Raw genomic sequence first — 42,910 nt, forward strand, 5'->3', positions numbered from 1 at the left:
TCGCCCGCAGCAGCGATTGCACTGTGATTTTGGTCAGAGCGGCGATCGCCCCAGAAGATCCCTAGTGTCACCGTCTGGTCGAACAAATCAGCCCCATTCGCTGAAGAGGTTCACGAAGAGGTTCATATTAATGCGGTTACCGATGCGATCGCCTGGGAACTCTGTAAAAGTAGGCCTGATAAAGCAGGGTCATGAATGGAATGCACGTCCTGATGCAGCGATTGGGTATTCCGAGGCGTTGACCACTGACCAGCCCTTCGAGCAGGCGGGCTTTGCCTGGCTACTCAAGCTCGGTGACTAAAATAGCCATTATGAATCGCCATCATGACGCTTGAACAGGCAGCAGGATACGGGTGCAACAATGAGGAAGCCAGTTGATTAGCTGGGCAGCGAGACTCTACACAACCTGAGGGTCAGTTGGAGCAGCATCACGGCGGCCTAGATATTCTCCAGGCTTCCTCAGCCTGACGTTGATTCAGCAATCTTGCCCTAAACCACCCGTGACTACTCCACCCTTCTCTGCCTTTGCGAAAACCTGGCAAACGCTTCAGCCACACCTGCTTGCGGGGCTAAAGGCGGCCACCCTAACCGGGCTGACCATCACCGGATTGGTGTTGGGGCTGCGGCAGGTGGGCGGGCTAGAGCCGCTGGAACTGCGGATCTATGACCGGATGGTGCGGCTGCGATTTCGGGACGGATTGCTTGGCAATTCACCCGATTCGCCCGACCCGCGCCTGCTGGTGGTGGAGATTACCGAGGCGGATATCCAATCGCTCCAGCGGGCTACGCCGTCGGATGAAACCCTGGCCCAGGCGATCGCCCAGCTTCAGCAATATCAGCCCCGCGTCATCGGGCTAGACCTGCACCGCGACGTGCCCCAGGAGCCAGGTCACGCCCAGTTGCAAGCTCAGCTTCTGGCCCCAAACCTAGTCGCGATTACCAAGCTGGGCGAGTCGGCGGGCAATTCGCCTAGCGATCCATCCCGGAGTCGCATTCCGCCACCACCGGGGTTGCCTGCCGAGCGCGTCGGGTTCAATGATTTTGTGATTGATCGCGATGGGGTGATTCGCCGCAGCCTGCTATACGCCCACACCGACACCGAAACCCATACGTCCCTGTCGTTGCGGCTGGCGATCGCCTACCTGAAGCCAGACGGCATCCGCCCGCGCCCCAGTGCCGCCAATCCCGACGATTTGCAGCTTGGTGCGTCCGCTTTTGTGCCGCTACAAGCCAACTCCGGAGCTTACCAGCGCCTCGACAGCAGCGGCTATCAAACCCTGCTAGACTATCGCGCTCGACAAAACCCGGCTCGCCGCGTCAGTTTGAGTCAGGTCTTGGCGCAGGACATTTCGCCAGAGTGGGTGCAGGACAAAATTGTGTTGATTGGGATGACGGCTCCCAGCGGCAAGGATTTGTTTTACACGCCCTTTAGCGCGGGCGAGCAGGTGTCGCACCAGATGCCCGGTGTGTTGGTTCACGCCCAGATGGTGAGCCAGTTTCTGGATGCCGCCACCGGAGCGCGATCGCCCTTCTGGTTTTGGGCAGAGTGGCAAGAGTGGCTGTGGATCTGGGGCTGGGCGACGGTCAGCGGGGCGGTGGCCTGGGCAGTGCGCCATCCGATTGCGCTGGGGCTAAGCAGCGTGGGACTGCTGGGGCTGATTGCGGGCGCGGGCTTTGGGCTATTTTTGCAGCAGGGCTGGGTGCCGACGGTGGCTCCGGCGATCGCCTCGATGATGGCGCTGGGCACGGTCGTCGCCTACCGGGCGCAACAGTCGCACCGCCAGCAGCAGATGGTGATGACGCTGCTGGGGCAAAACACCTCCCCCGAAATTGCCGATGCGCTGTGGAATGCGCGCGATCGCCTGCTGGAGTCGGGCAAGCTGCCGGGTCAGCGACTCGTCGCCACGATGCTGTTTACCGATATCAAGGGCTTCAGCACCATTTCTGAGCAAATGCCGCCGGAGGCGCTGCTGGAATGGCTGAATGAATACCTGGAAGCGATGACCCACGAAATTCAGCAGCACCACGGCATTATCAACAAGTTCACGGGCGACGGGTTGCTGGCAATTTTTGGCGTGCCCATGCCCCGCGTGGAGGAGCGCGAGGTGGATGAAGATGCCTATCAGGCGATCGCCTGTGCCCTGGCAATGGGCAAACGGCTGGAGCAACTGAACCAGATTTGGCAACAGCGCGGACTTCCGCCGATTCAGATGCGGGTAGGGATCTTCACCGGGCCGGTGGTGGTGGGCAGCCTCGGCGGCAAGGAGCGAATGGAATACGGCGTAATTGGCGACAGCGTGAACACCGCATCGCGGCTGGAAAGCTGCCTCAAGGATCGCCAGGTCGATCTCTGCCGCGTGCTGATTGCGGAGGAAACCCTGATGCATGTCAAAGGCAAATTTCAGGTGGAATCCTGGGGCCCATTAGCGCTCAGCGGCAAGCAGCAGCTTGTGGAGGTCTATCGGGTGATTGGCTACGCGACGTGAGATGTTGGATTTTAGATTTTAGATTGGCGATTTTAGATTGCTGATCTGGGGATTACATCCAGGGGTGGGGCAAGAGTTTGCTTAGACGGATGTGATTCAAAGCTCTGAACCTATGTCCTTAACCCCTTTAACCTCTTTACGGACAGCACGAAACATTCCGAAGCGGCATAGCCCCACGCTAAAAGCAAGCCACATGAGCAAAATGGTCGGCACTTCTCGCAGCGATTTGATCAGGCCGGGAATGCCAAATTTCACCAGACCGGCGGGTCGCGCAATGCCCTGCCAGATCGAGTCGGGCCAGGAGGGCAGCGTTTCCTTTGACCAGTCGGCGGTGGTGACGGGGCCGTCGGTGAGTCCTGTGGCTTCTAGCAGTTCCGAAAACCCTTCAATGCTGGCGAATTCTGGGTGCGACCACTGATCTAGCAGTTGCCGCATGACGATGCGCTCCCAGAGATTCAGGGGAATTTGGCGGTCGTCGCGCTGGTTCCAGTCGGCCACCACCAGCACGCCGCCGGGTTTCAGCACGCGCATCAGTTCTTTGGCAAAAATTGCTTTGTCGGGCATGTGTGGCCCGGCTTCCACCGACCAGACGACATCGAAGCTGGCATCGGGAAAAGACAGCGCCATCGCGTCGTCTACCAGAAACCTGGCGCTGAGTCCGGCGGGTGTGAGTTCCTGGGCCCGCTTCACCTGCTGGGGGCTGATGGTGATGCCCGTGACGTTGAAGCCGTAGTCTTGTGCCAGGATGCGGCTGCTGCCGCCGATGCCACAGCCCACGTCGAGCAGGGTGGAGCCACGCGGCAGGCGATCGAGGCCGCCCCAGCGCACCATTTCATGCACAAAGTCGGCTTTGGCTTTGAGAAAATCTTTGCGGCGCGGCGGGGAGCCGTAGTGTCCCAGATGGATATGTTCGCCCCAGTAGAATTCCAGGATGCCGTCCTGCGTCCATTCGTCGTAGGAGCGGGCGACGGAATCGCCGGATTGGTAGCGGCGGGCGGTGAGGACGTAGAAAATCGTGCCGATGAGCAACGTTGCCAGCAGCAGGATGAGGGCGATCGCCAAGAGAGAACCCATGCTTTATGTCGCGTGTCCGAGTTTGATGCAAATCGTTTGAGTAGAGCGGTGAGCGCGTCGAATCCTAATCTCGAATACGATTGTAACGTTACTTTAACGTCGAACTCGACTAGCGCGGTGAGGCAGCACTCGACCTGGCGTTGGCCTTATCGCGTTTGGGGGCGATCGCCACAAAGCAGCGCCCTAGTGAAGCAGAACCAACAGGTTCCGATTTGCCAAGACGCTGCAACTGCTCAAACGCCATTCAGCACCTCTCACGGTGAGGATGATTCCTGATGCCACCAGTGAGACAAGACTTCTCAAACGAAATAATCGCCGAGTAGTCACTTAAACACGGACTAATCTCGATCTTCTCGCTTAGAAATAACGTTGAAATTTTCGTCTAAGAAAACGTCGTATTCTTTGCCGTCGTTGCAGCGCACGTCTTCGGCTTCAAAGCCAACGCCCTGGATGTAATCCACATCGCCAACCACCGGGCATCCCTGAGCCTGAAGCACTTCAACAACTCTCGCCCGCTCTTGGGGAGTTGCATCTCGATCGATATCAGCCCGGGCTGTTTGGGGAACCAGCACTCCGGCCGATACCAGTAGTAAAGCGACAAAGCCACTAATAGAAAACTGCATCAAGGACAAACGTTTCACGCAAAACTCCTATGTGTTCCAGTCAATAAACTGCTCATAGGCTACCGATACAGGGCCATGAGTTTGCTCTATCAAGAGGTATATTCACAGACAATCAAGCGAAGGAAATTCTTTATCCTCTACGAGACACCCACCTCGCTCCAGATCTATATCTCCACTTAAATAGGGCGCGATGAACCCGTATGATGAAGAACCGTATGATGAAGCGCATCAACACTGCACGAGGAAACAAATGGAGTCAATGGATTCTCTGAACTGGGTGATAGGCGGGCTGGCCGTGGCAATTTTGATCGGCGGAATGCTGATGATGTTTACGACGGTGTTCACCACAAAGCGCTAGTGGCTGTTTCAGAATTAGCCGTCGCGACGATGCACCCGAAACTCTTGCTCCAGGGTCGGCAGTTCAATATTGTCCTGAGCAAGCTGGGCGATCGCCTCCACATCAGCCAGTTTTTCTCGCAAAATCTCGACCCGATCCTGGAGGCGGGCGCGAATTACCTGCGGCCCGGCGCTGACGCAATCGCTACAGGCTTCGCCACAAATTACGCCCTGGTCGTTGTAAATCACCGCCAGCAGGAGTTGGTTTGAGCCGCTACGGATGGGGCGAGACTCACGGCCGCAAACCGAGCAGAATACTGGAACGTTGCCAAAATAGATGCTTTGTTCCCAAACGATCTTCACAGGCTTGACCTCGATTGCATTGCGCCAGAGAGCAGAGTCAGGCATGTTCCAGGAGAGCCAAGACCAAATTTTTAGCACCCACCTGAAGACTTGATACGGCGCACTCGTTTTACAGCCGTGCCCCTCAATTCATCCCTAGTTTGTGACCAAAGCCTAGCCTTGCTGTTCGGTTTAAGGATGTTTTCTGAATTACAGACCAGGCAATGCGTGGAATGATTGGCACAATTGAGACAAAAATTGCCTCACAGGCCAGGAATCCGGTCGCTGCAAGGCAAGGACAGTTAAACGCTACTTATAGTGTGGGGGGCGATCGCCCTCATGACCTCGGTCGCTGTGCCGATTTCTGGGGTGTCCTGTAGCGCGATCGCATCTATCTTGGGGAATAGTCTGGTGATCTGGGTCACAGGTTGCCGTCCGAGTCTTGTGCAGGAACAAGGCACTGTTGGGAGCGGGAGAGCCGCCCAACAGTGCCTTGTCGCCGGGGTTTGGAGGTCTTTTATAGAGAATTGACAGAGAATTGCTGGGGCGATTATGGGGCGATTATGGGGGGATCGCGTTGCAATTCCTCAAACACCTGCCCATCATTAGGTTTACAAAACGTTACTTTTCTATGCACCCTGGGCAGATTAAATACAGTCAGTCCTCTAGAACTGCGTCTAGTAGAACTGCGTCTAGCATCCCTTCAATAGTCAATTGCGACTGCTGACTCATCAATTCTTTCGCGTTTATCCCTTGTTCTATCCATCCATCCTGCGAAGAACCCTCTATGCTTAGCCAGATGAAACGCCTCAGCCTGGAGACCGAAGGCCGGTATGCGACCGATGCAGACCTGCAATTCTTGCGAGATTACGCAAAATCCTACGGGCTGCGAGTCGAAACGTATCAACGCATCCAGAGCGCAGAGGCGCTGCTAGTGAGCCAAGTTCAGCAATACATGATGAGCAAAGATCCGACTCTGTTTCAGCACGGCGACAATGACCTGACGACAAAATGGAAGCGCGATACTGTGCGGGTGTTGCGCTATTCTGCGGTAGCAATGCTGCTCAACGATCCCGAAACATTACAAGAGCGCTTTTTGCTGTGGTTTCAAACCATCATGCGGGCTTTTGGCGCACAGCGAAGCTGCAACGCAACCTATGAAGCCATGCAGCATGTGGTGCGGCAACACCTGAACCCTGTGCAGGCGAGCCTGTTTTGCCCCATTCTGGAAATTAATCGGCATCTGCTGGGGGGCAATCACGCCTAGCCAATGCACTCTACAATCCACAGGCTTCCTGAGCAAGTCGTATTGCCAACGGCTTACGCAGGGAGCCTTTATTGTGGTGACAGCCTTTTAGCGATAGGCGGAGATTTGCACTGGGCATATTGTCCCGCTGGGTAATTGTTACGAAGCGAAATGCTGCCCATCCCGAAGTAGCCTGCCGAATTCTGTAAGTTTTAGAAGGCGATCGCCCCAAAACCGTGGTTTTTTGTTTCGGGGGCCACGTCCATCCGTTATTAGAGAATATATTCTAGAGAATCAGAAGTAATACGGATGCTTCGCGGGGCTGTTCACTCACGGGGCGGTATGCTTTAGGTGATTTTGACTGGGGTGAGGGTTCGCTATGCCAGTAAGACGTTTTGAGTTGCGATCGCCCGAAGGGGGCGCGGATGGGTTTGGCATGTATTTGGGCGGAGCGGGACAGTCGAGCGCAGCCGGTGGTCTCGCGCCAGAAACGCTGACCCGCCCCCGGTCAAAATCCTGGCGATGGCTGCTTGTAGGGCTGACAAGCTGCGCGGCGCTAGGGGGTGTGGCTGCGTCGGCGCTGCTTTGGATGCTGATGTTGCCGCCTGCGCCCGATTGCAAAACGGGATCTCCGCTATCTCCCGATATGGAGCGGCTGTTTTGCGCTCAGCAGGCGGCTCGGTCGGGCGAGTTGACCGAACTGCTGTCTGGTCTGGCGCTGATCGAAACCTGGACCCCGGAACATCCGCTTTATAAGGAAGCCCAGCGGTCGGTTGAAGAGTGGTCGAAGGGGCTGCTGATTATCGCCCGCCAAAAGATGAACGCCAGCGACCTGCAAGGCGCGGTGGAAATTGCCCAGCGCATCCCCAAATCCAGCTCGGTGCGAGCGGATGCAGAAGCAGCGATCGCCACCTGGCAGGGCATCTGGCGGCAGGGCGAGGCGCTGGTGGCGGCGGCCCAAACTGCCATGAAGGAACAAGCCTGGGGCACAGCCTCGGAGGTGATCCGCGATCTGGGCGAGATGAGCCATCCCTACTGGGGCAACCAGCGGGCCCGGGCGCTGTCGGAGCAACTGCTTGTGGAACGCAAGGCACGCCAGCAGTTTGCCGAGGCTCAGAAGATCGCCCAGGCGGGTAAGCTGCCCGATTTGGGGAAGGCGATCGCCCAGGCGGGGCGGATTGACAAGGGCAGCTATGCCTGGAGCGACGCTCAGCCCGTGCTGAACCAGTGGAGCGATCGGCTACTGGGCACAGCCTTCCAGCTTTGGAAAGAGCAAAAGTTTGATCAGGCGATCGCCCTCACCAAGCAGGTCGAGGTCAATCCTGGCCGGGCTGAAATGGCGAAGGATTTGATCCAGCTTAGCGAAGCGCGGAAACTAGCCGTTTCCACCTGGACAAACTGGGTCGCCACGCCGCAGCACGTGATGAGCCTAATGGAGGCGATCTCCGCCGCAAAGCAGATCAAGCCCACCAGTGCCTACTACGCCCAGGCGCAGAGCAGTCTGGCAAGCTGGCAGATTCAGCTAGACGGGTTGCGGCAGTTGCAACTGGCCCAGATGACGGCGGGCGTGGGAACCGTGGAGACGCTGAAGACGGCGATCGCCCAGGCCGAAAAAATTCAGCCAGGACACCCACGCCGCCTCCAGGCGCAGACGATGATTGCCCACTGGCATCGCGAAATCGAGCGACTCGAAGACCGTCCGCTGATGGCGCGGGCACGACGGCTGGCCACTGAGGGCACGGTTCCCTCGCTGCAAGCGGCGATCGCCCAGGCCGGGCAAATTGCAGACGGTCGGGCGTTGCGAGGCGAAGCACAGGCGTTAATTCGCGACTGGACGCGCCAGATCCAGGTGATCGAAGACCAGCCCTACCTGAACCTGTCGCGGACGCTGGCCCGGCGGGGACGGCTGCGAGAGGCGATCGCCGCTGCGGCACTGGTGCGTCCCAATCGGGCGCTGTATCCCCAGGCGCGGGCTGCGATTCGAGATTGGCAGGCCGAGCTAAATCGACTCAACTCCTCGCCCATGCTGCCGGAGCGCCCTATTCCTAGCCCTAGCCCAACCCTGGAACCCCCTGTCGGAGGCAGCCGATCGGGGGCGATCGCCCCTGCGCCAGACGCTTCGTCTGAGGAGACAAAAGAGCCGAAATATCGCTTGCCGCAAGCCCCCACTCGCAGCACTCCGGGTCAGCCTGCGCCATCGGGCACCCTCCCCCGCCCATCTGTGCCAGCGCCCATTGCGCCTGAATCTAGCGCTACGCCCCAGCCTGAATCCACGCCCAAGGATATTTCTGGACTGGCGGAACCCGAAGCGCCTCAGGTTATGCCGCCTGCACCGCCTGCGCCGCCTGTGAACGTTGCGCCGCCGCGCGTCGTAGAGCCGCCGCCGCGCGTCGTAGAGCCGCCACCGCGATTTGAGCGTCCCCAGGCAGCGCCCGTGCGAGAGGCTCCACCCGAAGCCGCACCGGTTCGTCGGGAACGCCCCGCCGCGCTGGAATCAGTCCCCGTGTCGCCGCCTAGCGAACCCGGGCCCCAGGCGATGGAGCCAGAATCCGCCAATTTCACCGAGTCGCAATCCTAGCGCTGCCGCCAGATATACGCCAGATTACGCCAGACATGCGCCAGACATGGTTCCTGCTTTGGGACTGCTTTGGGAAATTTGGCGTGTGGATTGGCTCGTTTGCCTAGACTCGTTTGCCTAGACTAGCCGAACAGAGCGTTGGCTCCAGCCTTGCGGAGCAACATCGCCCTCTGAAGGAACAACTCGGGCGATCGCCCTCGATTCGGGATACCCAGCCTGGTGAAGTGCGGACAAGCAGTCCGGAGCCGTTTCTGCTGGCACACAGCCCAACAGCCCGCCCGCGGTTTGCGGGTCAAACAGGATGTCGGCTGGAATTTCGGACGAGCGCGACGGAGACCCTTGCTCCCAATCCTGTACCCAGCGGGCCGCAGCCAGGTTTTGTGGATGCAGGGAACTGCGGAATCCCTGCTGCAACGTTTCTGCTGCACCGGGCAACAGCGGCAGTGCCGACAGATTTAACTGTACGCCCACAGGCTCCGATGCTTGCAGCATTTCCACCAGATGCCCCAACAGCCCAAAGCCCGTGACATCTGTGCAGGCGTGAGCGCCATGCGCCCGAAAGATTTTCGCCGCCGTCTGGTTTGATTGCAGCATCGTGGCGATCGCCCCTTCAATCCAGCATCCCTTCGCCTGCCGCTGCATCTCTGCGGCAAACAGCGTGCCCGTGCCCAGGGGTTTTGTCAAAATCAGCACGTCGCCCGGTCGCAAGCCGCCCTTGTGCAGCAGGTGGGACGCTTCTGCCAAGCCGTTGCAGGTAAAGCCCAGGGCCAGTTCCGCTCCTTCAACGGTATGTCCGCCAATCAGCACGGCCCCAGCCGCATGGAGTGTTTTGGTCGCGCCCGCCAACAGGTGAAATAGGGTTTCTTCCTGCTTGGCATCGGTGGCGTAGGGCAGCGTGGCGATCGCCAGCGCACTCTGGGGACTTGCGCCCATTGCAAATAGGTCGCTCAGCGCGTGGTTTGCCGCAATCTGCCCAAACACAAACGGGTCATCCACCAGCGCCCGAAAGTAGTCCACCGTTTGCACTAGTACCCGCCCCACCGGCACCTGCACCACCGCCGCATCATCCGGCGCATCCAGCCCCAGCAGCACGTCCTCCCGCCGCAGCTCCGGCAGTTCCGCCCGCACCCGTTTGAGTGCGCGGCCGAGGGTTTGGCTGCCGATTTTGGAGCCGCAGCCAGCGCAGTGGGGAGTGTTGGGGTATTGGGGTGTTGGGGTGTTGGGGAGAGGTAGGGAGGGAGAGAGGAGGAGAGGGAGAGAAGGTCGTGTCTTGTTCCCCAACCCCCAACCCCTAACCCCTGACCCCTCATCTCTCATCTCCGGTAAGTTCGAGAACTTCTCCATGAAACGGCGATCGATGCGGTCTTTCCAGCGCCAGAGCCAGGGCGTGGGGCCGAGGCTCCAGGGTTCGCGGGAGGCAACGGCGGCGCGATCGCCCAGTCCCACCAGGATCAAAAACTCCTTTTGCGGCACAAAGGGCTTCAGCGGGTTGCCCAACACGGCGCGTTGCAGGTTTTCAAACAGCGGCTTGCCCTGGCGCACGGCAAATACGCCCGCCTTGGGTCGCGGATGGTGAATCATGGTGGCGACATCGCCCGCTGCGAAAACCTGGGGATGGGAGGTGGATTGCAGGCAGTCGTTGACCTGGATAAAGCCGCGATCGTCGGTTGCCAGTCCTGAGTCCTTCAGCCAGGGTGCGGCGGCGGCTTGCGTGACCCAGAAGGGGCGATCGCACTCGATCCAGCGTCCAGACTCGCAGCGCAATCCGTCGGGTTCCACGGCTGCCACCGTTTCGCCCAAATGAAGCTGAATGCCGCGCTGGGTCAAGATTTGCTGCATCTTCCGCCGCATTCCGGGGCTGCGCTCTGGCAAGATTTCGCGACCGCGATGCACCAGATGAATTTCCAGCGGCGTGTCGAGATGGCCTGCCTGTTGCAACACCTGCCGCAGCCGCGCCCGTATATTCAGCGCCAGCTCCACGCCGCCCGCGCCGCCCCCCACGATGCCTAGCCGCAAAGGGTTCTGGGGCTGTTCGGACACCTGCTGAACGATCGCCTCCCATTGGGTCAAAAACTGCGAAATCGGCTTCACGGGAATGGCGTAGTCTGCCGCGCCGGGAACCGTGGAGACTGCGGGTGTGCTGCCAATATCAATCGAGAGCCAGTCGAAGGCGATCGCCGGATGGTGGGCACACAGCACCCGATTTTGCGCCAGATCCAGACCAACCGCGCGATCGCCGATCAGCTGCGCCCCAGCAAACCTCGCCAGCGGCCGCAGGTCAATATGGCACTCATCGAAGTCATACAGCCCCGCCACGTATCCGGGCAGCATCCCCGAATAGGGCGTGTGCATCACGTCCGTAATCAGCGTCAGCCGCACGCCAGGAATCGGGTTCATGCCCCACATTCGGAGGGCGATCGCGTGGCTGTGTCCGCCCCCGATTAGCACTAGGTCTTGCGTAATGGGCGTGGGCGCTTCCAAGGTTATTGCAGCTTCAGCACTGCCATAAAGGCTTCCTGCGGCACATCCACCGTCCCGATTGCCTTCAGGCGCTTTTTACCCTTAGCTTGCTTTTGCAGCAGCTTTTTCTTGCGGCTGATGTCGCCGCCATAGCACTTCGCCAGAACGTCTTTTCGCAAGGCCGGGATGTGTTCGCTGGCCACCACGCGGCTACCGATAGAGGCTTGCAGCGGGATTTTGAACTGGTGGCGCGGAATGAGTTCCTTGAGCTTTTCCACCAGCGCCTTGCCCACGTAGTACGCCTTGTCCCGGTGGACAATGGTGGCCAACGGGTCAACCGGATCACCGTTGATCAGGATATCCAGCTTCACCAACGGGTTCTCGCGATAGCCGATGAGGTGGTATTCCATGCTGGCATAGCCGCGCGATCGCGACTTCATTTGGTCAAAAAAGTCCGTCACCACCTCCGCCAGCGGCAGTTCATAGGTCAGCGTCGTGCGCCCCTGGGTCAGATATTTCATATCTTTGAACACGCCCCGGCGAGACTGGCTCAGCTCCATCAGCGGGCCGACGAATTCCTCCGGCGTGATCATGTCCACCTGCACGTAGGGTTCCTCAATCGCCTCGCGCTTTTGGGGATCGGGCAGGTGGCTGGGGTTGTCGATATAGACCTCGCTGCCATCTAGCAGGCGAACCTTGTAAATCACCGATGGAGCCGTGGTAATCAGATCCAGGTCGTATTCGCGCTCCAGTCGTTCCTGCACAATTTCCATGTGCAGCAGCCCCAAAAAGCCACAGCGGAATCCAAAGCCCATCGCGCTGGAGGCTTCGGGTTCGTATTGCAGTGCCGCGTCGTTCAGCCGCAGTTTTTCGAGCGCTTCTCGCAGATCTTCAAACTCATCGGCATCGGTAGGGAACAGTCCGCAAAACACCATCGGCTTGGCTTCCGTATAGCCAGGGAGCGGTTCCTTGGCTGGAGCCGTCGCCAGGGTAATGGTGTCGCCCACTCGCGCATCGGCCACCGCCTTGATAGCAGCCGACAGGTAGCCCACTTCGCCCGCGTGCAGTTCGTCTACCTCGACCTGGTTAGGCGACAACACGCCCAGTTCGTCGATTTGGTACTCTTTGCGGGAAGCCATCAGCCGGATGCGATCGCCCTTCTTCAGCGTCCCGTCCATCACTCGGAAGTACACAATCACCCCGCGATAGGAATCGTAGTAGCTGTCGAAAATCAGCGCCCGCAGCGGCTCCTGCACTGTGTCGCGGGGTGGTGGCACCAGATGCACTATAGATTCCAGAATCTCGCCAATGCCAATGCCTTCTTTCGCCGAGGCGAGAATCGCGCTGCTGCAATCCAGCCCGATAATTTCTTCGATTTCTCCCTTGACCCGATCTGGCTCTGCCCCCGGCAGGTCAATCTTGTTTAGCACCGGAATGATTTCCAGATTATGCTCCAGCGCCAAGTACACATTTGCCAGAGTTTGCGCCTCCACGCCCTGAGAAGCATCTACCACCAGCAACGCGCCTTCGCAGGCAGCCAGAGAGCGCGACACCTCATAGGAAAAGTCTACGTGCCCCGGTGTGTCGATCAGGTTCAGCACGTAATCCTGCCCGTCTTCGCCGCGATAGTTCATGCGGGCTGCCTGGAGCTTAATCGTGATGCCGCGCTCTCGCTCCAGATCCATATTGTCGAGAAATTGCTCCTTCATTTCTCGATTGCTGACAGTGCCCGTCGTTTGCAGCAAGCGGTCGGCCAGCGTGGACTTGCCGTGGTCGATGTGGGCAATGATGGAAAAGTTGCGGATGTTTGAGACGGGAACGTCGGTCATAGACGCAAGGCATCAAGGGGTAAAAGGGGCGGCAATGCTTAGAGGAACCGCAAGAGAAACCAGGCAGTGAATCGTCCTTAAGGCATACCGCTTAAGATATTGTAATGCTTCTCTCTGCCGGACGCATCGGCAGTCCCTTGAGTCGTCTTGGGTTTCGCCGCAGTTGGGAGGAACCAGATGACCTATGATTTCTAAATAGATCAAGATAGGTCAAGTTGTAGCGTATTGTTTATTGTTTTACGCTGCAAGGCGGCCTGTCGAGACAGTAGCCTTTGTAGGCAGTTTAATTCAGGGGTGCTTGGGAAGAAGGGCGATCGCCCCTCGTTTAAGAACCGGAATCTTTAAGAGCCAGCATCACTCAGAAAAGTGGGTGCAGCTTTCTGGAGTAGGGTGCAATAGAGGTGTAGTAAACAGGTCTTGAGCGGAGTAGATGGTTGTTCCAGAACTATCAAGGGGGTTTGACCATAGGGGGCTTTTCTGGATACAAACGCTCTCGCTTGCGAAAGACTCCTGCTGGAAGCCAGACGAAACGCCGCTTCCTCTGCGGCTTGCCATCGCCAAGACTCAAAATCTAAACCGAGATTTACACCAAGCTCTACATCAAGCTTTACGACTCAAGATTTACAATTCAAGCCATTAAGTTCACAACTCACAACATTAGATTCCCTGTACAAAACGATTTAGGGCAGAATTTACTGTAAGTCGGTAGATTCTCATCCTGGAAGGGTGTCTGTATAGGCGAACCAGGCGATATCAGCGACGGAACATATTGCGGAACGGTGAGAGAGCAAGACAATCCTATGAGTGACCCTGTTGTGGAATCTAATGTGGCGAAGACTGATGGCGTGAAGACTGATGGTGTGAAGGCTCAGGCCGGTGTTCAGGGTTCGACTCAGGAGGCGATCGCCCCCACAGACCCGCCACCCGCCGTCAGCCCCAGAGCGGCGGCTGGAAACAAGGTCGATTTGTCAATCCAGATCGACGCTGAGCTATTGAATCAGATTGGGCATCTCACCAGCGATCCGAGCAAAGTGATCGAAGTCGCAGTGCGTCAATGGCTGCGGGGAGGAGCCTCGCGGGACGACGACCTGACGCGATCGCTCCAGCGTAACCCACCCGTTCCCCCGCGTGGAGAGTGGAACGACTAGCTGATCACAGCCAGAATCGCGGATTTGCTTCAAAGCCGTTGCAGATAGCCTCTGCGACAGGCTACGTTAGGCAAAGATACTTGCTGAAGCTGATTCCAAACCGTTTTGTGCACTTGAACTCACTGTCTCCGATGCACGCTGATGACCTTGTCTGAAGATTCTTCTAGTTCTGTCGTTGGCCCGACAGATGTAGCGATTGCTAGGCGACCCGGCGGCCCGCTCCAGAAACCGCCCTCCATTGGTGATCTCATCTTCATACAAGACGCTGTGGGAACCTACCTCTCCTTCTCCTGGAAGGACGCAGATCGTTACGGACTAGGTTCCACAGAGCTGGTGGGTCGGCCGATTGAGGAAGTCGAGTTTGCGCCAGCCGCCCTTGCGCCCTACTTGCAGCGGATTCGTATGGTGCTTGATTTGGGCAGCCCCGATGGGTTTTCCTACTTGTTTTGCTGTGGCGGGCAGTATCTCGTTTTTGACCTCGCGCTCAGCCCCATTCTGCAAGTCAACGCGCTGCCTTCAGCAGTTATCGTCACGGGGCATCTGCTCTATGCCTGCACCGATGACCAGGCCCACCTGCTGCTAGAATCGCCCCCTCGCTTCAGCACGCTCCGGGGCAGCGGCTCCATCTTTTATCAAAAGGCACTGACTCGCGTTGCCTGGAATATCCGCCATACGCTTGACCTCGATGCCATCTGGCAGCAAACCGCCAGTGGACTGGGTGAAACGCTCAACCTGAGTCGCTGTTGGGTGTGTGCTTACCCCGCTGAAGAGGGAAAAGCGCAGATCATGGCAGACTATCGGCAAGATGGGGTGGTGGATTGCGTCGGGCAAACGCTAGATTTACCGCACTTTCCCTACTTGCAGCAGGCCGTTTCCACGCTCCAACCCGTTAGCACCACACAGATTGATGAAGAAAGCGGCAGGGAGATGGCAATTTTGGCGATCGCCACCTGCCACGACGGCCAGCCCAACGGACTCCTCGTGCTGTATCAAGACGATGAAGCTCAGGTGTGGAGACAGTCCGAAATTGAGCTAGTTCAAGAATTTGCAGAACAGATTGGGACGGGGCTGGCCCATGCCAGTCTATACGCAACGAGCCGTCGCCAGGCCGAGCGACTGATGCAGCAGTATCACGACCTCGAAGAGAGCCGTCGCCAGGCCGAAGAAGCCTCCCGCCTCAAGAGCGAGTTTTTGGCGAACACGTCCCATGAGCTACGCACCCCGCTCAACGGCATGATTGGCTTCCTCAAGCTCATCGTAGACGGCATGGCGGATGATCCTGAAGAACAGGGCGAGTTCATTGAAGAAGCCTACCGCTCAGCGGTAAACCTGAACGACATCATTAATGACATCCTGGACATTGCCAAAATCGAAGCAGGCAAGCTCGAAATCGAGATTAACCCGGTCAAGCTCGATGACCTGATGGACGATGTGGAACGCTTTATCCGCCCTCAAGCCGAACACAAGCATCTGAGCTTCAAAATTTGCAAACCCGAAACGCGAGATCCAATCATCCTAAACGGCAACTATCAGCGCCTCCGCCAGGTGCTTCTGAACCTGTTGGGCAACGCCATCAAGTTCACCCACGAAGGCGGCATCACCGTTACCACCGACATCCTGCCCCGCCAGTCTGACCAAGACAAAGGCTATGCCAAGATTAGCGTCGCCGATACGGGCATTGGCGTTTCACTAGAGAAGCAAGACCGCCTGTTTCAGTCCTTTAGCCAGGTAGACGGTTCCCGGACTCGGCAATATGGCGGCACGGGGCTGGGCCTAGCCATTTCCCAGAAGCTTGTAGAAGCGATGAAGGGTGAGGTGAATTTCTACAGCTTGGGCGAGGGGCTAGGATCTACCGTCACCTTCACCGTTCCGCTCCACCAGCATCCGGTGTTAGTCGCCCGGCAGTCCGAAGAGGAAGACGTGAATCTAGCGGATTTGGCATACCTGACTGACTTAGATCCAGACCTAGATGAGATGGAGTAGCTATCGACGAGCAATCGCGTCTAGTCCTCTGGGGTAGCATAATTTAGTCTGTCTTCTGAGTTGCTTCTCAGCTCATCGTTAAGCTATGTCGATTACGCTTCAGGTCAATGGCGAACCCCGCACCTGCGAGCCAGATACCTCGCTGCCGCAGTTTTTGGAGCAACTGGGCATGAATCCGCGCCTGGTGGCAGTGGAATATAACGGCGAGATTTTGCACCGCCAGTTTTGGGAACAGACTGTGATGCAGACGGGCGATCGCCTGGAAATTGTCACCATTGTCGGCGGCGGCTGACAGAAGCAGGCGGTCTCTGTCCAAAATTTCGGGCGATCGCCCCTGGTTTTTCAAGTACGGTCATCCCCCCTGAAAACAGCCTCTAGCCGCCCCTGTCTAGAAACAGAGCGCGTTACATTAGAAATATCGATTGGCTGTGTAACGTTTTCTAAAGCTCTGCAACGTCAGCGCTGCAAATCTTAGCTCTGCAAACTGCACAGCCTGCCCCACGGGTTTTGCCCAACCATTTACAGGAGGGCTGGAGGCAATGCGAAGGTTCTTTTCTCAAGTGTGGCGGCCTCTGCTTCGGCCGCTCGTAGTTTTCTCTCTGATTGCAACGTTAGTATTTGGCAATGCGGGCAGCGCTCTGGCCCTGAGTCGGGGCGGCGGCCGCATCGGCGGCGGCGGGTTTAGCGTGCCCAGCCGCACCTATACCAGCCGTCCGGCTCCGTCCTATGGCGGTGGCGGCTACTATCCTGGTGGTTATCCTGGCGGCGGCATTGGGTTTCCGCTGGTGTGGGGGCCGATTTTCTTTGGAGGCGGTGCAGGCAGCCTGTTCACCATTCTGATTTTTATCTCGCTTGCATCATTTATCGTGCGGAGCGTTCGAGCCGCGCAGTCTGATGCGAATGGCTATGACGACCTGGGCTATGGCGCAGCGTCGCCCACGGTTTCGGTGTCCAAAGTTCAAGTAGGGCTGCTGTCTGGCGCTCGCGGCTTGCAGGCAGACCTGGATCGGCTGGCAAAAACGGCGGATACGGGTTCCAAAGAAGGGCTGACGGAGGCGCTGCAAGAAACGACGCTGGCGCTGCTGCGGCATCCCGAATATTGGGTCTATGGCGGCACGCAGTCGGCACAGTATCGCCTGGAGGCGGCTGAGGCACAGTTTAATCGACTGGCGCTGGCGGAGCGCAGCAAATTTAGCGAAGAAACGCTGTCGAATTTCAACCGCCAGTTGCGGCAGGCAGAATCGGCTCCTGCGGCATTGGCTACAGTCGATACGGGTGAGCGGGTGGCGACCGAGCAGCCTACGGAAATTCAGACTCAGGGCGAATATATCGTCGTGACGCTGCTGGCGGCGACGCTGGGCAAGCTAGATCTGCCCGTGGTGAACTCGACGGAAGACCTGCGTCGGGCGCTGTCGCAGATGGGGTCGGTGTCGAGCGATCGCCTGCTGGCGCTGGAAATTCTCTGGACCCCCCAGGTGGAGGGTCAGACCCTCTCGTCAGATGAACTCGTCGCTGAGTATGCTGATTTGAGATTGGTCTAGCTAGCCTGTAGATAATGGGATACGTTAGGGGTTGAGCCTTCAATCCCTATTTTTTTTACGAATTTTGAAGAGGGCGGGCGGCAAATTTTTTGACCGCGATCGCCGATAGAACTGAGTAATTCTCTCTAGAGGCACGCCCAACCCAGCGGCGATCAGCACGCCCTGATTGATCAGTGTCGTCTGCCACACCCCCAGCGCTTCCCACCGCCGCGCCGAAGTCGATACCACTGCTGGGGCGATCGCCACTTTGCCCAACGTCTGAGCCTTTCGCACCAGCTTCAGATCTTCCAGAATCGGCACCTCTGGAAAGCCGCCCAGTTGCCAAAAGGTGTCTGTTCGCAGAAATAGCGCCTGATCGCCGTAGGGCAGGCTGAACCAGCGCGATCGCCAGCGCACCCCCCGCTCCACCCAGCGCAATCCCGGCAAGGTTCCGTCAATCGACAGGTCAAACGCCCCCAGCGCCACGCCCGGTTGGGCCAGGGTTTGCTGCACCAGATTAGAAAAATCTTTGGGCAGGCGCGTATCGGCATGGAGAAACAGCAGCGTTTTGCCAGTGGCGGCGGCGGCTCCGGCGTTCATCTGGCGGGCGCGGCCAGGCGCGGAATGGACGACCGTCGCGCCGTGCTGCTGGGCGATCGCCCGCGTATCGTCCTGGCTGCCGCCGTCTGCCACGATCACTTCCAATGTGCCAGAGGGCGATAGGGTTTCCAGCAGGTTCGGCAATTCTGCGGCTTCATTCAGCGTTGGAATGATCACGGAAATCACCTGCTCCCGCAGCGCTTCCCACACGGGCAAGTCGGCAGCCGTGTCGATGTCCGTGAGAGGATCAAGCGTTGCTATAGAAAGATGGAGGGCTTGGGCGATCGCTATGGTCTGGGCAAACACGCGCTCAGTGCCCCAATCAATTCCCCTGAATAAATCTGCAACCGGCTGCCGCAGCCCGATGAGATAATAGCCGCCATCGGTGGCTGGCCCCAACACTAGGTCATGGGTCTGCAACGCGGTAAACGCCTGCTGCAAAATCGCGGAATCCACACTGGGACAGTCTGTGCCAATCACCACCACCCGCTCGGCTCCAGTGGCGATCGCCCGTTCCACCGCACTCAACAAGCGATCGCCCAAGTCTCCTGCCGGCTGCGGATATAGCGCCCAGGACGACCCCAGCCAGTCTGTCATTTGCGCTGCCTCGCCCCCCGAAAACCAAATTTCTGCTGAAATAGGACGGGTCGAATTCTCCGCCGTCGGATACAGGAGGGGCCGGATTTGCCGCAATACCTGCGCGGTCATCTGTCGCTGAAGCTGGGCGGCTCCGGTTTCTCCCAAATGCGGAATGAGGCGCGTTTTCGTGGTTCCTGGTTGGGGATAGCGCGAAAAAAGAATTAGATGATCGGCAAGAATCACGGCTAAAAATTCCAATTTTGGGGTGAAATGTTAAGGGGCGATCGCCAAGATAGCGAGGCAAAGAGTCTCCTAGAAAGGCAGGCGAGAAATGCTGTAATGACCAGATAGAAAAGATTCTCCCGATCCCTCCTCAGTCTAGGTCGTCATCCATCGAGCTTTGGAAAAAACTTGTCGTTTGTACTCTGAAATGAGCTAAGATGTTGGACAAAATTTGAGGGAATTTGCCATGGGCTTCAGGTTTAAGATATTGGCTGGACTGCTCACCCTGGCAACGTCGGGTGGGGCGCTAGGATCAGGGGCGATCGCCCAGACTGTCACTTCAACCCGCAGCGCAGACGACATCCAAACACTCCAGCAAGCGTTTGAGGACGCTTACTATGGTGCCAGTGGCACTTTCTTTGGCAACCGGGGCATCGTCAACTCCTTCACCTGGTTCCTTGGCCCCTTCCCCGAAAACAACATCATCACCGATGCGCGGCAGGTGCATCGACTCTACGTGGACGCTTCAAACCAGCAAAACCTGGACGGCCCCACCATCCGCACTGCCGACCTGAACAATCCCTTTGACACCTCGCTGCTGCTGCTGCCTCCCTCTCAACCCCTGCGCCCGACTCCCTTGGGGCCGCAGTTTCCGCCCTTCAGCCAGGGCGTTCCAGGAGATCCCCAGCCTGCGCCGCGTCCAGCGGGCCCGGTTCGAGGACTCTGGTAGCATCCTGGAAGCAGTCCGGGTAAAGCAGGTTGGACAAAAAGAGATTGGACAGAAAGAGATTGGATAAAGCTGGGCAAGCGAAGGTTTCGCCTGTGAGTTGATTTACCTGTGATTGATTCTGGCTGATAGCCGTTCTCAATTGCCAGTTTTCAAAACGAGTTGCAGCAAGTCCGGTTGCAGGAAGTTATTATGCAAGCGCCGCGCGGTTGGATATTCAGCACGGCGCTTTTGCTCTTTCTGCAACGGTTTTCTCGACAGTTTTGGGTCTGACTCCCAGCGCTTTCCAGGCTCAGACTTGCCGCTTATCCAGCGATGCTGCTTGTATAGGCAATTCTTATCAAAAATCGGCGTGGACTATGCATCTCAAAAGAAATACGACAAACTAAGGGAAACTTGTCGGTTCGTCTAGTACCCCGCGAAACAGAGGCGGCGCGAGAATCCCTTGATTTCCCCTGCTCAAAGGCTGAAACGCTTGTATGGGAAGGAACTGGGCGATCGCCCCCCTGATGAGTATTTTTACTTCAAATTGTCTTCTTTATTAACTTCTGATAAGAAAGAGGGCTATATAATTGACACGTCTTTTGCAAAAATTAACCTAAAAAATCCCTGCTCACGTCTAGGCTGCCCTCAACAATGCTGCGAAACCCAGAAACATCTTTCACCCTGCTAGCCCTGCTAGTTGCCCTCGGCGGCGCTCCCGGTTTACTTGGACTGCGGTGGGTAGTTCCAACGCTGGCACAATCTACGCCGCCAGAATTTCCGCTGCCCGCCAGCGTTCCGGCAGACACCTCCGTTAATATAGATGGCTCTGCCAGTATGACGCTGATTAATGAAAGTCTGAAGGCCCGCTTTGAGGAGCGCTACCCTGGCACCCGGGTCAACCTTGCCGCAGGCGGCACAGACGCGGCGCTACAGGCCTTACTGGCTGGAGACCTGGATCTGGTGGCAGTGGGGCGCGACCTGACCCAGGCAGAGCGGGATCAGGGATTGGTAGAGGTTCCTCTCAGCCGAGAAAAAATTGCCATCATTGTGGGCGCAGACAACCCCTTTGCAGGCGACCTGACGTTTGAGCAGTTTGCTCAGATTTTCCGGGGTGAAATTACGGACTGGTCGCAGGTTGGTGGGCCGCCTGGGCCGATTCGCTTTGTCGATCGCCCGGTCTTCAGTGACACCCGCCAGTCGCTTAGTAATTATTCAGTGTTTCAGGAAGCGCCTTTTCAAACGGGTAGCAATGCTGAACAAGTTGCGACAGACGACACGGCAGCAGTGGTGCAGGCGCTTGGGGCGGATGGGATCAGCTATGCGATCGCCAATCAGGTGTTGAACCGAGGCGACGTAAAGATCGTGCCCATGCACCAGACCTTGCCCACCGATCCTCGCTATCCCTTTTCGCAGCCAAGGGGCTACGTCTATCGCGGCACACCGACTCCGCCCGTGCAGGCATTTTTAGGATTTGCAACCTCGGAACCCGGTCAAGAAGTGGTAGAAGAGGCGCGTGAACAAGAAGCCACCGCAGTTGCGCCAGCGGCTCCGGTCGCGCCCGTGCCCGCCACTCCCAGTCCCGTGCTGGATGCCGCGCCCGCAGTCGTCACCCCGCCGCCGAGGAGTAATCAACCCGAAGGGCTGCTGCCCTGGCTGGCGCTGCTGCTGCTAGGAGCTTTGCCTTTCTTGCTGGGGCTATTTCGGCGGCGAGAGGCGGTGGCTCCGGTTGCGCCGCCGCTGCGCCCAGTGCCGACTGTCGCGCCGTCCCGCCAGGTTCCCGCCAGCCGGATTGTGCTAACCCCGCGCAATGCCGAAGATGCCTATGCCTATTGGGAAGCGCCAGAGGCTCATAGAGCAGATCTGAAGCGCCAAGGCGGACGCGATTTGAAGCTGCGGATCTACGACGTGACGGATATTGACCTCGATCGGCAGCCTGCCCACAGCGTTCAGGAATATGACGTGGCTGAAACTGACCAGGATCGGCATGTGCCCATCATGGCGGGCGATCGCGACTATCTTGCAGAAATTGGCTACACCACCAGCGACGGCCGCTGGCTCAAGCTGGCCCGATCCAACTCGGTGCGCGTGCCCACGATCCCTGCTGCGACTGAAGCAGCTCCTGCTCCCGTCGTGCCGCCCGTTGTGCCGCCCGTCGTGCCGCCTGTGGTTGCTCCGATTGTGCCGCCTCCAGCAGTATCCGTTTCTCCGACAGTACCCGCTCCAGCACCTACCCCAGTGGAACCCGTTATTGATAAGTCTGCTGTGGATGAATCTACTGTGGATGAACCTGTTGTAGCAACGCCAGAGCCAGAGACCCCCACTGTGCCGCCGATTGCTGCGGCTTTGGGCACGGGGGCAACGCTGGCAGCAGGGGCGGCTGCGATGGCAGCGCTGGCCAAGGAAGATGACCAGTCTGCTGTTGAAGCGGCAAAGTTTGACGTGGGGCAAACGGATCTGTCGGCTGAGCGGCTGGCGGATGTAGACACGAATCTACCCGATTTGCCTGATGGCTACGGCGAGAGCCGAATTGTGCTGATGCCTCGCGATCCGCAGTGGGCCTACACTTATTGGGATGTGCCCGATCAACATAAGGCACTACTGCGGGGTCAGGGCGGACAGCGGCTGGCGCTGCGGCTATACGACGTGACCGATATTGATGCCAATAGCCAGCGTCCCCACAGCGTGCAGCAGTACGACTGTGACGAGCTAGCCCGCGACTGGTATTTGCCCATTCCGGTGAGCGATCGCGATTATTTGGTTGAAATTGGCTATCTCACACCAGACGGGATGTGGCTGGTTCTGGCAAGATCCAATGCGGTTCGTATTCCGCCAATCTACCCGTCCGACTGGTTTGAGGATCAGTTTATTACGCTGGGTTGGGAGGAAGACCGGCGCGGCAAGACCTTCCTGCGGCTGATTCCACCCGGGCGACGAGTGGCAGACACGGGCAACCCCATCTACGACGAGATTTTTGACATGGCCGAGTCTGCCGAGGCAATGCGTCTGGCAGGTTCGCTCTATGGCTCCATGCAGCAGGTTCCGGCCTCGGTGCAGGGTTCCCATCAGATGGAATCGGGCGCAGCGCTTAGTTCTATGCAGGCCTCTGGGGCAGCCATTAGCAGCTACGTCTACTCAGAATCAGGGGCAGCGCTGAGTTCCATGCAGGCCTCTGGCGCAGCCATTAGCTCATTTGTCTTTTCGGCTGAAATGGGTCAATGGTCGGGGAAAACTGAGTCCGGCGTAGGCCTATACACCGAGTCGGGTGTGGGTCGATATACCGAATCGGGTGTGGGCATGTCCGGCGTGGGCATGTCCGGCTTAGGTCGATACACCGAGTCCGGCGTGGGCATGTATACCATGTCGGGCGCAGGACTTTATACCGAGTCGGGCGGAGCGCTTTACACGATGTCGGGTGTGGGCCTGTACACCGAATCAGGCGTGGGTCGCTATACCGAATCGGGCGTGGGCATGTCCGGCGTGGGCATGTACAGCATGTCGGGCGTGGGAATGTCTGGCGTAGGGATGTACAGTATGTCGGGCGTGGGAATGTCCGGCGTGGGGATGTACAGTATGTCGGGCGTGGGCATGTCCGGCGTGGGCATGGGTTATCCGGGGCCGATTAGCTATGCGCGGATGTCGGGCGTAGGCCTGTACACCGAGTCGGGCGCAGGTCTGTATACGATGTCGGGGGCTGGGATCTACAGCCAGTCGGGTGTAGGGATACCGAACTTCTCTGGCATTGGCATGTCGGGTGTGGGCTTCTTTGGTTCTATGCCGCCGATTCGGGCGCGGAAATTCTGGCTGGTGGCAGATGCAGAACTGATTATCTACGGCGCAACGGAGCCAGATGCCTCGGTGACCATTGCTGGACGACCTGTGAAGCTGAACCCCGATGGCACCTTCCGCTTCCAGATGTCCTTCCAGGATGGCATGTTGGACTTCCCGATTTTGGCGGTGGCAGCGGACGGCGTTCAGACCCGCGCGGTTCACATGCGGTTTAATCGGGAAACGCCAGAACGCCGCACTAATACAAAGGACGAGGCGATGGATCAGCCCTACTAGGGGCTGCCATCAGTTGTCTACCCAAGGTCTGGTTTCTTGGGAGATTCAGCCCCTAGCCTGATTTGTTTGGACGAGCGCAATACTGCCGATTCCTTAAGGCTTCTGAGCTTAGTTGATGACGCGCCCTAGGGTTCAGCGTGATCCTTCCTTCAAGACCTTAAAGAGCGCGATCGCCCCGTCTCTGATTCTGGGCTGCCTGGGCGGCCTGCTCAGAGACGCGCTCATAGAGCCGTTCAAGCTGCTGAAATAGACGGCTGCTGCGGTCGATGTCGGTTTCGCAGCCGCGAATCTCTTCGGTCTGCCCGTTTGGATAAAACCGATAGACGGCTTCTGGCCCATCGGCAGCCAGCAGGCAGAGGTTTGGGATTGGATTGCGGACATTTGCCTCGCTGCGGATCTGGTCAAAATCGGCGCGGGCAATGCGCGATCGCAGTTGTTGCAGGGTTCCTCGGCGGATGCGTCCGGTGGCGCGATCGCCGACGCTGTTGGCATAGCGATAGCTGCCATCCTGGTAAATGGTGACTTCTGAAAAGCAGCCGGGTGGATAGCAGAAGCCACCCTCGCGGCGAACCGTGACCAGAGGAGTTCCGCTCTGGCTGACTGGCTGGGTCGGAGCCGACCCGTTTTGAGCAATGGATAAGCGGTTGGGTGGAGCGGCGATCGCGGCGCTGGCGATCGCCATACACAGGCCCACAACACCAACCGTCAATGGCCAAGTTTTCATCCCGAAACCCTCACAGAAACTCAATACTGCTACCTTAAGTTCCCGCTTGCTTCGGAGTCGTGGAGTTACCAAAACTGAAACTTGCAGATCTCCGCAAGTTCAGGCCGAGTTCAGACGATGTTGCACCTTCAAGACGCTACTTCGAGCCAAACTTTGCTTTGGCCTGTTCGTAGACCTCTTCGGTGATCTGCGTCATGCCGGCCTCTTCAGCAAATTTCTCGATCTTCTTGCGAGCGGCCGGACGCACAAAAAAGGGAATTTCTTTCAAACGGGCTTCGGCTTCAGGAGTCCAGGCGATCGCGCTACTCATAGAAATGGGTTCCACCTGCATTGTTCTGCCCTTCTAGTTTAGGCGCATCGGGTGGGTGGATTTGCAGGGTCACCTGATCCCTAAAATCTGATCCCTAAATCCCGATCCCCTTGTCTGATACACTTTTGACAAGAGGTACACGTCGCTCAAACGACGAAAAATCAAGCAGTTTGGAGGGTATCCGGTGGAAAGTACACTCGGTTTGGAGATTATCGAAGTGGTAGAGCAAGCGGCGATCGCCTCTGCTCGGTTGATGGGCAAAGGGGATAAGAACGAAGCCGACCGGGTCGCTGTAGAAGCCATGCGCGAACGGATGAACAAAATCCACATGCGCGGACGGATCGTGATTGGTGAAGGGGAGCGCGACGAAGCGCCTATGCTCTACATCGGCGAAGAAGTGGGCATCTGCACCCGAGAAGATGCGGCGGCCTTCTGTAACCCCGACGAACTGTTGGAAATCGACATCGCCGTGGACCCCTGTGAGGGCACCAACCTCTGCGCCTATGGTCAGCCCGGTTCGATGGCAGTGCTGGCGATTTCCGAAAAGGGTGGCCTGTTCAACGCGCCCGACTTTTATATGAACAAGCTGGCTGCGCCTCCTGCCGCCAAAGGCAAAGTCGATATCCGCAAGTCTCCGACTGAAAACCTAAAGATCTTGGCAGAATGTCTGGATCGGGCCATCGACGAACTCGTGGTGGTGGTGATGAAGCGCGATCGCCACGATGCGCTGATTAAAGAAATCCGCGAAGCCGGAGCGCGTGTCCGCCTGATCACCGATGGCGACGTATCGGCCGCCATCTCCTGCGCCTTTTCAGGGACAAATATCCACGCGCTGATGGGCATTGGCGCTGCGCCCGAAGGCGTGATTTCTGCGGCGGCGATGCGGGCGCTGGGCGGACACTTCCAGGGGCAGCTCGTTGCAGATCCCGCCGTGGTCATGACCAAAGAGTGGGCCAACAAGACCCTAGAGGAAAACATTGCCCGCCTCAAGGAAATGAACATCACCGATCCCGATCGGGTGTATGAGTGTGAAGAACTGGCATCGGGCAACACCGTGCTGTTTGCTGCTTGCGGCATCACCTCCGGCACGCTGATGGAAGGCGTGCGCTTCTTCAAGGGTGGCGCACGGACTCAAAGTCTTGTCATCTCCACCCAGTCCAAAACCGCCCGCTTCGTAGATACCATCCACATGGGCGACAACACCAAGCATTTGCAACTGCACTAAGCTGCAAATACCCGTCGCTGAATAACTGCGAAAGAGTCAGGTTCCCATCTGGCTCTTTTTTGCAGTTCAAGTGCAGTTCGAGTGCAGTTCAAGTGCAGTTCAAGAGAGAGTTAGAACGATGCTCTGGCTCATCGGCGGCACGCAGGAAAGCGCAATGCTGGCGCGAGATCTGGTTACCCAGGGGATGTGCTGCGTGGTGACGGTGACGACAGCGGCGGCGCGGCGGCTCTATCCAGACACCGAACGCTGTCGTGTGTGGGTCGGCAAGCTGACCCCAGAAACGGTGGGCGAGTTTTTGCAGACGTACTCAGTTCGCGCCATTCTGGATGCGTCTCACCCGTTTGCGGCGGCGGTGTCGGAACTGGCGATCGCCACTGCTGCTGACCTGCACCTGCCCTACCTGCGCTTCGAGCGATCGCCCGTGGAAGGCGTTGCGCCGGGGGAATGGGTCTTTCCCAATGTTGAAGCCCTGCTGGAGAGCCATTTACTGATCAACGAGCGGGTCTTGTTGACCATTGGCTATCGCTATTTGCCGCTGTTTCAGCCGTGGCAAGATCGTGCCACCTTGTTCGCCCGCATTTTGCCGTCACACGAAGCGCTGGCAGGGGCGATCGCCGCTGGGTTTACCCCGGATCGGCTGATTGCGCTGCGCCCGCCTATTTCTGCGGCCTTAGAAAAGGCGCTCTGGCAACAGTGGCAAATTTCCCTCGTGGTGGCCAAAGCGTCTGGCAGTCCTGGCGGCGAAGACATCAAGCGCCAGGTTGCCGCCGACCTCGGCATTAAACTTGTCACCCTGGCGCGACCTGCGCTGACCTATCCCCAGGTGACGAGTGACCGGGCGATCGCTCTGGACTTTTGCCAGAGGGCACTGGCGCAATAGATGCCAAACGGCGCTGGAGCCATGAGGCGCTGAACCAACCCGATTGCGCCCTCACTCTGCCCGCCCAAACACCTGATCCAGTCGTCGCTGGGCTGCGTCGATGGCCGCTGTGGGCGTATTCTGGTTCAGCAAGACAGATTCTACGGCCCGGCCCAGCGCATCGGAAATGCGGTTATAGCCGGGAACAGTAGGGCGCGATCGCCCGTATTGCGTTTGATCTAAAAACACTTGCACAGCGGGCTGTTGGGCAAGGAAGGTCTGATAGTCCTGGCTCTGGCGCGATCGCAGGTTGACGGGCAGGTATCCAGTGGCGATCGCCCACTTGGTTTGAAACGCCTCACTCAGCACATATTCGCCAAAGACCAGCGCAGCCTGCTCGCGCGTCGGGGTAGAGTGGAAGAAAAACAGATTTTCGCCGCCCGTGCTGGTGGCGGGCCGCAGGCCGGCCGGGATCGGCATCACGCCAAACTCTGCACCCACCTGTCGAAGCTGCCCCAGGGTCCACGGCCCAGTGAGCTGCATGGCCACCCTGCCTGCCAGAAATGCGTCTAGCTCATAGCCCCGCTCTGGCTGCGAAAGAATCGCGGAGCCATCGTTTACCAGGTCTTGCCACAACTGCAACGCGGCGATCGCCCCCGGCGAGGCCACCTGCACTGCCCCCCGTTCTGCCACAATTTCTCCACCGCCGCCCCAGAGAAACGGCAGCCACATAAACACCGTCCACTCGCCCTTGCCCAGCGGCAGCAAGAGGCCGTGCTGATTTTTTTCGGGAATCGTCAGCGCCTTTGCCACCTGGCGAAACGCATCCCAAGTCTGGGGCAAATCGTGAATGCCCGCTGCCGCAAACAGGCTCGGTCGATAAAACACGCCGACGTTGTTGGTGCCAAAGGGAATCGACCAGGTTCGCCCCTCCCACTGCATTGACTCGCGCAGCGCTGGGTCAATCTCGGCGGCGACAGGGGAGGCGGAAAGCCAGTCATCGAGCGATCGCAGCGCATCCAACTCCACCAGTTGCCCCGTAATCATCGGCGCATACCACAGCATATCTGGGGCTGCATCGCCCACGACCGCCGCCAGAATCTTGGGAATTTGCTGGTCGCCCTGTCCCACATACAGCGCCTCTACCTGAATCTGCGGATGCGCTTCGTTAAACCGCTCCACCAATCGCTGCAACACATCCCGATTGGCGGGCGGATTCACCCCATGCCACAGCGTCAGATGCACCACGCCATCCGTCGCCGCCGCAGGCTGGCAGCCCGTGAGCAATAGGAGGCAGGTGAGCAGAAGGGCAAGGAGGCGCATAGGAAAAAACGAAGAGAGAAAATAAAAGAGAGAAGAGAGAAAAGAGAGAGGCTGATTCGGCAATGCATGGGTCACTGCTTGACCCCCTCTTGCTCCAACGCTCCGTTACTCCGTCATTCCCCCAGACTGCCGAAAGGGTAAATCGGCATTGATTGCTTCAATCTCCTGCTGCTCTAGCTCATTGACCTCTTGGATATAGTGGTTCAGGATTTGCGACAGGCGCGGTTCATAGAAGCGGTGCAGGGAGTGGTTTGGCGTGGCGGGGAAGCCGCGACGCTTTTTGTGGCGGCCGCCTGCGCCGGGGTCGAAGGTCTGGATGTTGTGGGCGATCGCCCATTCGATCGGCGTATAGTAGCAGGTGTCGAAGTGCAGGTTCTCAATCTCTTGCAGCGACCCCCAATAGCGCCCGTATAGCTGATCCCCTTTGGTAAAGCAAAGCGACATGCCAACGGGGTGCTGCGGGTCTTGCTCGGCATAGGCCGCAACCATCACCGTGCGGTGGCGATAGGTGGGATGAAGCTGCTCAAAAAATTGCCGCGTCAGATACTTACTGCCCCACCAGCCAAACTTGTCGCAGGTGTCGCTGTAGAAGCGATACATCAGGCTGTATAAAGCCTTGGGGATTTCATCTCCGGTGTGAACCCGCATCGTCAGCCCTGCTGCGGCGACGGCTTTGCGCTCGCGCTTGATGTTGCGGCGCTGGTTGGCGTTGAAGCTGCCGAGATAGTCGTCGAAGGTTTGGAAGCCGTGGTTTTGCCAGATATAGCTGTGGTGCAGCCAGGGCCGAAAGCCGTGCGGCTCGATCATCGGTCGCCAGGTCGGGTCAGCATAGAGAAAGTGGCAGCCCGAAATATTGTTGCTGATGCAAAACTGGTCGATCGCCCCCACCATCAGCGCCGTCAGTTCCGCTTCGTCTTCTCCGGGGGCGATGAGAAAGCGGTAGCCCTCCGCTGGGGTAAAGGGCGACATGCCCAAAAGCTTGGGATAGTAGGCGATTCGCAGCCGTTGTGCTAGTTCTGCCCACTGGTGGTCAAAGACAAACTCGCCGTAGCTGTGGCCCTTGAGATACATCGGCGCGGCGGCAATTAGCGTGCGCTCGCGCCAGAGGGTGAGGTGATTGGGCAGCCAGCCCGCCTTGGCCGTGGCGCTGCCAGAGCTTTCCAGGTTGTGCAGCCAGTCCCATTCCAAAAACGGCGTTTTGAGCGGCAGTGCCAGTTCGTCCCAAGCAGCCTGGGGCACTTCGGCGATCGCCTGAATCCAGTTCACAGTGAGGCGGGGGCGAGTCTGTTCGGGCATTTTGGATTTTGGATTTTTGGATTTGGGATTTGGGGCGTTCAGAGCGGGGGGACGGAGGGCGGGTTTCATTTCTAGCGCTTGATCACGCCAGCGCCCGCCATGCCGATACGAAACATCTCTTTACAACGTAGATCAATCTTTCGCTCGATGCAGGCGATAGTGCAGAAAAACTTCTTGGGCGATCGCCTGCACAGAGAGCAGTTGCAGGCGGGGGGCGGCAGTTTCTAGCCAGCCGGGGCCGCCGACGGGGGTCGGGGCGGTGCGGCCGCCCAACAGCAGCGGACAGACGGTAATCCAGAGGTCGTCTATTGCATCGGCAGCAAGCAGCGCGGCCACCAGTTCGCCCCCACCGCCCAACACCAGACGGTGAATGCCCAACTGGAACAGCAGCGGCAGGGCGATCGCCCAATCCAGCCCGGTCGGGGTTTCTGGCAGGGCAAACACCTGGGCAAATTCAGACCTCGCCCGCCAGCGGTCGGCCCCAGCAGCAGTGGTCAGCAGCCAGCGGGGCACGGGCTGCTTGAAGAACTTGAGATGCGCCTCGAACTCGGCAGTGCGAGAGCAGACGATATGGACGGGCTGGGGCGATCGCCCCTCTGCCTGTCGCCGTTGGAGCAGGTCAGGATGGGTGATGGGCAGCGTTGTACCGTAGGCTCGCAGCGTCGTTGCGCCAAACAAAAAGCCGTCTGCCTCAGCCAGGCGGGCTTCCAGATGGGCTTTATCGCGGGCAGAGCCAAACCGGGCGGGCGATCGCCCTACGTCCGCAATCTTGCCATCCAAGCTCATCGCCAGGACAACCGTGATGGACGGCCGTGTGCAAGACGAGACAGACGAGCGTGGCGGTAGTTCTGGCCGGTTGCCTAAAATCATGAAAGAGCGTTCTAAAAATCTGAGAAATTAGAAAATCAGGCTGTCAACCCTGCGAACCCTGCAAATGAGCTTTTCAGCGTTTGGCAAGCTGGGACAATAGATGAGGGCAGTAGATGGAGGACAGCAGATGAGGGTCAATCGCGCCTCCGAGGATTTCCGTTAAAGCTTCCCAACTTTATGAAGACTTCAAAAAGTTTGCTCGGTCTAAACAAATCTGTGGCTTGGTCGGAAGTAATCAAATATTAGTGTTTTAAAGTGGAGTATGCCCTTTAGGTCGGGAATCGCTATGCCTGGTGGTCAGCCCTCCTTCCGCCGCTTGCTGCTGATGCGAATCTTGCTGCTTAGCATTCCCATCTTGCTGTTGGGGGTGGCAGTGACGTTTCGCAAGGCCCGCACCAGCCTCCTCGAAACAGCGCGGCAAAACCTGACCGAGAGCGCGATTCGCAAAGGCAGCCTGATTCGCAGCAGCATCCACTCGCTGCAAACCAGTCTGGCGATCGCCAGCCAGACCGAAAGCCTGCGATCTGGGGATATGGCTCAAAGCCAGCTTTTTTTAGAAGAATTGCTACCTCAGCTTCCGGGTGCCCAATGTTTGCAGTTGACAGATCTGTATACCTACCAAGTCGTGGCAAGTACCTGCGGCAACGCCCCAATCAAGTCGCTCGATGGCCACCCCTGGCGCTACCAGCCCGATCCTAGTGCTGCTAATCCATTCCAGGAATCCGTCTTGGACACCCAGCCACGACAGCGCGTGCGCCAAGACCCGCTGAATAGCCAGCTTGATCTGGTCATCAGCACGCCCGTCTACACGAGCGACGGCCGACCGCGCTATGGGCTGACGGTGCAAACGGTGCTGCGACAGATTGAGGTGGCAAAACCCTGGTCGCTGCTAGGCTATACGACGGTGATCGACCAGGACGGGACGTTCCTATCGCACCCGTTTCCTGAAAAGGTGGGGCGCAATATTGCCGAAGAGGGCGATCGCGATCGCTTTGAAAACATCCTGGAAAATACCGCCAGGGGCGATGGCGCAGTGCGTCACCTGTTCAACTTTTCGGGCGACAGCACCGAATGGCTGGCAGGCTTTACACCCATTGAAGTCAACATCAGCCCGACTGAAAAACGCATCTGGACGGTGCTGGCCGTTACCCGGCTCGACTATGCGCTGGAGGGGCTAAAGTCCATCAGCCAAATCCTGGCGCTGCTGACGGGCGGGCTGCTGACGGCGCACATGCTGGCTATGCTCTACATAGCTCGCGACATTTCCCTACCCATCGAAAAGCTCGGCAAATATGCCCGCCATCTGGATCGGCGCGATGTCAAAGCTCGAATGCCCAAAAACTTTCAGGTGCGCGAGCTAAACCAACTGGCAGACGTACTAAACAGCATGGTCAGCCGCTTGGAAGATCGTGCCAACGAGCTAGAGTCGGCCTGGCAAGAGGCCGAAGCCGCCAACCAGCTCAAGAGCGAGTTTTTGGCAACGACCTCCCACGAACTGCGAACGCCGCTCAACGCCATTATCGGCTGCATTCGGCTGGTGCAAGACGGCTACTGCGATACTCGTGAGGAGGAACTGGAGCTGCTGGAGCAGGCCGATAAGGCAGCGATTCACCTGCTCAAAATCATCAATGACCTGCTCGACATTCGCGGCATCGAGCAGGGCAAACTGCGGCTTTTTCTAGAAGTGGTCGATTTGCGGCAAATCTTGAAAGAAGTGCTGGAACTGCAAGCCGTCGAAATTCAGCAGAAGCAACTACGGCTGACGGCTCCTGATCTCGATGAGCAAATTTTGGTGCGGGCCGATCCGGCGCGGCTGAAGCAAGTGCTGCTGAACGTCGTATCCAACGCCGTGAAATTTACCGACGAAGGCAGCATTACGATCGACATTCGCCGCCACCAAAAGTCCGAGTTTAGCAAGCTAGTCAGCGACGGGGTTGCCCTCAACGGAGACGGCGGAGATTTGACAAACCCCAACACCCGACCCCAAGACTGGATTGTGGTTTCAGTCAAAGACACGGGCATTGGCGTAGACCCGGAACAGCAGGACAAGCTGTTTCGCCCGTTTGTGATGGCGGACGGCTCCACCACCCGCAAGTTTGAAGGGACGGGGCTAGGGCTGGCGATCTCGCGCAACCTGGTGGAGCGGATGGGCGGCACGATTGACCTCTACAGTGAGGGACTGGACAAAGGCACGACCGTCGAAATCACCTTGCCTGTGGTGGATGATTCCCAAACTTCAACCTTTGACCCCGAAACCAAGGCAGACGGCGCAGAGCGAATTAAGGTGAATTCGTAAGGCTGTCTGAAAAAAAATTTTCTGTAATTTTTCCCTGTATTCCTTAGAAACGGCTCAAGTCGTAAACCGATAGTTCAGTACACGCACGGATTTTATAGGGATATTTTCACAGATATACCCTGGATATGAGTTAACACAGCATTCATGCCCAGAAGGAAGCTAGAGCGCAAGAAAAACGAAGTAATCCAGGTTGCTATTGAGCCGGATGAGAAGGCGGCATTTGATGCCTGGTGCATGGCGAATAGCACCACAATGAGCAATGTCATTCGCCGAGAGATTGCCCCGTACATCGCACAAGGCAAAGTACTGCTTAACAAGCAAGCCCAGTAGAGGCGCTTGTAGCACCTGACTTTGCTTATGAGCCTTGGCAATCCTGCACGTTGTGACCCCTTTGCAACTTGCAGATTCTAATCGCGCCAGAGGGCGATGCCGCCTAATAGTCCTGCAATATTGGGCACGGCCTTGGCACGGGGAGGCAGCGTGAAGTTAATTTCCTTGGCGTTGCCGCCGCCGAGGTAGAGATAGTCGTAGTTAAACACGCGCTGCCATTGGGCGATCGCCTTTTCTAGCCGTTCGTTCCACTTTTTCTTGCCGCCCTCGTCGAAGGCAGCACGGCCCAACTGCTGTTCGTAGGTCTGCCCCTTGCGAAACTCGTGGTGTCCCAGTTCCAGATTGGGCACGAGTCGCCCATTGAGAAACATGGCCGAGCCAACGCCCGTGCCCAGCGTGATCACCATTTCTACGCCTGTGCCGGCGATCGCCCCCAAACCCTGCATATCGGCATCGTTGATCACGCGCACGGGCACTTGCAGCTTGTCAATCAGTATCGTTGCCAGATCCACTCCAATCCAGTCGGGGTGGAGATTGGCGGCCGTTTCGGTGATGCCGTTTCGCACCACGCCTGGAAAGCCGACAGAAACTCGGTCAAAGGTTTTGCCACTGGCCAGACCGAGGATGCCTTGAATCATCGGCTCTGGTTTGGCAGGGTCGGGGGTGGGAATGCGATCGCGCTCCGTTATCGGGTTTCCTGCTTCGTCTAGCACCATTACTTTGATGCCGCTGCCGCCGATGTCTACTGCCAGCGTGTGGAGGGGGTTCGTCATGTCTATTTGAGCTGCCTTGATTAATTCTCCTGATGAGACTATAGAGGCTGTTGGCAGACCGGGCAGCGGATTTAAGGAACTTTGAAAAGTTGGCGCGAAAGCTGTCGAATGGCGATCGCCAGCGCCCCCGCCACCAGTCCCCAAAATGCAGAGCCAATGCCCAGCAGCGCCACCCCCGACACCGTAACCAAAAACGTAATCAGCGCGGGTTCGCGATCGGCTTCGTGGCTCAGCGCTGTGGCCAGTCCGTTGCCGATGGTGCCCAATAGCGCCAGTCCGGCGATCGCCAGCACCAGCTCCGTTGGAAACGCTGCAAACACCGAACCCACCGTCGCGCCAAACAGCCCCACCAGCAGATAAAATAACCCAGCAAATACCGCTGCCATATAGCGGCGACTGGGATCTTCGTGCGCCTCGCGCCCCATGCAGATGGCCGCCGTAATCGCCGCCAGGCAGAGTGTATAGCCGCCAAACGGAGCCAGCACCAGTGTTGCTGCGCCTGTCCAGCCAATCAGCGGCGAAATCGGCGTATGATAGCCCGAAGCCCGCATGATGGCGATTCCTGGCACGTTTTGGGAAGCCATCGTCACTACAAACAGCGGTAGCGCCACGCCGATAAAAGACTGCCAGGTGAACTGGGGCGACGTGAAAATAAGCTGAGCAAATTCTAGCCGGATGCCATCTAGCTGGAGCAATCCCTGAACAGCGGCGATCGCCATTCCCAGCACAAGCGCCGCCACCACTGCATAACGCGGCAAGACACGCCGAAAGATCAGATATGTGCAAAACATGGCGAACGTTATTGCGAACTGAGTTTTCATCGCAACGAACAAATCTAGCCCAAAGCGAAACAGCACGCCTGCCAGCATGGCCGATGCAATTGGAACGGGAATGCGATCGATCATCCGCTCAAACCAGCCGCTGAAGCCCGCAATCGTCAACAGCACGGCTGACAACAAGAATGCACCAATCGCCTCTGCCATCGGAACTCCGGCCGCTGTGGTGATCAACATGGCCGCCCCTGGCGTAGACCAGGCCGTAGCCACGGGCGCACGATAGCGCAGCGACAGCCCGATGCTGGTGATGCCCATGCCCAGCCCCAGCGCCCCCATCCAGGAGCCAATTTCGGCGGGCGTGGCTTCTAGCGCCTGGGCCGCCTGAAACACGATGGCCGCCGAACTGGTGAATCCCACCAATACAGTCACAAATCCGGCGATCGCCGCTGATACTGAAACATCTTGCCAAATTGCTCTGCTGACCATTGCTGCTCGTCCCAAATGCGGAATCCAGAGAAAAGCTGAGATTTTCCTCTCAGACCTTAGAGCATATCAACGGCCGGGCGTAACCGTCTTGAACCCAATCATCTTAAACCCAGGTTTGCAACCTTGATCTGGGCAGCCTGGGGCGATGCGGCTGTGCATGATCTGCCGGAGTATCTGCCACATAGCCCCACATCCAGCAACCCTAGGCAGCCTGCGAATGAGCAATTGTTCTGGCGGGCTGATCCATTGCAGGGGAGTGAAGGGCAGGTGTGCTAATTTCTTGCCAGCCGTAGCCAGCCGCGAGACCCGGATACTGCTGGTTGAGCTGGCTCAGCATATTACACAGCGTGGCGGCGATCGCCCCAGCTTCCAGCGCTTGCTGCTGAAATTGGGCGTATTGTAGATAGGTCAGCAGACTAATGGCACCCGTCAACGTCAGTTGGTTAAGTTCTAAATCAGCATTCACAGGGAAAACTCCTTCGTCAAAATCGCAGATGCAGGATACACCGATGGTCTTGATAAAGTAATCGAAAATCTGAATGAAGATTACGCAAAGCGTTTCAGAAATTCCCCCTCTGGGGAAGCCGATTGGCTGAATCTTGCCTGTTTTTGCCCATGCCGACCCTTTTGAAGCTGTTTGGCAACAATCGCCAGCCGATCGCCGAGGATCGCTCCCACCGCATCCGGGGGCTAGTCGCCCTGCTCGGCGGTCTGGCGATGGGCTGCACGGTTGCACCTGTGAACGCCTGGTGGCTGGCCTGGGTGGCGCTGGCTCCGCTGTGGGTGATGATGAGGGGAGGCGATCGCGCTTCTACACCCGATCCTTCTCAGTTTCCCCTGCTAGGGGGGACGGTTGAATGGGGCGACTCCCGTAGAGATCGCTTCGCGAATCGCGTGTTGCTCCCAATCCTCTGGGGCATGGGCTACCACGGCCTCGCCCTCTCCTGGATTGTGGATTTGCACCCGCTGACCTGGATGGGGATTCCCTGGCTGGGCAGTGTGGCGATCGCCCTTTTCGCCTGGGTGTTCATTACCCTCTGGGGCGCAGCCATTCCCTTCACCTGGAGTCTGGGTTTTTCCCTTGCCACTCGCTTGTTTCGCCCGACCCTCCAATCCGCCCACCCGCCCATCCGCCCGCTCCCTCGGATTCTGACCGGAACGGCCCTCTGGTGCGCCACCGAAACCCTCTGGAGCCATAGCCCGCTCTACTGGACTTCCCTGGCGCTGACCCAAAGCCCACACAACCTGCCAATTTTGCATCTGGGGCAACTGTCTGGCCCGACGGCGGTGACGGCGGCGATCGTGGCGGTGAACGGGCTGCTGGCAGAAAGCTTTCTGGCGTGGCGCAATCGTCCGCAGCAGGTGTCGGCAGCACCGGAGCGCGATTCGCGAAGCGATCCCTACGGGAATCGGCCTGTCCCAGGTTTCCGAGCAAGGGCAGGTCGATATCTGGCGCTGGCGCTGGCGCTGCTGGCGGCGACGCATCTGGGCGGCTGGATGCTGCTGCGACAACCGCTGGCAGATCGGCCCGACCAAATGCTGACGGTGGGGCTAGTGCAGGGCAACGTGCCAACGCGGATCAAGCTATTTGAAGAGGGCGAGCGGCTGGCGCTAGAACGCTACACGCAGGGCTACCACACCCTGGCGGATGCAGGCGTAGATCTGGTGGTGATGCCGGAGGGGGCGTTTCCCTGGGTGTGGGTGGGCACGGCGCAGCAGGCGCGGCATCCCCTCTACCAGGCGGTGCTGGCGCGGGGCGTTCCGGCGATTGTCGGCACGGTGGGCTGGCAGGAACGCCGCATGACTCAAAGCCTGTTTGCACTCGCTCCCAATGGCGAGATTGCCGGACACTACGACAAAGTGAAGCTAGTGCCCCTGGGCGAATACATTCCCTTTGAGGCGGTGCTGGGGCGCGTGGTGGGGCGGCTGTCGCTCATCGAGGATTCGATGCATCCAGGGCACTTCGAGCAGCGGTTTGATACACCAGTGGGACGGGCGATCGCCGCCATTTGCTATGAATCTGCCTTTAGCTATTTATTTCGGCAGCAGGCGGCGGCGGGCGGCGAGTTTATCCTGACTGCCTCCAACAACGATCCCTACCCCCGCCGCATGATGCTGCAACACCACGCCCAAGACGTGATGCGGGCGATTGAGGGCGATCGCTGGGCTGTGCGCGTCACCAACACGGGCCTGTCTGGCATCGTCAACCCGCACGGGGAAACGGTCTGGCTATCGGGCTATCAAACGCTAGAAACCTACGCTGCCCCCATCTATCGCCGCCAGACCAAAACACTCTATGTCCGCTGGGGTGACTGGCTGCTGGGGCTGCTGCTGGGGCTGAGTGCAATTCGCGAAGCGATCCCTGTGGGAATCGCCGTTATTGCTTCTTGGCTTCGTAGGTCACGAAATTCCCCAAAATCCCCACCGTCTTGAAGCGATAGGCCGGCAGCAGTTGCGGCGGCAAAAAAGAGCGAATCTCCGCAGGCAGCAGCCGATGGGCAGATAGGTTCGTTTGATACAGGCTCAGCACCCCGTAGTTAGAGCGCTGCGTGTTGTCGGAAATGATTTCCCGCAAATCGTCCTGGTTGTCCTCTACCAGATCCGCACAAAGGTCTTCTAGGTCGATGCCCAACACATCGGGCGCATCGGGACATACTTCCCGATTCAAATACTCGGATAGACGAGCGGTGGCGTACTCATCGTAGGCCGCTTCCCCCGGATTCGTCGCTGCCATGCCAATGCCCACAGCGGCGATCGCCAGCCCAATCCAAATTCCAATCGATCCGCGCTTCATACGCTCCCTTACCCATGCGTGCCAATGCGTTCCAGACCTATTTCGCTAGCCTAGCGTAGATCCCTGACTGATGCCTGTCGCCCCCATTCCAAGGATTTCAATCCCACAGGGCGATCGCGCCGATGCCCCCACCCGGCAATTACAATTGGGCAATGACCATAGGGACGCTGGCGGAGGGCAGAGAGTTTCGAGCCAAAAAAGAGTTGAAGGTAGAAGCTACGCACCTCATCCTCATACCAATTAATTCTTGTATACGAAGGAAACTGCTGGAAGCCTTGCAGACGCTTGACTAGCAATCCAAAATCCCAAAATCCAAAATCCAAAATCGACCCCTCCCTCCCCCCCAACATGGCCATCTCTCGTTTCCAAAAACTGCGCCAATACCTCCGCCCCCACTGGCGACTGGCCGCAGGCGGTATTCTGGCGCTGCTCCTAGTGAATGGCATCGGGGTCTACATTCCGCTGCTGCTGAGGTCGGGCATTGACGAGCTTCAGCAGACCTTCAGCTTTGGCCGGGTGACGTTCTACGCGGGATGGATTTTTGCCCTGGCATCGGTGATGTGGGGAATGCGGATTTTGTCGCGCATCTGGCTGTTTGGCGTGGGGCGGCTGGTGGAATTTGACCTGAAGCAGCAGATTTTTAGCCATCTGCTGACGATGGAGCCGGCCTACTTTGCCGAAAATACGGTAGGCGATTTAATCAGCCGCGCCACTAGTGACGTAGACAATATTCGGCGGCTGCTGGGGTTTGCCGTGCTGAGCTTGGTGAATACGATCTTTGCCTACGCGCTGACGCTGCCTGTGATGCTGAGCATTGACGTGCGGCTGACAGTGGTGGCGATCGCCATTTACCCGCTGATGTTTTTCCTGGTGCATCTGTTTAGCGATCGCCTGCGAAACCAGCAGCTTGCAGTGCAACAGCGCACCTCTGACCTCAGCGATCTGATTCAAGAAGACATCAGCGGCATTGCGCTGATCAAAATCTATGCCCAAGAAGAAAACGAGCGACAGGCCTTTGCCGAGCGCAACCAAAACTTGCTGAAGGCAAACCTGGCCCTGGCCCGCACCCGCACGACGCTGTTTCCCCTGCTGGGCGGCTTGGCGAGTATTAGCCTCTTGGTGCTGCTGGCGCTGGGGGCGGGCGAAATCGCCAGCGGGCGCATCAGCATTGGCGATTTTCTGGCGATGCTGCTGTATGTCGAGCGGCTGGTGTTTCCCACGGCGCTGCTGGGCTTCACAATCACGGCCTATCAGCGCGGCGAGGTCAGCATCGACCGGGTGGAATACATTCTGGCGGAGCAGCCCAAAATCGACGATGCGCCCGACGCGATTCATCTGCCCCGGTCGGAGGTGCAGGGTTGGCTGTGTGCCGACCACCTCAGCTTTACCTATCCGGGCGCGACCCAGCCTGCGCTGGATGGGGTGAGCTTCAAGATTCGGCCGGGTGAAACGGTGGCAATCGTCGGCCCCATCGGCTCTGGCAAGTCCACGCTGGCAAACGCCCTGCCGCGCCTGCTGGATATTGCGCCAGGACAGGTGTATCTCGATGGCTACGACATTACGCAAATTCACCTGCGCGATCTGCGGGGGGCGATCGCCTACGTGCCCCAAGAGAGCTTCCTGTTCAGCACGACGATTAAAAACAATATTCGCTATGGCGACCCCAAAGCCGAGCAAGACGAGGTGGAAGCCTCCGCCAAGCAGTCGCAAATTCACCCGGAAATTCTCAATTTTCCGCAGCAATACAAAACCATCGTCGGCGAACGCGGCATCACGCTCTCTGGCGGACAGCGACAGCGCACAGCCTTAGCCCGCGCCCTGCTGATCGATGCGCCCGTGCTGATTTTGGACGATGCGCTCTCCAGCGTGGACAACCAAACCGCGACGGAAATCCTCACCAACCTGCGAGAAGGAACTCAGCGCAAGACAGTGCTGTTCATCACGCACCAGCTCTCGGCCGCGGCCCTGAGCGATCGCATTCTGGTCATGGACAGCGGGCGCATTGTGCAATCAGGACACCACGCCGAACTCCTATCGCAGCCAGGTCTATATCAGACGCTCTGGGAACAGCAAAAGTTAGAAGAAATTCTCCAATGAAATTCTTCAGTTAGGAGTCCGCAAAATTGCACAGGAGTTTACAATCATTCATACTTGTTAATGTACTGGCCCCTCTCCCCAGAATTCTCCATGCTGAGCGAACTGCTGCCGTTCCGACTGGCGATTGACCCGACCACCGTTGCGGGCGTGGGGCTGTGGGCGCTGGCGCTATACCTCGGCTTTTCGCCTGTCAGCGACTGGGTGATGGAGCAGATTAGCCGCTGGCTGAATTTTGCAGAGCGATCGCTCTACACCTCCCAAGCCGAGTTTGAGCGCACCCGCGCTGCCCGCGAAGCCCAAAACAGCTTCTACGCCTCGCTGCTCAGCGTGATTCCCTTCGTGATTGCTGGTGCGGGACTGAACTATCTGAGCGACGTGAGCTTGGGACGCAGTTGGTCAATCAGCACGGGCATTTTGTCCGTCATTGGCGCGGCAGTGTACGAACTGGGGCGACGCGACGGCCAGGCCTCAGATGAAGAATAGAAGTTGAATCGCAGCCTGAAACCTTCAATCCGTGCTTTGATTTGCGGCCTGGAGGTTCTTCAGCGTTGTCGAGTAACGCCATGATTTCGCTAAACCTCGGACAGAGCCATAAGGCTTTTAGAAGCGTTTCATAGTTCGATTCAGCAGCGACCTATTTCACTATCTCCAAGTTCTGGGATGATTCCGTCCCTGCCAGATTCATCTCGTCATTCAACAACACCGATGGCAGCGCTGGGAGAAATCTCTCGGTTTTCGTTCGCCCGTACTCATCCATGCAGCTTATGTTTGATGTGTTCCCACGTGCCATCGACCTGTCAAGCGCGAAAGTATGTCGAGCGCAAAAGTAATGGTAAACCGTACTTCCCATGCCTCCTTGAACTTTCACAAATGGCTTGGGATTGCTACATTAACAGCATCAACAAGTGCAAGGGCTGCATATGAATTTTTCTACTCTCCCGTATCCAGTGAATTTTGTGGTTAAGTATTCCGAGAAATGGTCTGATCTGTTTCGTTCTCCTGAATCCTCAATCCCTGACCCCAACACCTTATGTACTCGTATTCAAACTCTTGAAGACTGTTGGGTCGTTCTCACCTATTTGCACTTAAAGCGCAGAAATCTCAATGTATTTATTTCTGATCGCTTTATTCCCGGAGAAATTTGTGTTGTTAGTTCTCCTGATCTGGGTATCCGAGATCTGACTTTTAATTCCTTTATGGTTGGTTGTCGTGGTGATGGCTCTAAGCCTGTGCTTTGTGATATGGCAATAGTGCAAAACAGAGCCAACGTGGAATCAGCAGCCGACATATTCATTCCCCATTGGCCTCAACCGGGCTTGATACCAAGGCTAAAGGAGCGAGGTAGTACCATCGAAAATGTTGTATTTAATGGTTACGAAATCAATCTGTATGCACCCTTTTGCTCTTCAGAATTTCAGCGAGAACTAGAGAATCTTGGGGTAAAACTCGTTATTAATGGCAGTCCTGAGAATGGTCCTGTCATGTGGCATGATTACAGCACTAATGATTTGGTTTTAGCAGTCCGTGATTTAACCGAGAAAGATGCTTTGGGGAAACCAGCAAGTAAGTTGGTGAATGCTTGGATCGCAGGAGTGCCTGCTCTACTTGGACCTGAACCCGCTTTTCGTGACCTCAGGCAATCGGAGCTGGACTACATTGAGGTGAAAACACCTGAAGCTGTATTAGAGGCAATTCAAAAACTGAAAGCTCAGCCTGAGACATACCAGAAGATGGTCTTAAATGGTTTTCGACGTGCCCAGGAGTTTTCGGTAGACAACATCGCTGAGCAATGGTGTCAGGCGCTTTCAGGGCCCGTAGCAGAAAACTACGAGCGATGGAAGCAGAGCAATCAAGTTATGCATGCAGTGGCATTTGTTCCTAAAATTTTTAGGCACAAAGTTGCTTCTAGAGAGGCTGCTTATAATCGCTTTCATGGATATCGTATTGTTTCAGGGCGATACACTTGATTGTTGAATTGAGACATAAAATCTTATGCGGTCACCCTTATACGGGCACCTCGATTAATTGCCTTATTGAGAATTTCAGGAGCCTGAAACCCTAGTTTTCTCGTAGCTATTCTCAAGAGGATCTGAATTTTTCGAGGTGCCCTCAACTTGGCGCAAAAATGCTAGGTAATCGCAACGGTATTTTGCACCAAGCCATCAGGTTTGGACTACCAGATTTATTATAGAATCCTCGAAGGAAATACCTACTTTAGGTTACACTCTGCAAGATGCGATAATAACAGCCAGCCGCCAGCAACCCACCCCCCGTAGTCCGTATATCCTCCTATACTCTCTCGATAATTGTCGCCACGGGGAAAGTGACCTTCAGGAATCCAGTCCTTAGATATTTCACGACTGTATTGCTCCATTTTCTCTTTTTGCCAACCCACACAGTCCAAGAAACGATTCCAGGACCCAGAATCATGCCTGTAGTCTAGTTTTCCTCCACAATCTAGATAGATTTTTCTTTGAACACTAAAACCAAATCGCTCTCCACTATAGCTTGTCCATAAGTAATCAATTGCACGTAGATCTGCACAGGGAAAATTCTTTAATTCCTCGATTTGGATCCACTGCCCAACCTCCCGATCAACCATTTGAAGCATCAATCTATAGGTTTCATAATCTGCTCCTACCCAGTTGGCTTGGCTCAAGAGGGTTTTTAGTTGAATACACTTAATATCTTGTTCAGAGCCAAGCCTCTTTAGTTCCTCATTAGAAAACGCCAATTCGCGTAGCTGAGGAATAGATTCTTCTGAGAGTTTCTGAGAATTAGGCACAGTTATTCCCCAGCTTTTTCCCGCTTCCTTAATGTATTTTTTTGAAATAGCCTGCCAGTAAGCAGAATCCGAACTTGGCTCATAAAGTATGAGTATGACTGGCAGCGAATGGCTGCTTGACTGACAAAACTAAGAGGCTGGAATGCGGCTGAGGACGATGAATTCA

34 protein-coding genes and 3 pseudogenes (1 of these 37 running past the window's edge) are annotated in these 42,910 nt (G+C 57.3%); 19 read left to right on the forward strand and 18 right to left on the reverse strand.

Annotated features, from left to right (window positions below; genetic code table 11):
• Both IGS16_RS12335 and IGS16_RS12340 read left to right on the forward strand, forming a co-directional pair.
• Positions 1–65 carry the final stretch of a chloride channel protein gene (locus IGS16_RS12335; protein WP_297085829.1) on the forward strand. 2,545 nt of this gene lie to the left of the window's left edge, so only the last 65 of its 2,610 coding nucleotides appear in the window; the start codon falls outside the window, past its left edge; its stop codon occupies positions 63–65.
• A gap of 435 nt (positions 66–500) precedes the next feature.
• A complete protein-coding gene (locus IGS16_RS12340; protein WP_297085832.1) occupies positions 501–2,486 on the forward strand; it encodes an adenylate/guanylate cyclase domain-containing protein in 1,986 nt (661 codons plus the stop codon).
• A gap of 96 nt (positions 2,487–2,582) precedes the next feature.
• Here IGS16_RS12340 and IGS16_RS12345 read toward each other — a convergent pair whose 3' ends face one another.
• From IGS16_RS12345 to IGS16_RS12365, 5 genes are all read right to left on the reverse strand, one after another.
• Positions 2,583–3,560 (reverse strand): methyltransferase domain-containing protein, encoded by a 978-nt coding sequence (locus IGS16_RS12345; protein ID WP_297085834.1) that lies wholly within the window; start codon positions 3,558–3,560, stop codon positions 2,583–2,585.
• A gap of 109 nt (positions 3,561–3,669) precedes the next feature.
• The gene (locus tag IGS16_RS12350; protein WP_297085836.1) at positions 3,670–3,804 is read right to left on the reverse strand and encodes a hypothetical protein; all 135 of its coding nucleotides are present in this window, start codon (positions 3,802–3,804) and stop codon (positions 3,670–3,672) included.
• Between the two features lie 94 nt (positions 3,805–3,898).
• Entirely contained in the window at positions 3,899–4,201 is a 303-nt protein-coding gene (locus IGS16_RS12355) for a hypothetical protein (protein ID WP_297075156.1), read from the reverse strand.
• 354 nt (positions 4,202–4,555) lie between these two features.
• A complete protein-coding gene (locus IGS16_RS12360; RefSeq protein WP_297085837.1) occupies positions 4,556–4,927 on the reverse strand; it encodes a hypothetical protein in 372 nt (123 codons plus the stop codon).
• Between the two features lie 236 nt (positions 4,928–5,163).
• Positions 5,164–5,286, reverse strand: a complete 123-nt coding sequence (locus IGS16_RS12365) for a hypothetical protein (protein ID WP_297085839.1) — start codon at positions 5,284–5,286, stop codon at positions 5,164–5,166.
• A gap of 362 nt (positions 5,287–5,648) precedes the next feature.
• Here IGS16_RS12365 and IGS16_RS12370 point away from each other — a divergent pair, with 362 nt between their 5' ends.
• Both IGS16_RS12370 and IGS16_RS12375 read left to right on the forward strand, forming a co-directional pair.
• Entirely contained in the window at positions 5,649–6,128 is a 480-nt protein-coding gene (locus IGS16_RS12370) for a phycobilisome protein (protein WP_297085841.1), read from the forward strand.
• A gap of 358 nt (positions 6,129–6,486) precedes the next feature.
• Complete coding sequence (locus IGS16_RS12375; protein ID WP_297085843.1) at positions 6,487–8,685, forward strand: hypothetical protein; 2,199 nt, start codon at positions 6,487–6,489, stop codon at positions 8,683–8,685.
• 117 nt (positions 8,686–8,802) lie between these two features.
• Here IGS16_RS12375 and selD read toward each other — a convergent pair whose 3' ends face one another.
• Positions 8,803–11,166, reverse strand: a complete 2,364-nt coding sequence (gene selD / locus IGS16_RS12380) for a selenide, water dikinase SelD (RefSeq protein WP_297085845.1) — start codon at positions 11,164–11,166, stop codon at positions 8,803–8,805.
• A 2-nt stretch (positions 11,167–11,168) separates the two neighbouring features.
• On the reverse strand, positions 11,169–12,974 hold the full coding sequence (lepA, locus tag IGS16_RS12385; protein WP_297085846.1) for a translation elongation factor 4: 1,806 nt from the start codon (positions 12,972–12,974) through the stop codon (positions 11,169–11,171).
• Positions 12,975–13,876: 902 nt separating this feature from the next.
• Between lepA and IGS16_RS12390 the strand changes: the two genes are divergently transcribed.
• The 4 genes from IGS16_RS12390 to IGS16_RS12405 all read left to right on the forward strand — a co-directional run bounded on the left by IGS16_RS12390 (position 13,877) and on the right by IGS16_RS12405 (position 17,646).
• Entirely contained in the window at positions 13,877–14,122 is a 246-nt protein-coding gene (locus IGS16_RS12390; RefSeq protein WP_367185789.1) for a hypothetical protein, read from the forward strand.
• Positions 14,123–14,263: 141 nt separating this feature from the next.
• Positions 14,264–16,105: an ATP-binding protein gene (locus IGS16_RS12395; RefSeq protein ID WP_297085849.1), complete on the forward strand. Its 1,842-nt coding sequence runs from the start codon at positions 14,264–14,266 to the stop codon at positions 16,103–16,105.
• Positions 16,106–16,190: 85 nt separating this feature from the next.
• A complete protein-coding gene (gene thiS, locus IGS16_RS12400) occupies positions 16,191–16,397 on the forward strand; it encodes a sulfur carrier protein ThiS (RefSeq protein ID WP_068513238.1) in 207 nt (68 codons plus the stop codon).
• Positions 16,398–16,665: 268 nt separating this feature from the next.
• Positions 16,666–17,646 (forward strand): DUF1517 domain-containing protein, encoded by a 981-nt coding sequence (locus IGS16_RS12405; protein ID WP_367185788.1) that lies wholly within the window; start codon positions 16,666–16,668, stop codon positions 17,644–17,646.
• 39 nt (positions 17,647–17,685) lie between these two features.
• Here IGS16_RS12405 and IGS16_RS12410 read toward each other — a convergent pair whose 3' ends face one another.
• Positions 17,686–19,047: a TIGR04283 family arsenosugar biosynthesis glycosyltransferase gene (locus IGS16_RS12410; RefSeq protein ID WP_297085854.1), complete on the reverse strand. Its 1,362-nt coding sequence runs from the start codon at positions 19,045–19,047 to the stop codon at positions 17,686–17,688.
• A gap of 226 nt (positions 19,048–19,273) precedes the next feature.
• On the opposite strand from IGS16_RS12410, the gene IGS16_RS12415 reads away from it, so the two are divergent.
• The 4 genes and pseudogenes from IGS16_RS12415 to IGS16_RS12425 all read left to right on the forward strand — a co-directional run.
• Positions 19,274–19,756, forward strand: coding sequence for a hypothetical protein (locus IGS16_RS12415; protein WP_297085856.1), 483 nt, complete (start codon positions 19,274–19,276; stop codon positions 19,754–19,756).
• Positions 19,757–20,389: 633 nt separating this feature from the next.
• Positions 20,390–21,820: pseudogene (locus IGS16_RS12420) on the forward strand (substrate-binding domain-containing protein); the annotation flags it as partial.
• Positions 21,821–22,156: 336 nt separating this feature from the next.
• Positions 22,157–23,008, forward strand: a pseudogene (locus tag IGS16_RS22350) (DUF4912 domain-containing protein); the annotation flags it as partial.
• Positions 23,009–23,464: 456 nt separating this feature from the next.
• A pseudogene (locus IGS16_RS12425) lies at positions 23,465–23,800 on the forward strand (Rho termination protein); the annotation flags it as partial.
• A 157-nt stretch (positions 23,801–23,957) separates the two neighbouring features.
• Here the strand turns inward: IGS16_RS12425 and IGS16_RS12430 are convergent.
• Entirely contained in the window at positions 23,958–24,524 is a 567-nt protein-coding gene (locus tag IGS16_RS12430; protein WP_297085858.1) for a hypothetical protein, read from the reverse strand.
• 136 nt (positions 24,525–24,660) lie between these two features.
• Entirely contained in the window at positions 24,661–24,834 is a 174-nt protein-coding gene (locus IGS16_RS12435; protein WP_068516797.1) for a PCP reductase family protein, read from the reverse strand.
• A 184-nt stretch (positions 24,835–25,018) separates the two neighbouring features.
• Between IGS16_RS12435 and glpX the strand changes: the two genes are divergently transcribed.
• Both glpX and IGS16_RS12445 read left to right on the forward strand, forming a co-directional pair.
• Entirely contained in the window at positions 25,019–26,059 is a 1,041-nt protein-coding gene (gene glpX, locus IGS16_RS12440; protein WP_068513255.1) for a class II fructose-bisphosphatase, read from the forward strand.
• Positions 26,060–26,177: 118 nt separating this feature from the next.
• Positions 26,178–26,939 (forward strand): cobalt-precorrin-6A reductase, encoded by a 762-nt coding sequence (locus tag IGS16_RS12445; protein ID WP_297085860.1) that lies wholly within the window; start codon positions 26,178–26,180, stop codon positions 26,937–26,939.
• Between the two features lie 51 nt (positions 26,940–26,990).
• On the opposite strand, the gene IGS16_RS12450 is transcribed toward IGS16_RS12445, so the two are convergent.
• The 3 genes from IGS16_RS12450 to IGS16_RS12460 all read right to left on the reverse strand — a co-directional run bounded on the left by IGS16_RS12450 (position 26,991) and on the right by IGS16_RS12460 (position 30,407).
• Positions 26,991–28,241, reverse strand: a complete 1,251-nt coding sequence (locus IGS16_RS12450; protein ID WP_297085862.1) for an ABC transporter substrate-binding protein — start codon at positions 28,239–28,241, stop codon at positions 26,991–26,993.
• A 105-nt stretch (positions 28,242–28,346) separates the two neighbouring features.
• Positions 28,347–29,537 carry a GNAT family N-acetyltransferase gene (locus IGS16_RS12455; RefSeq protein ID WP_297085864.1) on the reverse strand — a complete coding sequence of 397 codons (1,191 nt, stop codon included), beginning with the start codon at positions 29,535–29,537 and terminating at the stop codon, positions 28,347–28,349.
• Positions 29,538–29,669: 132 nt separating this feature from the next.
• Complete coding sequence (locus IGS16_RS12460) at positions 29,670–30,407, reverse strand: RibD family protein (protein WP_297085866.1); 738 nt, start codon at positions 30,405–30,407, stop codon at positions 29,670–29,672.
• Between the two features lie 286 nt (positions 30,408–30,693).
• Here IGS16_RS12460 and IGS16_RS12465 point away from each other — a divergent pair, with 286 nt between their 5' ends.
• Positions 30,694–32,703 (forward strand): sensor histidine kinase, encoded by a 2,010-nt coding sequence (locus IGS16_RS12465; RefSeq protein WP_297085868.1) that lies wholly within the window; start codon positions 30,694–30,696, stop codon positions 32,701–32,703.
• Between the two features lie 407 nt (positions 32,704–33,110).
• On the opposite strand, the gene IGS16_RS12470 is transcribed toward IGS16_RS12465, so the two are convergent.
• The 3 genes from IGS16_RS12470 to IGS16_RS12480 form a co-directional block, all read right to left on the reverse strand.
• Positions 33,111–33,806, reverse strand: a complete 696-nt coding sequence (locus tag IGS16_RS12470; protein ID WP_297085870.1) for an ROK family protein — start codon at positions 33,804–33,806, stop codon at positions 33,111–33,113.
• 71 nt (positions 33,807–33,877) lie between these two features.
• A complete protein-coding gene (locus IGS16_RS12475; RefSeq protein ID WP_297085872.1) occupies positions 33,878–35,068 on the reverse strand; it encodes a benzoate/H(+) symporter BenE family transporter in 1,191 nt (396 codons plus the stop codon).
• Positions 35,069–35,270: 202 nt separating this feature from the next.
• On the reverse strand, positions 35,271–35,534 hold the full coding sequence (locus IGS16_RS12480; protein ID WP_297085874.1) for a hypothetical protein: 264 nt from the start codon (positions 35,532–35,534) through the stop codon (positions 35,271–35,273).
• Positions 35,535–35,683: 149 nt separating this feature from the next.
• Here IGS16_RS12480 and lnt point away from each other — a divergent pair, with 149 nt between their 5' ends.
• Positions 35,684–37,501 (forward strand): apolipoprotein N-acyltransferase, encoded by a 1,818-nt coding sequence (gene lnt, locus IGS16_RS12485; RefSeq protein WP_297085876.1) that lies wholly within the window; start codon positions 35,684–35,686, stop codon positions 37,499–37,501.
• Here the strand turns inward: lnt and IGS16_RS12490 are convergent.
• Positions 37,446–37,862 carry a DUF4359 domain-containing protein gene (locus tag IGS16_RS12490; RefSeq protein WP_297085877.1) on the reverse strand — a complete coding sequence of 139 codons (417 nt, stop codon included), beginning with the start codon at positions 37,860–37,862 and terminating at the stop codon, positions 37,446–37,448. The two genes, lnt and IGS16_RS12490, sit on opposite strands and share 56 nt — an antisense overlap.
• Positions 37,863–38,210: 348 nt before the next feature.
• On the opposite strand from IGS16_RS12490, the gene IGS16_RS12495 reads away from it, so the two are divergent.
• The 3 genes from IGS16_RS12495 to IGS16_RS12505 all read left to right on the forward strand — a co-directional run bounded on the left by IGS16_RS12495 (position 38,211) and on the right by IGS16_RS12505 (position 41,926).
• Positions 38,211–39,959: an ABC transporter ATP-binding protein gene (locus IGS16_RS12495; RefSeq protein WP_297085878.1), complete on the forward strand. Its 1,749-nt coding sequence runs from the start codon at positions 38,211–38,213 to the stop codon at positions 39,957–39,959.
• A gap of 90 nt (positions 39,960–40,049) precedes the next feature.
• Complete coding sequence (locus tag IGS16_RS12500) at positions 40,050–40,442, forward strand: hypothetical protein (RefSeq protein WP_297085880.1); 393 nt, start codon at positions 40,050–40,052, stop codon at positions 40,440–40,442.
• Positions 40,443–40,906: 464 nt separating this feature from the next.
• A complete protein-coding gene (locus IGS16_RS12505; protein ID WP_297085881.1) occupies positions 40,907–41,926 on the forward strand; it encodes a glycosyltransferase in 1,020 nt (339 codons plus the stop codon).
• Between the two features lie 242 nt (positions 41,927–42,168).
• On the opposite strand, the gene IGS16_RS12510 is transcribed toward IGS16_RS12505, so the two are convergent.
• Positions 42,169–42,849, reverse strand: coding sequence for a GUN4 domain-containing protein (locus IGS16_RS12510; RefSeq protein WP_297085886.1), 681 nt, complete (start codon positions 42,847–42,849; stop codon positions 42,169–42,171).
• Positions 42,850–42,910 lie beyond the last annotated feature (61 nt).

Origin of the sequence: Thermoleptolyngbya sp. C42_A2020_037 (assembly GCF_015272455.1) — a bacterium.
Taxonomy (GTDB): Bacteria; Cyanobacteriota; Cyanobacteriia; order Elainellales; family Elainellaceae; genus Thermoleptolyngbya.

Excerpts from the sequence above, each read along its gene's own strand:
- IGS16_RS12370 (WP_297085841.1), top strand. The coding sequence starts at position 5,649 with ATGCTTAGCCAGATGAAACGCCTCAGCCTGGAGACCGAAGGCCGGTAT.
- IGS16_RS12435 (WP_068516797.1), bottom strand. The coding sequence starts at position 24,834 with ATGAGTAGCGCGATCGCCTGGACTCCTGAAGCCGAAGCCCGTTTGAAA.
- IGS16_RS12445 (WP_297085860.1), top strand. The coding sequence starts at position 26,178 with ATGCTCTGGCTCATCGGCGGCACGCAGGAAAGCGCAATGCTGGCGCGA.
- lnt (WP_297085876.1), top strand. The coding sequence starts at position 35,684 with ATGCCGACCCTTTTGAAGCTGTTTGGCAACAATCGCCAGCCGATCGCC.
- IGS16_RS12450 (WP_297085862.1), bottom strand. The coding sequence starts at position 28,241 with ATGCGCCTCCTTGCCCTTCTGCTCACCTGCCTCCTATTGCTCACGGGC.
- IGS16_RS12345 (WP_297085834.1), bottom strand. The coding sequence starts at position 3,560 with ATGGGTTCTCTCTTGGCGATCGCCCTCATCCTGCTGCTGGCAACGTTG.
- IGS16_RS12490 (WP_297085877.1), bottom strand. The coding sequence starts at position 37,862 with ATGAAGCGCGGATCGATTGGAATTTGGATTGGGCTGGCGATCGCCGCT.
- IGS16_RS12500 (WP_297085880.1), top strand. The coding sequence starts at position 40,050 with ATGCTGAGCGAACTGCTGCCGTTCCGACTGGCGATTGACCCGACCACC.
- IGS16_RS12455 (WP_297085864.1), bottom strand. The coding sequence starts at position 29,537 with ATGCCCGAACAGACTCGCCCCCGCCTCACTGTGAACTGGATTCAGGCG.
- IGS16_RS12460 (WP_297085866.1), bottom strand. The coding sequence starts at position 30,407 with ATGATTTTAGGCAACCGGCCAGAACTACCGCCACGCTCGTCTGTCTCG.
- thiS (WP_068513238.1), top strand. The coding sequence starts at position 16,191 with ATGTCGATTACGCTTCAGGTCAATGGCGAACCCCGCACCTGCGAGCCA.
- IGS16_RS12470 (WP_297085870.1), bottom strand. The coding sequence starts at position 33,806 with ATGACGAACCCCCTCCACACGCTGGCAGTAGACATCGGCGGCAGCGGC.
- lepA (WP_297085846.1), bottom strand. The coding sequence starts at position 12,974 with ATGACCGACGTTCCCGTCTCAAACATCCGCAACTTTTCCATCATTGCC.
- IGS16_RS12360 (WP_297085837.1), bottom strand. The coding sequence starts at position 4,927 with ATGCCTGACTCTGCTCTCTGGCGCAATGCAATCGAGGTCAAGCCTGTG.
- IGS16_RS12350 (WP_297085836.1), bottom strand. The coding sequence starts at position 3,804 with ATGGCGTTTGAGCAGTTGCAGCGTCTTGGCAAATCGGAACCTGTTGGT.
- IGS16_RS12465 (WP_297085868.1), top strand. The coding sequence starts at position 30,694 with ATGCCTGGTGGTCAGCCCTCCTTCCGCCGCTTGCTGCTGATGCGAATC.
- IGS16_RS12415 (WP_297085856.1), top strand. The coding sequence starts at position 19,274 with ATGGGCTTCAGGTTTAAGATATTGGCTGGACTGCTCACCCTGGCAACG.
- IGS16_RS12495 (WP_297085878.1), top strand. The coding sequence starts at position 38,211 with ATGGCCATCTCTCGTTTCCAAAAACTGCGCCAATACCTCCGCCCCCAC.
- IGS16_RS12475 (WP_297085872.1), bottom strand. The coding sequence starts at position 35,068 with ATGGTCAGCAGAGCAATTTGGCAAGATGTTTCAGTATCAGCGGCGATC.
- IGS16_RS12395 (WP_297085849.1), top strand. The coding sequence starts at position 14,264 with ATGACCTTGTCTGAAGATTCTTCTAGTTCTGTCGTTGGCCCGACAGAT.
- IGS16_RS12430 (WP_297085858.1), bottom strand. The coding sequence starts at position 24,524 with ATGAAAACTTGGCCATTGACGGTTGGTGTTGTGGGCCTGTGTATGGCG.
- IGS16_RS12375 (WP_297085843.1), top strand. The coding sequence starts at position 6,487 with ATGCCAGTAAGACGTTTTGAGTTGCGATCGCCCGAAGGGGGCGCGGAT.